The organism is Bacillus sp. JJ675, from assembly GCF_036963165.1.
GTDB lineage: Bacteria > Bacillota > Bacilli > Bacillales > Bacillaceae > Bacillus > Bacillus glycinifermentans.
Window position 1 is genome coordinate 1 of the sequence record NZ_JBALMR010000055.1, and the last position, 41,170, is coordinate 41,170.

Consider the following 41,170-nt stretch of genomic DNA (forward strand, 5'->3'; position numbering starts at 1 on the left):
ACATCCAACAGCTCCAAGCAGCTGCAATATTTGATCGATAATACGAATCTCCGCCCTGTCTATGTGGATGCCAAAAAGCTTGCGACAATGGACGAAACGTGGGACCAAGAAGTAGACCGTGTCATCAAAAGAGCGGCAGAAGAGATGAAAAAGCAGGACATTCTTTTGATCACAACCGATTCGCTTAAATCAGAAATCCTTGATTTGAAAACGCTCGCAGACAAGGAGCATGTAAGCCAGGATGCATTGGCAAAGCGCATCGCCGACGGCCTGGGCAAGATGACAAGGCTTGTGATCCAAAACAGCCGGTTTGACATTGGCGGCTGTTTTACAAGCGGCGGAGATGTAACCGCTTCCCTCTGCTCGATCTCAAGAGCGGAAGGCATCCAATTGATCGACGAAATCCTGCCGCTAGTCGCCTACGGAAAATTCATCGGAGGCTACCTGGATGGTATTCCGATCGTTACAAAAGGCGGTACGGCAGGCGGTACGAAAGCAATTTACACAAGCGTGAAATATCTTGAAGCAACATTTTAAGGAGGAATCTAACATGGCAGAACGAGCAATTATTGCAATTCCGATGGGAGACCCGGCAGGAATCGGCCCGGAAATCACGATGAAATCTTTAACGAAGAAGGAAATCTACGATGTATGCAAACCGCTTGTGATCGGTGATACAGAGGTCATCAAAAAAGCGATCGAGATCGTGAAAGCGGATCTGCAAGTAAACGAAGTTTCAGCGCCTGCAGAAGGAAAATACGAATTCGGTACCGTCGATGTGATCAATTTGGCGAATATCGATATCGATAAACTTGAATACGGACAGGTTTCTGCCCAATGCGGACGGGGCGCATTCGAATATATTAAAAAATCCGTGGAGCTTGCCATGTCTGGAGAAGTTAAAGCACTGGCGACGACCCCAATCAATAAGGAATCGTTGAAAGCCGCTAAAGTGCCGTATATCGGGCATACCGAAATGCTGGAGGATTTGGCCGGTTCAGACGATCCGCTTACGATGTTCGAGGTGAACGGCATGCGCATCTTCTTCCTCACCCGCCACCTGTCATTGAAGAATGCCATTGATCAAATGACAAAAGAAAGAGTACATGATTACTTGATTCGTTGTGATCGGGCATTGCAGCGCCTTGGAGTTAAGAAAGGCAAATTCGCGGTGGCAGGCTTGAATCCGCATAGCGGGGAAGGCGGCTTGTTCGGCCGGGAGGAAATCGAGCAAATCAAGCCGGGCATTGAGCTCGCGGTGAAAGATGGTATAGACGCGGTCGGTCCGGTGCCGGCGGACTCGGTCTTCTACCAGGCACTGAACGGCAAATACGATGCGGTTCTATCGTTATACCATGACCAGGGACATATCGCTGCAAAAATGACGGACTTTCACCGGACGATTTCCATCACGAACGGTCTGCCGTTCTTGCGTACCTCCGTCGACCACGGTACCGCATTCGATATTGCTGGCAAAAACATCGCAGAAAGCACCAGCATGGAAGAATGCATCAAGGTTGCAGCACAGTACGCGCCGAACTTCTCGCCAAACAGCCTGTAAACATTGCATACGCCGGAAGGGAAGGATTCTGAATCCTTCCTTTCTAAAGACCTTATTTGTAACCGCTTACAAAAATAGACTTTAGGGGGAAAAACAAATGCCATTACTCATCATCGCTTTAGGTGTACTCTTGTTGCTCATCTTGATCATGAGATTCAAGCTCAATACATTCGTTTCCTTGATCATTGTCTCCTTTATCGTGGCGCTGCTTTTGGGCATACCGATGTCAGACGTTGTAGGCTCCATTGAAAACGGTTTAGGCGGAACGCTGGGCCATATCGGGCTGATCTTCGGGATGGGCGCCATGCTGGGCCGTCTCATTGCCGACGCCGGCGGGGCAAACCGCATCGCTACCACGCTGATTGACCGCTTCGGCGAAAAGCGCATCCAGTGGGCCGTTTTATTCGCCTCTTTCATCGTCGGGATTGCGCTGTTTCTCGAAGTAACCATCGTCCTGCTGATTCCGATCATCTTCTCGATCGCAAAGGAGCTCAGGGTCTCCATCGTACATCTTGGGTTGCCGATGGTCTCTGCCGCACTCGCAACGCATGCCTTCCTTCCGCCCCACCCGGGTCCGACAGCAGTTGCTGCGGAGTACGGAGCGAATATAGGGCTTGTCCTTATTTATGGTATCATCGTCGCGATTCCGACGGTGATCCTGTCGGGAATCCTGTATCCCAAGCTTGCGAAACGCATCGTCCCTTCTGCCTGGACGCGGGAAGGCAGCGAATCCTTCGGGATTGCGAAAACATTCAAGGAAGAAGAAATGCCCGGATTCGCGGTCAGCGTCTTCACTGCCCTGTTCCCGGTTATTCTGATGGCACTCGGTGCCGCTGTCGATATCCTCCAGGCAGAACTGAAATTCTCAGACAATCTGTTTATTGATATCATCCGCTTTGTAGGCAATTCATCGACCGCGATGGTCATCTCGCTGCTGGTAGCGGTTTACACAATGGGAATCAGAAGAAAGGTCCCGATTCAAAAACTGATGGATTCCTGCGGTTCTGCCATCAATGCCCTCGGGATGCTGCTTTTGATCATCGGCGGCGGCGGTGCCTTAAAGCAGGTTCTCATCGACGGCGGTGTAGGAGATTATGTAGCATCCATTTTTTCCGGAACATCGATGTCACCGGTATTCTTCGCCTGGATGGTGGCGGCCATCCTGCGCATCTGCCTTGGCTCCGGAACGGTGGCAACTCTGACGACAGCCGGTCTCGTCATCCCGTCCCTTGCCTCTATGCCTGATGTGAATCTCGAGCTTGTCGCACTGGCGACAGGAGCAGGAAGCGCCATCGCTTCCCACGTCAATGACGCAGGCTTCTGGATGGTAAAGGAATCACTCGGCATGACGTTAAAGGAAGCCTTCGGAACGTATACGGTGCTTTCCACCATCACTGCGGTATCAGGTCTTGCGTTTACGATGATGTTGGATGTTTTCGTCTGAACTAAGTCTCTTCTCCGGCTTACTTTCTATATAAAATCAACGCCGAAAAACAGTAAAGCTGTTCGCCCTGGGGATCGCATGCAGCGGATACGTTATATTTTATATCGATCAGCTGGTCTTCTGACAGCTTTTTTAAAAACTCGTTGATTTCGTACTGCAAATCTTTTTCGTGTTCTTCATCAAATACGGCAACCTTCAGCATACGCTCTCTCCTTTCTATATGAAAGGTATTCGCGAAGTGCAGAAGTTATGAATGAAAAAGAAATCTCCCCGAACCGATGCCGGGGAGATTTGATCTTTTCTCGCTCAGTGAGATGTTGCATGCGTTGATATGCCGGTATGGCGCATTTGATCATGTTTCTGCATGTGCCGTTAATCTTCTGTTTCATACTGCCTGACCTAATCCGAATTTGCTTGTCTTAATAGAAACCGAGCAGCTTCCACCAGATCATGCCTGTCCCAAACCAGATGATCATATGCAAAATGGAAACGAAAAAGCCGATGGACCACCATTTGGCCTGCGTGACATAGCCGGAACCGAACAATACCGGTGCAGGACCTGCTCCATAATGCGTCGTTGAACCGAATAAATTGCCGAAAAAGCCAAGAAGAAGCGCGGCTAACATGGCCGGTGCCCCTGCATGGATCGCTACGGCCAAAAATGCCGGATACATGGCGCTGACATGCGCTGTTGAACTGGCAAAGAAATAGTGGACATAGTAATAACCGGCGCCCAACACGATCAATGCCGTGATCCAGGACATCCCGCCGACAGACTGGCTGATCTTATTTGAAACCCAAGGAATCAGCCCTAATTCATTGAGCTGAGTCGCCATCATCACGAGTGCGGCAAACCAAATCAGCGTGTCCCATGCCGCCTTTTCATTTTTAATATCATCCCAGCTTAAAACGCTTGTGACGAGCAATAAAGATAGGCCGATCAGCGCAGTTGCGGTGGCATCGATCCCGACCTTCTCGCCGAAAATCCACAATAGTAAAATCACGATAAATACGAAAATCATGTATTTTTCTGAGCGTTTGACAGGACCGAGCTCTTTTAATTTATCAATGGCCATCTGTCTGGCTCCGGGCGTTTCTTTGATTTCGGGACCATAAACCTTGTAGATAAACAGCGGAATGACGATCAGGCTGATCAAACCCGGGACTAAAGCCGCCAACAGCCAGCCGCCCCATGTGATGTCGACTCCTGCCGCTTTTGCGAAGGATACGGCAAGAGGGTTTGCAGCCATTGCCGTCATAAACATCGCTGAGGTGATCATGTTTCCCTGAAAGGATGTCAGCGTTAAAAATGCCCCCGCCTTTCGTTCCGTCCCGTCGCCCGGACGCGAACCGTAAGCTTCGGCCAAAGAGCGGACGATCGGAAACACGATTCCGCCGGCCCGGGCCGTATTGCTCGGCGTTGCAGGGGCCAAAATCAAATCGCATAAAATCAGCGAATACGAAAGGCCGAGCGTTTTCTTTCCGAACAGTCTAACAAATAAATAGGCAATCCGCGTTCCCAGACCTGTTTTAATAAATCCGCGGGAGATAAAGAATGCAGCGACGATCAGCCAAATCGTCGTATTGCTGAATCCGGCGAGCGCCTCCTGTGTCTTTAATGTCCCGGTGACGATCAAAAGCATCATGCTGATGATCGACAGCGATCCCATCGGAAGCGGTTTGCTGATAAAGCCTACGATTGTCGCGACGAATATCGCTAATAAATGCCATGCCCTCGGCTCGATCCCCGCCGGGGGTCCGATCAGCCAAATGCCGGCACCGATCATCACCGTCAATAGCAATGGGGGCCATCTGATCTCGGATGGTGCTTGTGAAGTGTGTGCTTGCTCAATCATTGCCATTTTTTTATCACTCCGTATTACGATGTTTGCTTGATATTTTACTTAATCCGTCAGAAATACCCCGATTAAATCTCGAAACACCTCCCTATCAAAATCACCGATCATTTTTACAATCCTTTCAAAAGCTACTTTACAATAATTTTTTTTATAAAAACATATCAAAATATGTAAAATGCGACCTATTTTCACCTTGTTTTTTGACTAATTTCTATCAATTGTTTGAATAAAAAAAGAAAAACTCCTTATCTCTTTGCGATAAGAAGTTTTTCCCCTTATTTTGTTTTCGGCTTCGTGTCACCCGTCCATTCGAGCATGCCGCCGACCATATTTGTCACGTCAAATCCTTTATCCATGAGATAGAGACAGACGTTTTCGCTGCGCTTTCCGGACCGGCAGACAAAGATATACGGCACGTCTTTTTGAAAGAAATCGAGCTTATCGGGAATGTCGCCCATCTTCATATGGACGGCTTCCGGTATCATGCCTTCAGCTACCTCTTCATCCTCTCTGACGTCGACGATATAAAGCGTTTCTCCTTTTGAAAGCTTTTCTTTTAATTCGTCCGGTGTGATCTCTTTTACTGTCATACTTCCAGCTCCCTTGGTTGTAGAGGTGTGATTATTATAGCAAAATTCAGGGAGCGAATGCTATTTAAGACGTCGCCTGCTGTGTCCCTTTATCAGGAAACACCGACTTTCCCGATATGTTAAACGTCTCGTTTTGCGGGGAAGCCCACGCCAAGGATCCGCCCGCAATCAGGCAGGCAAGCATGACAGCTGAAAAACAAACAGCTTTTTTCATATGAGTTCCTCCTTCATCTTGCATATTTGATGTTTGGCATCGCGCGATTGTTCGAGATAATAAGCGCTTTTTTCTTTATTACCAAGCCTCATGTAGTAATCGGCAATGTCATTCGTCAATTCGGCGACATGCGTCCACAGCTTTTTATTTGTCAAATATTCAAGCGCAAAATCGATGTCAAGCGGGTGTCCACCGTCGTATAAAGCAAAGATGAGCCTGAACTTCGCCGTGTACTCTTCCTCTCCGTATTCCGCCGCCCTTGAAAAACCCTCCTTGCAAAGCTGCCTCGCTTCTTCGCCGTAGCCTTGCTTATACAGGTTGCGGGCCAGTTCGAAAAAGGTGTTGATCCCAAAAATCGATTGTTCATGAACCTTGATGGCAAGCGCCTTTCTGAAATGTTCCTCTGCCAAAAGCGGCATGTTTCGATTGGCGTAGTTCACCCCCATGTTATGAAAAATGAGCCCGACAACCCTGTGATGATGGCAAGAAGCGGCCTTTTCCAACGCCCGTCTGTAATGTTCTTCCGCTTCCTTGATACGGAACAGGTCAAACTGGATGGACCCGAGAATCATGTAACACCCGATGGCCTTGTCTATGTATTCATCCCGCCTGCCGAAAACGGAAAGGGCTTTCTCGGCATGGTTCATGGAACGGAAATGATCGTCCACCTGATAGTACGCGATCGCGATTTTATAATGGAATTCTCCTTTTTCTATTTCATCGGTCACTTTGTATAATTTGCTTTCCGCTTTTTTATAGAAGCTGATCGCCTCAAGATAATTTTTTTCATAGAATTCGTACATGCCGGAAAAAAAGAAAAAGTAATATTGAATGAGGTCATCCGCGTATTTGACCGCTTCCTTTTGCTTTTGAATCTCCCTGAACGCCTTAGCGGATTCTGCGAATTGCTCTGTCATCAGCTTGTGGCGGTAATCCAAGAGGTGAAAATAAAGCAACAGGTCTCCGCGTGTTTCCATGTTTGCAAGCAGATTCTCAATCTCGTATTTTAACGAGACCGCTTGCAGTGCTTCGTGGCGTTTGATCATGGTATACCATTGGTTCATGAGCCCGGCCGCTTTTCGTATGCCGTTTTCGTTTCCACTCACTTTTCATCCTTTCTTATGTTCAAAAACAATATATGCCTTTATTTCCTTTTTCTTCATGATTCTATTTTACAAAAAACGATTGTTATTGGCAATTATTTTATCATTATCAAATTTACGGTATTTTACAAGCGGTCAGCTCCAGGCTTCAAGCTGATTCTCGAGGCTTTCTGCTGTTACAAGGCTTTTCTGGAATTGACTTGGGCAGGAGAGGTTGTATCGTTTGATTTTTCGGTTGATCGAGCCGACCTTTTCTTCCCGGTTCCCGGATTTGATCGCATTTTCGATTTCTTGTTTGATTTCTTTTTGAAGCCGGAGCCACTCCGGAAGGTAACGGGCGTTTTTCAGGGTGCTGGAAAGGGCGTCCCCTTGGAGAGCCTCTTTTTTCAACGGCTTTCCGAATCCCGGAAGCGACTGTATCCCATCTTTTCCAAGGCTGTCTTTCACGACATGATCGATCCAATGCAGATACCTTTCATCGTTTTCTTTGCCCACGAACAATCGACTCCTTTCATCTCTAAGGTGCAAGCATCAGATTTCAGCAGGGTCCGGCTCGGCTGCTCCCGCTTTCCTCAATACTTGGTAGGCAAGCCACATGACCGTATAGCTTAACAGACTGACACTGAAAAAAGGAACGATTCCCGGCAGATAGCTAAACGCGACGTAAAGCGCGGCGCATACAGCCATCATCGTTAATGTATACTGCAAATACGACACCCCGAGGATGAGCGAAAATTTGAGATACATCCGTTTTTTCCAGTCGAAATGGGCAAGGAGCGGAAACAGATAAAACAGCATAATGAAAAACAAAAAGCCGAACGTCATGATGACAAAACGGAGGATGTGCAGGAAGGCATTTTCAGGATAAATGAAGGCCAGATCAACATAAATAACCATTCCCGCCGCCGCCAAAATGAGGCCGATCGCATTGGAGCGGAAAAATTCCCCGCGGTACGCCCGCCAAAACGTTTTGAAAACCGGAATGTCCGTATGGCCCATAATCCACTTTCTCATGACGGAAAATAAAGCGGTGGTCGCCGGCATAAATCCAAGCAGGCCAAAGCCGAGAAGCGTAAACATAAACCACAGCACATTCGTATAGGCAAATCTCACCACCCATTCGCAAAAGCTCATTACTCTCCCCAGGGAATTATTTTGTTCCACTCACACGGCCCCCTTTCAGGTGTGTTGCCGGGAATGAAGAAGCTCTTCGATCCCGATCGGCCTGTTTTCCTTGATCGAACGCCACATTCCTTCCCCGGCTGCGATCGAATAAGCCCCTGCTTCACTTCCGGCCAGAATGTCATACTCCCTGAAAGGATCTTTGCCGCTAAAGAGCTCCCTGAGCAGCAGGGGGTCCCCTCCGCCGTGTCCGCCCGGCTGACGGACGACACGGATCGTTTCCTTTGACTCAAACAGCGGAAAATACTCGATCGTCTGTTCGGGCACCTCGAAAGGAATTCTTCCGGGTGCATGATATTCCGTCGTTTCCAGCCTTCCTTTCGTACCGTTTATCGCGAGGCGGTAGCCTTCATACGGAGCGGAAAAATGGACGGAGTAGTTTAATAGGGCGCCGCCGTCATATTTCAAAACGGCCGCATAGGTGTCTTCAATATCGATTTCCTCGTCAAAAATGCAGGCGTCGGGCCTGTAGTTGGTGTACAGCAGATGCTGATGTTCGTCTGACCGGATATGGTCGTCTTCCGCATCTCCCGTTTCCCACCTCATAAAATAGCGGCATGCCTGTTTGACGCGGCACGTACCGCAATAGCGGTTTTCGCCTTTTTCAGGGTTCATTTCACCGTCAGGCCCGTAATAATACAATCCGCCGTAAGCAAAGACTTCCTCGGGCTTTTGATCAAGCCACCAATTGACAAGATCAAAATGGTGAGTCGACTTATGGACACTGAGCCCTCCGGAATACTTTCTCATCCTGTTCCAGCGCTTAAAATAGCTGGCTCCGTGATACGTATCAATATACCAGTTCAAATCGACGGACGTGATTCTGCCGAGCTTTCCTTCGAGGATCATCTCTTTAATTTTGCGGTGATACGGATTGTACCGGTAATTAAAGGTGACCGTCACCGTTCCTTCGCTTTCAGCTTCGGCGGCTATTACGACTGCAGCGTCTTTTACCGTTGTCACCATCGGCTTTTCCGTTATAACGTCTTTGTTTGATTGCAAAGCGCCCAAAATGTAGCGGACATGCGTGTCATCGCGGCTCGCCACGATCACAGTGTCGGGATCAACCTTTTCGATCATGTCGCTGAATGCTTCCGCCCTGAAAAACGGAACCGAACGGAGCTCGGGAAAGCGCTCTTTGCAGACGGCTTCCCTGAGCGGATCGTCGTCCAGGAGTGCCGCGATCCGGTGCCCGCGGCTGTATTCCCTTACAAGCGGCTCGATAAACATGTTGATTGCGCGGCCGCTCAAGCCGCAAATCACATACTTTTTCATCGGCAATTGACACCTCTGTTCATTGACCTAGAAGCCCCTCGATCAGTTCAAGCGCTTCATCGGTTTTCTTCGCATAAATCGGGATAAAGGCAGCCATATCCGTATTCAGCTGAAACGAATAGCCGTTCAGCTGCTTTTCCCCTTTTTTGATGACGGCTGCATAGACCTTTTGTCCGTCTGATGTATACGGCCCCTCTCCTTCAGGATCAGAGCCGAGCGGACGGAGCCCTTCCGGATCAAAAAACGGTTTAAACATGTCTTCGGGAACGACAAACAGATCTCCTTCCTTTGCCGCAATTTCGACGAGCAGTTTTTCTGGAGAGGCCGGGAAAAACGTGACATTTATCCCCTTTTTCCCGGCTGCCTTTTTAATCTTCTCTTTGATGTCTGAAGACGCATCCGAAAACATAAACACGTCTGTCTTTTCAGAATCCGCTTTGCCGCACGCTGACAAAAAAAGCATCACCGCGGTGAGAATCATCGGCAAAACCGCCTTTTCACTTGTCTCCCTCTTCCTGAAAGCGGCCGCTTTTTTCAAGCTCTGCCAGCGCCATAATGAGAGCGCCCACTCCGTGCAGATCATTGACGCTTTTTTCGCGGCTGACATAATACTCGTATGTTCCCGCGGAAGTCCCGACGCATATATCTTTCAAAAACAAACCTTCTGGCCTGATCTCGATTTTTTTCTCCAAGAGCCCTTTATACGCCTTCACGGCCCGTTCCATATACGATTGATCGATGTAGCCCATGCGGACCCCTTTTGCCATCGCATATGCATAGAGACACGAACAGGAGCTTTCCAGCCAATTGTCTGCCAGCTCTCCCTTGTCAACGACCTGGTACCATAACCCCGTTGCTTCATCCTGAAAATCGGCGAGGCTTTTGACCATCTCCTGAAGCGTGTTGATCCATTCGCGCTTCATTCCGCTTTCTTCCGGAAGGAGTTCGATCATGTCGCTGAGCGCCAGCGCATACCAGCCGATCGATCTTCCCCAAAACTCAGGCGAGCATCCCGATTCAGGATCGGCCCAAGGTGTGCTGCGCCGTTCGTCCCAGGCATGATAATACAATCCCGTATGACGGTCTTTCGTATGCTTTCTCATCAAAGTTTCTTCGAGGATGACCAAGTCGTACAGCTCGGGAGCGCCGAAGACCCTTGCATACTTGAGTGCAAAAGGTCCGCCCATATACAGACCGTCAAGCCACATCTGATAAGGATATTTATCTTTATGCCAAAAGCCTCCTTCTGATGTCCGGTTCAGCGTATCGAACAGGCCCCTCAGCTTTTCCGCCGCTTTCCTGTACCGTTCATCACCGGTCTCTTCATACAAAGGAAATAAAAGAAGGCCTGCCTGAACGGCATCAAGCTCATCTCTGCTGAAATAAAAATTGCCGTGTTCATCAACGAGATAGTCAACGTAATCCTTTACATAATCAAAATACGTTTCCTTCCCTGTCGCTTCCCAAAGGCGAATCAGCCCGCATAAGAACACGCCTTGATGATAATGCCAGCGACCCGCGGGAGGCAGCTTATCCTTCGTATACGTTTTCATTATCGTGTTTGCCGCTTCCTCGGCAACGTGAAGAGGCGATTTTGTGATGAGAGATCGATTCATGGCATTCAAATCCTTTCATCAAAAATGTTAATATATACCTTCTTCTCCGAATTTCTTTGCCATCCTGTTTGCAAATATGACTAAAATGAGTCCGACAGCGGCCTTGAACAAACCGACGGCTGTGCTGTAGCTGAACTGCCCCTGCTTTAAGCCCGCCGTATACACATACGTATCGAAAATTTCAGCCACTTCGCGGTTTGTCGCGTTTAATAGCAGGTACACATGCTCAAATCCAAGCTCCAGCGTATCGCCGATTTTCAGGATCAGGAGAACCACGATCACGCTTCTGATCGCGGGAAGGGTCACATGCCACATTCTCCGCAGACGGTTCGCCCCGTCCATTTTCGCCGCTTCGTAAAGCTGCGGGTCTACCGCCGTAATCGCCGCTAAATAAATGATCGTCGACCAGCCGGCTTCCCTCCAGATCACCTGGAGAATATAGAGCGGCCTGAACCAGTTTTCGTCAAGCAAAAAATTGATTTTTTCCCCGCCGAAATAAGCGATGATTTCATTTATCAGTCCCCCGTCTACCGTTAAAAGGACAAATGAAAGCGACACGACGATGACCCATGACATAAAATGCGGAATATAAATCAGCGTCTGAACGAACTTTTTGAACAGCACGATTCTGACTTCGTTCAACAGAAGGGCCAATATAATCGGGATTGGAAAAAATACGACGAGGTTCAGAAGAAACAAGATCAGCGTGTTTTTCAAGAGCATAAAGAAAGTCGGCTCCGTAAACAGCCTTTCAAAATGCTTAAAGCCGACCCATTCGCTCCCCGTTATGCCGAGAAACGGCTGGTAATCCTGAAACGCAATGACGATCCCCCACATGGGCACATACTTAAAAAGGAGAAAATAAATCAGCCCCGGCAGAATCATCAAATACAAATATTTTTGCTGAAACGCCTTCGCAAAAATACGCACCTTTCGTTCTTTTCCGGCAACAAGGGCCGGTTCTTGTCCGGCCTGAGCTTCTGCAGCTTTCATAAACGGCCTCCCTTCACGATGTTTGCTTTCACTTTATCCCAGCATCGAAAAATTCGTCTACAATCATCTCATCACATGGCCCGCACCTTACCCGGAGGCGTATATGACCTGATAAAATGAAACCTGTATTAGAAAATGATTATTGACAAATTTACACAAAAGTCGGATTAATTATATATAACCATCTCGGGGAGTTTAGGGGGGAATTTATGAAAAGGAGACAATACAGGTTTTACTATAAGCTGGTGACATTCTTTTTTATTCTCAGCACGATCCCGGTCATCATCGTCGGCTTTTTTTCTTATCAGCGATCAGCTGAAACAATCGAGCAAAACGTCACAAATGAAAAACTCCAAACCGTTGGACAGATGCAGCTGAATATCGAACATATTTTAAAAACGGTTGATCATTCCTTCACCAACTATGTCCGTTCCTATCCCTTAATCGAGACGCTCAGCCGCAGCATCACACCCGAACGCTTCCAGCTTTATAACCAAATCAATCAGGAATTAAATAAACTGCAGACATTCGACACCGATTTATCCGACATTACAGTGATCAGCCAGGAAAAAAAGTGGTATATCAACAATTCCGGACTGTACAAATTGGATCAGGGGAAACAGGCTTTGATGGTCTCGCTCTACAACTCGCTGAAAAGCCGGTCAAGCTGGGTGCTTGAAAAAAACAACGCCCTTGTCGCCACGAAGGAAGGCGGTGCGGAAGACTGCCCGTACAACGTCAATCTCGTCAAACAGCTTCCCTTAAACAGCATGCGGCATAAAGGACTTGCCATCGCCAGCATTCCGTCGTGTTCACTCGTCAAACGAATGCCCCTGAAGTCGAAGACAAACAGCATGATGGCGCTTGATGACAACGGCCGCATCATCCTTCATCAAAAACGGTCACAGATCGGGCAATCGATCCGGCATGAAGATTACTTTCAAAAAATCAGGCAGCTTTCTTCAAAAAACGGACAGTTTGACGTATCAATCGGCGATACGGACTATAAGATTACATACCAGAAATCAGACTATAACAACTGGATATACGTTTCAATGACGACGATGCCTGAACTTTACATGCAGACCGCCTCAATCGGCTGGTTTACGTTTTCGATATGTGGTATTTTGTTAGCGCTTTCATTACTGTTCTCCTGGTTTGGCTCACGCCATTTCTACAAGCCGATCAAAGTTTTATATGAGTCCGTTTCCGGCTTCGCTTCCGGAACAGATGCGGGCAAAGAGCGTCACGAAAGCGAATTCGAGCTGATCGAGCGGAATATTAAAGAAATGAAAAACAAAAATTACGACCTCGCAAAGCGGGTCGAGCAACAGGTCACACAGCTGAAGCAATATTTTTTAACAAGGCTTCTGCTCGGCAAATTGATTGAAGAAGAAACGAAAGAACGCTTTTCAGGCCTCGGCTTTTCGGACGATTGGAGCCACCTTTCCGTCCTTGCCCTGCAAATTGACACCTTGAAGGATACGCCGTACGAAAAAAAAGACCTGGACGTCCTGCTGTTTGCGATCAACAGCCTTGTCGAACAGTCGATCCCAAAGGAAAACCGTCTCCCTTCAGTCGTGATCGATAAGACGCAAACAACCGTGATGCTGAACCGCGGCAAATCGCTTGACACATTTCATCAGCAGCTGAAAAGTACCGCCGAATCGATCCAGCATAAGATCCATGAGGAGCTCGGGCTATTTGTCAGCATCGGGATCAGCCAGCCTTTTACAAACCTCTCCATGTCCAAGCACGCTTATTTGGAAGGGCTTGAAGCGTTGACTTACAGGCTGAAATCTGGGAAACGCGCGATCATATTTTTTGAGCACCTTGACAGGAACAAAGCATTTTTGACCCAGTTTCCAAAGCAACTCCAAAACGAACTGTTTGAAGCGATTAAAGCGTGCGACCGGGAAAAAGCCGCTGAACGGCTCCATCAGTTAATCGAAACGGTTTGTTCTGAGAATACGAACCCTCATCATTGCCAAATTGCGATTGTCAGGCTGCTCAACAATTTAATTGAATTCATGCACCTTCTCGGAATCGAGCTGTTTGAACCGGACGGCAATAATATGCTGTATGACGACATTTTTGAGCTGACGACAATAGAAGAGATCGAAAGCTGGCTGAACACCCGAATCGTCAGCAACATGATCGAAACGTTGAGCGTCAGAGAGGAATCGCAGTATAAAAACATCTCGGAGAAAATCGTCCACATCATCCAGCAGGAATTCGACACCGATCTGACCCTGGAATCGATCGCGGGAAGACTGCATTACAATCCCAACTATTTAAGCAGCATTTTCAGAAAAGAGATGAAGATATCATTCAGCGAATATTTATCATCGTACCGCCATCATATCGCCAAAAGCTGGCTGACGGAAACGGGCTTATCCGTTAAAGAAATTTCTGAAAAACTGAAATATAAAAATCCGCAAAACTTTATTCGTTCGTTCAAGAAGCTCGAAGGGATCACCCCGGGAAAGTATCGCGAACTGAAAAACCATTCGGCATAAAACAAGGCGGTCCCGGAAAGACCCGGGATCGCCTGTATTTATTTCTCCGATTTTTTATATGCTTCTTCATATTCTTCAATCACTTGGTCTCCGCCGTTTGTCCGCCATTTTTCGACCGCATTGTCAAACTGGCTTTCGTCCATTTTGCCAAGGATAAATTGGTATGTCGCATCATCGATGATCTTTTGCAGTTCATCTCCCCTTTCAGATGCAGCCGGAGAGTACAGGCTTTCAGCAGGATTGGAGACGATGATGTTTTCGTTGTCCTCTGTCAGCTCTTCATATTTGGTGCGCAGCGGATCTCCCGTGTTTTTTAAGTATGCTTTATCAATGCCGACAAGGGAGACGAGCGGCTGAATTTCCGCCTGCCAATCTTTCAGCTTGTCATCGATCCGTTTGAAATGATCCTTGTCTTCTTTTTTGTAATGGACGCCTTCGATTCCGTATGTCATCAGACTGTAGACATCCTCTTCTGCGATCCTGTCAAAAAAGGCCAGAATCCGTTTCAGCTCTTTTTCGCTTTTCACGCTCGTTTTCGGAAACGCAAAAATACCGTTGTGCCCGCCTGATGCCCAGACGCGCTCTTTTCCGTCAGGGCCCTTGATGCGGTTGATGATATCGAGCTCCATCTTGTCGTCAACCGACTGATCCCTTAAATTGACGGCATCGACCATATTCCCGACGTAAATCCCGGCTTTCCCCTGAGAAAACATCTCCTGCTGCTGCGTTTTGCTTGTCACCGGAAAGTCTTTATTGATGAGTCCTTCATCATACAGCTTTTTCATGTATTTCATCGTTTCCTTATATTCCGGCGTCATGAAATCGGGTGTAAATGTGCCGTTTTCTTCTTTCCAGTCCGTCGGCATTCCCATGTAGGATCCCAATGTTTTAAACGCTCCGTAGATCAAATCGTTTCTGTCGGCAAGCCCGATCGTATCCTTTTTCCCGTTTTGGTCGGGATCTTTTTCAGTAAACGCCTTTGCCGTCTCGTACAACTCATCGAGCGTCTGCGGCGTTTTCAGGCCGAGATTGTCAAGCCAGTCTTTGCGGATGACGATTCCTTGCCTTGATAACGGGCGCTCCCTGTAAATGCCGTACAGTTTACCGTCAATGGAGGCATTTTTATTGATCAGCTTATTCATCTTGCTCAAATTCGGATAATCCTTCAAATAAGGTCCGACTTCCCAAAACATGCCTGACCTGAAGGCGTTCATAACCGATGAATTTTTGATATCCTGGATGGTGACGACTTTCGGAAGATTGCCGGCGGCAAGCGCGGAATTCAGGCGGTCTTCCTTCACCGCGTCAGGCACCCACATCAAATCGAGCTTTGTGTTTGTGAGCTTTTCGATCTTTTTAATCGCCGTGTCCTTCGGCGGCTGCTGATGATAGAGAATCACCATCCAGCTCAGATCCAAAGGAGAGTTGGGATCGACCTTTTCTTCCTTCGAAGAGGCCTGCTCCGCTCCTTTGTTCGAACAGCCAAACAATCCTCCCGCTAAAAGCGCGAACGCGGCCATCGGGATCAGCCATTTTTTCCCCATACATTGTCCCCCTCGTTTTTAACCTTTAATAGACCCTAATAACGCACCTTTTGCAAAATGTTTTTGAATGAACGGATAGACGAGCAGCACCGGAATTGTCGCGACGACAATCACCGCCATTTTAATCGTTTGCTCAGGCGGCGCCGCTGCTGCTCCCATTTCCGTCATATCCCCCTGCATGCCGCTTGAGACGATGACGATCTGCCTGAGCAGAACCTGTATCGGCCATTTCGTCGCATCGCTCAAATACAGAATCGCCTGCATGTACGTATTCCAATAGGTGACGGCATAAAACAGCGAAATCGTGGCAATCGCCGGCAAAGATAAGGGCAGAATGATACGGAAAAAGATCCCCAGATCATTGCCCCCGTCGATTTTCGCAGATTCTTCCAAACTGGACGGAATGTTTTGAAAAAAGTTTTTTAGAATAATCAGGTTAAAAGCATTAATGGCGCCCGGAAGTATCAGAGACCAATAGGAATCAAGCAATCCGAGCGATTTCACGACGAGAAACGTCGGGATCATCCCGCCGCTGAAGAGCATCGTAAAGACGACCAAAAACATCAGCACACGCCTGCCCATCAGTTCCTTTCTCGACAAGCCGTATGCCATCAGCGAGGAAAGGAACATGCTGACGGCTGTTCCCACGGCTGTTACGAGAATGGAAATGATCAAGCTTCTGTACACGATGTCAGTCGAAAAAATGTACCTGTACGCATCCAATGAAAACGTGGTCGGAAACAATATGAACTTTTTCGAAATGACCTCTTCCACCGTTGCAAAAGAGGCGGCTATCACATGGATAAACGGCAGCACGCAAACGAGGCCGAATCCGGTTAAAAAAGCGTAATTCAACACATCAAACACGCGGCTTCCCGCGGAATGTCTGATCGCCATTTCCCCCCTCCTTTTTTGTAAGCGCTGTCAAAAAATTACGATATCGTGTCTAAAATGTAGCAAAAGGAGGGGAGAAGCGTCTATAATCATTTTGTGAGCAGGAATGCGAAAACAAAGAAAAAGATCATCGCCTTAGAAGATGATACGTCAGTCTTTTTTCAAAAGGTCAGCCGAATTGACTTTCGGCTCATACCCTAATTCGCGGACGGCGGATGTGATCGACCACGGCCGGTCCGGATTGTCGCTGACGGCATAATATGTACCATACGTTTTATCGGCTTCAATCGCACATTTAAATATGCCGACGAGGTCCTTCTTGGACAGCAGCGTTTTTTTCGTCCTCGGCTTTGTCAGCAGCGCTTCTTTTTCGTTTTCGACCGCCGTGCCGATCCGCAAATTGATGACGGAAACCGGGGCGCCTGAATGATGCGAAAACAGGTATCCCAGGTTTTCTGAGGCCAATTTCAGCAAGCCGTACAGGCTTTTTGACAGCGGATAATCTTCCGTCTGAATCGGTCTTTTAAGCAAAGACACGCCATTTTGCTCATAAACGTCTGTGACATGGTTGCTGCTTGCAAAAATGACTTTCGGCACGCCGCGTTGCACTGCGGCCATAAGCATCGTATACGTCGCGTTAAAAAAGATGTCTGTCATTTTTTCAAATTCTTGCTTGTCAAGAAGATTGCCGGTCGGTTTGACGGCGAGAAGGTTGATCAGCGCATCGGTGTCTTCAGGGATGGCCTTCACCGTTTCGTGCATCAGCCTGGATAAACCTTGCAGGCAGCTCTTCTTCAGGCTTTTTTACATCCATTACCGCCAGATCGTATCCTTCATCAGACAGCCCGCGGATCAATATGCGCCCGACCGTCCCGCTTCCCCCGACAATCGTTACCTTCTTCACCAATAATCATCCTCCTGTTCACAGCCATGTTTTCAAAAAATCGATCGCTTTCTGCCTCATTGCGGCGGTTTCCAAATGCCCCGAATGGGAGCGAAACATTTCATAGCGTTCACCCGCGTTTTTTTCTTTATACACGGAGGTCAATGATTTCTCGATGATATCAATCCCCATGACGGGAGTGAGCTTATCCGCCGTTCCGACGAGGCTCAAGTGGGGCCTCGGAGCAATCAGGCTCTGAATCTGTGCGGTTGAAACATGCTTTACGAGCCCTGGTACATATGAATACAGATTGTGCCTGTCCAAATTCTGCGTCTTGATTAGCGTTTCGCTGTCAACCTGGCTGCATATATCGACGCATGCGCTGATGCGTGCGTCCAGCGCCGCCGTCCACCAGGCCATCAAACCTCCCATTGACATCCCGAGCGCAGCCATTCGGCCAGTATCGGTGTCATCCCGCGTCTCAAGATAATCAAGGGCCCGGATGCTGTCATACACCATCATCCCCCACATCACCCGCCCGGTCCAGAGCATCTCTTTAAAAATCTCGCTCTCCGTTTTCCCCCGCCTGTCTCCGAAAGCCCAATGGTCGATGGCGAGCGCCGCAAACCCGAGAGATGTCAGCTCCTCGGCGTATGGAGGCCTTTCCAAATACTCCGCGCCTTCGATCAGCTCCTTCCTTCCCCTTTCGTATCGCCCGCCGTGGGAATGGCAATAGAGCACGACCGGCAGTTTGCCTTGCGCCTGTTTCGGCTTCACAAAATAGGCCGGAACGGTCTCGATGCCGTTTAACCCTAGCAATAGCGTTTCAAGAATGAACGAATCCTTTTCTTCTTTTTTAAGAGTTTTCGCCTGAATCTCCTTTTGATCCGGCAAATCGCCGAGCAGCCTGAGCAATTGTCCGCGCATCACATGTCTCCTTTCTTCACCTCTTCATGGTTACATAAATACGATTTGAAAGGGGCTTTCACCTGTTTTTCAGGTAATATTTAAACCTCGTGTCTTTTAAAGGACCGCTGCGAAGGGCAAAAATAACGGTCGCGAACATGACAAAACACAAGATCGGAAGCGATGAAAACAACAGAAGAAGCGAAAAACAGCCGATCAAAAAAACGCAAATCGCTTTATAAACAAAACCGCTCAACAGCCGGTATGCTGCAAAAAGGCCGCAGAGTGAATGGCAGATAAAAAAGGCGTTTGCGATAGCGACGAGCGTGTCGACATTGACGGCATGAAAAAACAAACAAACGAAAACACTTGCGTGTACAGCGAAAATCAAGCCAAGCGCTGCGATCGGCTTATCGTCCTTCGTTCTGTACGCAAGGACGCCTGCTGTCTGCGAGGATATTAATCTGGCGGCTCCCCCGACGACAAGCAAATACGTGCTCATGCACAATACAGAGGTGACCGCGGCGATGACGGCTAATGCGTACGGGCCGAACAGCGGCGTTAAAATGAGCGTAAGCTTCAGCTGGCCGCTTTGAAAACGGCCCGGATCGATCCACTGGGCGGCTCCGGCTACTGCAAGATACACGAGTGTAACCGTCAGCCCGTTGATCACGACAGCACGCGGAATCACCTTCCTTCTGTCTTTTACCTCCATGCTGTAGTTTCCGATCATTTCCCAGCCGACCAAAGCCCAAAACAGCAGCAGCAAACCATGGCCAAAATCGGCAAGCCGAAAAGCCCCTTCGATCAGCGGCCCTTCCCTGAAAAAAGGAATCGACGTGAAGCTCCCTACAAGCAAGAGAACCGCCGCCGTACTTGAAAAGACGAACGAAACCTTTCCCACAAACGAAATGCGAAAGCACAGCACAACGAGGCAAATGATGAACAGCAAAAGGCCGTAAGCTTCAGTTGAAACCGCAGAACCGGCCGCGATCGAGTGAATATACTGGCCGGCCGTCATGAGTACGGCCGCGGGGCCAAAGCTTGCTGCAGTGATAAAATAGAAGACTGCCAGTTTTTTCGCCCGAATGCCGAACGCTTTTTCAGCCGCATAAGCTATACCCGCATCGTTTGGAAATTCAATGCTCAATATCGCAAAAATCCGCGCAAACAAAAACCCGGCTCCCATCATAAACAGCCAGGCAAATATCGCATAGTCCCCCGCTATCTCATGAACCATCGGCGGCAGCAGAATAACACCTGAGCCTAAAATCGGCCCCGTCATCAAACCGCTTAGCAATAAAGACCCCAGTTTTTTCTCTTTCACCTAAACACAATCCCTTCTAAACGATTTAAAATGATTGTAATCTCATTTATTAAATCAGTAAAATAGATAGTAATGATCCATAACTTCGGATTTTTCGATATTAGAAAAAAAGGAGACCTGACACAGATGGAAATCCGCCACTTGAAAACATTCAAAACCATCGTCGAAATCGGGGGATACACCCGTGCGGCAGATTATTTGGGCTATGCACAATCGACGGTGACTTCCCATATACAGGCGATTGAACAAGAATTGAGAAAGCCGTTATTCTATCGTTTAGGAAAAAAGATGCTGCTTACGGAAGCGGGGAAACATCTCCTTCCTTATGCGACGGAGATGATCGAGCTGTATGAAAAAGCGAGGTACATTTCTGCAGACGACGAGCAGCCCTCCGGAAACCTTATCATCGGCGCTTCCGAATCGTTAACCGTCTACAGGCTGCCGACGATCCTTCACGAATATAAAAGCAAGTATCCGCAGGTGACAGTGACGCTGAAGTCTTCAACATGCTGGCAGCTGAGGGATGAGTTGAGACAGGGGAAAATCGATGTCGCTTTTTTGCTGGATGAAGAGCGGAACGAAGAGGATCTCCATATTGAAAAACTCGTGGACGAGCCGATGGTGTTCATCTTTCCAAAGGGGCATCCGGCAGGGAAAACCGATTATCAGCATTTGGCATTCAGCACAAATGAGACGTTTTTATATACGGAGCACGGGTGCAGCTACAGAGACTTTTTTGAAGAATATTTGCATAATCAAGGCGTCGTCACCGATAAGACGATGGAATTTTGGAGCGTAGAGGCCATTAAACAGTGCGTCATGTGCGGGCTGGGCGTCTCTCTCCTCCCGATGATCACAACCCGTACTGAAATCAGCGAACAAAAGCTTGAGGGCATCATGGTCAAAGACGCCCTCTTTTCTACCCAAATGAGTTATCATAAAAACAAATGGTTCTCTCCGGCGATGACCGCCTTTACAGAAATCGTCCGCAGTCAGGCGGAAAAGTGGCGCGAAGCATAGCCGGCTAAATTCCTTCCGTGTTCATCAGCACGATCCGCCAGCCGTCGGGATCTTCGATCGTTACGCCTTTTTCTTCCCAATACGGGTTTTCCGGAGGCACCTCTTCATACCCCATGTCAGACAACCTCTTTGCAATCGTTTTGATTTGCTGAAAATCAGGGATGTAAAAAACGAGAAGGTTGTCTTTCGTCGGGGCGGGACACGGGCTCCCGTTTTCGTGTGACGTGAATTCAAGGTGATACAGGGAATTCGGCAGGCCGAACATCGCGCCATCGTAGCCGGCATGCCCGGAAAACTCACCGATCCTTTGTAAACCGAGACCTTTCTCGTAAAAGGCGATGACCTCTTCAAAACGGTCTGTCGGTCTTGCGATTCGTACCTGCACGGCGGAAAAATCGGCAAACTTCATATTCATCAGCTCCTTTACCTCATTGTAATACATGGACGAAACGGCTGAAATCAAACATAAGCCTGAAAAGATCCAAGGCTTAGGATCGAAAAAAACCCCTTCGCGGAGGAAGGGGTTTTGCTTTAGTTTGCGACAATATTGACAAGCTTGCCCGGAACGGCGATCACTTTTCTGACCGTTTTTCCTTCAAGCTGTTCTTTTACTTTTTCGTTGTTTTTGGCCAGTTCCTCAAGCTGTTCTTTGTTTGCGTCAGCCGGAACATTTAACTTGGCTTTTACTTTCCCGTTCACCTGAACGACGATTTCAACCTCATCATCGACAAGCTTCTCTTCGTCATAGACAGGCCATGCTTCATATGCGATCGTGCCTTCATGGCCGAGACGGCTCCAAAGCTCTTCAGCAAGGTGCGGCGCGACAGGAGAAAGCAGTTTCACAAAGCCTTCCATATATTCTTTCGGAAGCTTGTCCGCTTTATATGCTTCATTGATAAAGACCATCAGCTGGGAAATTCCCGTATTGAAGCGCAGCCCTTCGAAATGATCTGTCACTTTCATTACCGTTTCATGGTAGACACGCTCAAGCGTTTCGCCTGCTCCTTCCGTAATCTTGCTGCTCAATTCGCCATTGTCGTCGATGAACAGGCGCCATACGCGGTCAAGGAAGCGGCGCGCACCGTCAAGGCCTTTCGTAGACCAGGCAATCGAAGCGTCGAGCGGCCCCATGAACATTTCATACAAACGAAGCGTGTCTGCCCCGTGCGTCTTGACGATTTCGTCCGGATTGACGACATTGCCTTTTGATTTGCTCATTTTTTCATTGTTTTCGCCGAGAATCATTCCCTGGTTGTAGAGCTGCTTAAACGGCTCTTTTGTCGGCACGACTCCGATATCATAAAGGAATTTATGCCAGAATCGCGCATACAATAAGTGAAGAACGGCGTGTTCTGCGCCTCCGATATACATATCGACAGGAAGCCATTTCTTTAATTTTTCAGGAGACGCGAGTTCATTCGGATTTTTCGGATCAATATAGCGCAGGAAGTACCAGCAGCTGCCGGCCCACTGCGGCATTGTATTCGTTTCACGTCTTCCTTTTTTGCCTGTTGCAGGGTCTGTTACTTCGACCCATTCTTTAATGTTGGCAAGCGGCGATTCTCCCGTACCGCTCGGCTTGATTTCAGACGTTTTCGGCAAGATAAGCGGCAGCTCTTCTTCAGGAACCGGGGTGGATGTGCCGTCTTCCCAATGGATGATCGGAATCGGCTCGCCCCAATAGCGCTGGCGGCTGAACAGCCAATCGCGGAGGCGGTATGTCACTTTTTTCTCGCCTTTGCCGTTCTCTTCAAGCCACTCGATCATTTTTTCGATCGCAGCCGCTTTGTCGAGACCGTTCAGAAAATCGGAGTTGATATGCTCGCCGTCGCCTGTATACGCTTCTTTTTCAACGTTTCCGCCTTTGACGACTTCTTTGATCGGGAGACCAAATACCGTTGCGAATTCATGGTCGCGTTCATCATGGGCCGGAACCGCCATGACCGCTCCTGTTCCGTATGTAGCCAGGACATAATCGGCGATCCAGACCGGAATTTTTTCTCCGCTCGCCGGATTAACCGCATAAGCGCCTGTAAAAACGCCTGTCTTCGTTTTTGCCAAATCGGTGCGCTCAAGATCGCTCTTTGACTGAACTTCCGCAATATAAGCGTCGACCGCATCTTTTTGTTCAGGCGTCGTGATCTTTTGGACCAGATCGTGTTCAGGAGCTAGTACGGCGTACGTCGCACCAAACAGAGTGTCGGGACGGGTCGTGAAAACCGTAAACATGGCGTCCTGGCCGTCGATTTCAAAATGAACGTGTGCACCTTCAGAACGGCCGATCCAGTTGCGCTGCATTTCTTTAATGCTCTCCGGCCAGTCGAGCTCTTCAAGGTCTTCGAGCAGACGGTCGGCGTATGCCGTAATTCTCAGCATCCATTGCTTCATCGGACGCCTTTCGACAGGATGACCGCCGCGTTCGCTCTTTCCGTCGATGACTTCTTCGTTGGCGAGAACGGTTCCGAGCGCCGGACACCAGTTCACAGGCACTTCATCTACATAAGCGAGGCCTTTTTCATAAAGCTTTAAGAAAATCCACTGTGTCCATTTATAGTAGTCAGGATCTGTCGTATTGACTTCCCTGTCCCAGTCGTACGAAAAGCCGAGCGCCCTGATCTGGCGGCGGAAATTATCGATGTTCTGCTTCGTAAAGACGGCAGGATCATTCCCCGTATCGAGCGCGTACTGCTCAGCCGGAAGCCCGAATGCATCCCAGCCCATCGGATGCAGGACGTCATATCCCTGCATGCGCTTCATGCGCGAGAGAATGTCCGTCGCGGTATAGCCTTCCGGATGGCCGACATGCAGGCCTGCTCCGGACGGGTACGGGAACATATCCAGAGCATAAAACTTCGGTTTGGATGTATCTTCAAGCGTGGCAAAAGTCTTGTTTTCAAGCCAATAGTCCTGCCACTTTTTCTCGATTTTTTGATGATCAAAACTCAATTGTAAAAACCTCCTTTGAATGTACGTACGGCATCCTTGCATACAAGTATGGACGGGACCGGCATCGTGATATTCAGATTATTCCAAAATCAAAAAAACTCTCCCATCCCTAAGAAGGGACGAGAGATTCGACTTCCCGCGGTACCACCCTTGTTAGTGTACATTCGTACACTCACTTGATATCTTTAACGCAGATGCACGGCAGCAGCTCATCACTGCTGCAACTCTGAGGCGAGTTCGGAAGCCCAACCTGATTGACTTTCACCAGCCGTCAACTCTCTGTGGCAGATGGGGCTTCTTACTGCTCCTCTTCACTGTTCTTGCCGTAACCGTAATCTTATCTGTATTTTATAGAATTCTGTTCATAAGTGCAAGCAGGTTTGTATACAATGGGAATGTGCTGAAAAAAGGGTAAGAGTGAGGATCTTAATCGTGTGGAGAATCGTTTTGCCGTCCGGAGTTTTGTACATTTGCCTGCTGTTCTCTGACAAAGTCAAAGCTTCTCAATACAGCTTCACCGCCGTAGCCTGCAACAATGGATAAAACCACGAGCTGAATTCCGGAGTCAGGTTCCGCAGATAAAACAAGCAAAATAGAGGCAACCATGCCGACAAGAATATCTTCAAAAAAACCGAGGTAAATAAATCGTTTCGTCGTTCTCGGTTTCTCGAGCCGTCCTCTTTTTTTAATGTGCCCGAGAACCCCCATAATCCCTCCAATCAAACAAGCAACCAAAACTTGATGCAGCATCTTCATCACCTTCCTAAAGCCCTTAGATTCGTCAAGCGACTTCAGGCCATCGAGCAGCCCCCCTAGAACCCTTTGCGATGATATTCGATACTACTACAGAAAATGTGTTCTGTCTCTGAGGAAAAAAAAGCTTGTTTCTTCCATTATATGTGAAGAACTAGGTAATAATCTTGATTCCTTCGATTCATTTTCACATAATTACAATTACCTATTTTTTCTATATCAAACAGAGAGCTGCTTTTCCTTTCGGCCATATAAATATGCTGTTCCTATGCTGATCATCAGCAAAACGAGCAGAACAGCCAATAATGCCTGCATGCTGAAAAAATCAACGATCATTCCGCCGAACAGCGGCCCGATCATTCTTCCTCCTGTCGCCATGCTGTTGACGAAGCCTTGGTAAAACCCTTCTTTCCCCCGCGGTGCGAGGCGGTTTGCGATCGTCGGAACAGCCGGCCAGACGAGCATTTCCCCGAGCGTCAGCACGATCATCGCGCCGAGGAAAACCCGGAAAGATTCAGCGGCAAACAGCATGCCGTAAGCAAACATAAAAATGATGAATCCGCTCACGATTTGTTTTTTTAGCGAACTGGCGAATCTGTGGACAAACATTCCGGTAAGCGGCTGACCCAGGACGATGAGCGCACCGTTGACCGTCCATAGCAGACTGTACTGCCCGAGCGATATGCCGAGATCCTGCGTATGTGAAGCGATCGTTGAAGACCATTGGGAATAAGCGACCCAGCCGAGAAGATAGCCCGTACATACGAGCATGAGGGCTGAAAATCTTGATTTTCCGCTTGCGCCGGCAGCATGATCTACAACGGATGACTGTACTGCACGTTCTGTGCGGATATGTCTGAATCCAAAACATGCAATCGCGAAAAAAACGGCATAAAGCATCGCATTCGCAAAAAAGACGTAAGCGAATGAAAATGATGCAACGACTCCCCCAAGCGCGGAACCGACAGCGACCCCGGCATTTTGCGCTACATACACGGCATTAAAAGCCTTTCTGCCGCCTTCGGGCCAAACCGCTCCGGCCATTGCGTAGCATGCCGGAAACACAACACCCGACCCGAATCCGACAGCTGTCAACAAGAGGATATAAGCCGTCCAGCCATGAAAAAACACGAGGGCGGAAAGGCTGACAAACGTGATCACGATTCCGATAATGACGGATTTGAAACCGCCGATTTTATCAAACAAATAACCGCCGCATAAATTTCCGATGACATTGGCTCCGGAGTTGAGCATCAATACAAATCCGGCTGCGGTTAACGATTTCCCTAAATGGTCGTGAATATAGATAGTGTTCAAAGGCCACAAAAAAGAAGACCCCGTTACATTGATAAACATCCCGATGATCAGCATCCATAACGTACGCGGCACTGTGTTTTCCTTCTTTCTGATTTTCGTTCCTTCTAGATTCTATTCGTTTTGGCCATTTTTTTCAATGGAGGGAATTCGGTTTTCCTTCATAAAAAAACCCCTTTTTAGAAAGGGTATTTTTTATAATATTCAGAAAAATACTTTAATCTCCGCTGCTTAGATGGGGCGGGGTTTGTATTCAGGGTCCGGGCCATCGTGGATTTTTATCCTGTCCGGCTCAGCACCGCTCCCGTCCCGCGGATGTTTTACAGTTCCTGGCTGTTCGAATGCCGGCGGACGTTCAGCCCCGTTTCTTACGTCCATTGGCGAACCCGGCTCCCCCATAAAACAGCCGGTTTTTTTGTCATGTTTCTTATTTTGAAATTCCGCAAACACCCCGTTTTGAAACTGACCGGCGTAAGGCTTTTCCCCGCGATTCGGCTGAAAGAATGCCGCAAATCCAGCCGTTTTTGCGGACTGAATATCAAAATACTGTTCTTCAGCAGAACCGATTTTAATCGTCCGGCTGCCGCTTTCTGTTCCGTTTGCACATGAAATGATGAGCGTAATCACTCCTGCCACCCCAAGCGCGCCTGTTAAGGCCGAAAATTTTATCACGTCAAACGCCTCCTATCATAAAAAAGCGGAAAAAGTTCGCAGATTCGGGAGAACCGGTCCATATTGAATCGATCATAATAATCGGAATTTCAGCTTTCCTTTTTTCTATCGGCGATTTCGCACTTCGTTTTATATGCAATCTGTTTTTCGGCGGTTCTCCCGCTCCCCTGGAAAACGTCGTCCTATGGAACAGAAAGCGAAGAACGAAAAAAAGCCGGCAAGATGCCGGCTCCCTGAGGCTGTCCGATGACATGTATGTCTTGAGATTAGAAACCGGCACAGCGGCATCTACGTTGCCGTTAGAAGCTGTATGTTCGCATGCCGCTATTCGGTCATCCATTTCGGCTTTCCGAATCCGGCGAATTCTTTGTCGATCGTTTTTTCGAAAGCCTCCGATTTGACCGCTTCTTTTAAATCTTTGGCGAATGGTTTATCTTTGTTTTTTCCGTCGACAACGATTTGGTTGCGGTAGCGGTCAGGCATGTTTTCAAGCGCAAGGGCATCCTGCAACTTCATGCTGGCAGACAGGGCGAAATTGCCCGGTACGGCGGCGATGTCAAGATCTTCAACCGCCCTTGGCAGGTTGGCGGATTCGAGCTGCTTAAACGTCAGCTTTTTCGGATTGTCCGTGATATCGCGTTCAGAAGCTTTCAATGTATCGATGCCGTCCTTCAGCTTGATCAATCCTTGATCCTTAAGCGTTAAAAACGCCCTGGCAGCGTTAGCCGGATCATTCGGTATAGCTACTTGTGCCCCCGCCTTGACCTCTTTTAGCGATTTATACTTGGATGAGTACAGACCCATCGGTGCGGTCGGCACCGAAATCAGAGCGGCGAGATCTTTGTTGTTTTCCTTATTGTAAGCTTTCATAAAGACTTCATGCTGAAACAAATTGGCGTCAAGCTCGCCTTCCGTCAATGCCGTATTCGGCTGCACATAATCTGTAAATTGAACGACATCCACTTGATAGCCTTTTTTCTCAAGCTCAGGCTTAATCGCTTTTGTGACCATATCGTAATAAGGGCCTGCGGTTGCACCGATTTTAATCGCCTTGCTTCCGTTTGCCGCGCTGTTTCCGCATGCGGCAAGAAGGGCAAGTGTTCCCGCCAATGCAAGTGTTCCCCACAATTTTGTCCATTTCTTCATTCCAATCTCCTCCTCAACATAAAAAAACTCTTCCAGTCCGCCTGAAAGAGTCGATCACTTATCTTTCAGAATGCGTCTGACATTCTGCTGGATTTAGCACCTTGCTTATGCAGGTTGCTGAGATTTCACAGGGCCAGTCCCTCCATCTCTCTTCATAAGTTACATATTTGATTCCCTTCATTTTACGTATGAATATTGAGATTTGCAAGAACTTTTTCAACTTAATGAGTTAAAATATGAATACAAGAAGAAAGGAGACCCAAAAATGGAATTTTTCTATGCAATCGGATTTTTTTCCATCATTTTTTCGCTCGGCTATGCCGTTTTTCATTTGATCAGAAAAAAGTTCTTTTCGCCTGACAAACGATTCTCCAAAAAAATCTTTTACCCCTTTCTGATAGGCGGCTTTCTCCTTTGCGCCGCGACAACACCGTATACGGATCAGGAGACATATGCCGGGGAAAAGGAAACGAAAGAACAGACGGCTCAGATCAAAGAATTGACGTCTGAGAAAACGTCTCTTTCAAATGAAATCAAATCTTTAAAAGAGCAGATTCAAAAAACGAATGAAACATTGGCTTCCGTAAAAACGGAGAACGAAACGCTAAAAAAAGAAAATGAGAACCTGCTCAAAGAAAAGGACAAGCTCGCGGAAGATAAGAAATCAGCAGAGAAAAAACTGGCAAGCGTCCAAAAGAACAGCGCAAAAACGAAGCAGGCCCAGGCAGACAATCGAACAGAAGCTTCTTCAGCCGGGCAGAGCAAAAGCTCAGGCTCTTCCAAAAAGACCGCAGAGCACAGTCAGGAGTGCAACATTAAGGGGAGCGTCAACAAAATTTATCATACGCCTGGAAGTACATACTATGACCGCACGAAAAACGTCGTTCAATGGTTTTGTTCTGAACAGGAAGCACAAGACGCGGGATACAGACCGCCAAAACGCTAAAAAAGCCGGCACGCTGCCGGCTTTCTTTCTATAATTCTCTTCTTAACGCTGTCAGCACGTTCGTTCTCGTCGCTTTGACGGCCGGATTCAATCCTGACAGAATCGCAACCCCCATACTGATGACAGTCGCGATGATGACAAGGCTCACCGGAATATAGGAGAACGTGATGCTGAAATCCTGTGCAGTCCCTTCGCCTTGGGAAACCGATGACAAAATCACCGGGAGAAGCCTGTTCACCAGGAAGCTGACACCGTATGAGATGATAACGCCGAATACAGATCCGATGAAACCGATATAGGCGCTTTCCATTAAAAACATTTTGCGGATGACGTTCGGACTCGCACCGATCGCTTTCATAATTCCGATCTCCTGGGTCCGCTCCGTGACGGCCATTGTCATCGTGTTGAAAATTCCGATCGCAGAAATCAATACGGCAATCACCCCGACGAAAATCAGTCCGATTTTAAAAGCCATAAAAAGCAGATTGACGCTGTCCAGCTTTTTCGTGACAGAATCGACGAAGAATCCTTTATCTTCCAAATCTTTTGTGAGCTGATCGACGTGTTCAAAGTTGTCCGCATAGACTGTCAGTTCTTTTTCTATATCACCGCTGTCTTTATCCGCTTTCAGAAAATCGGTAATCCCTTTCTGCATGTCATTGCTGATATAGACGCTGGAATCGCTGACCCAATCGTAAGAAGGTTTTTCCATTACCCCGACAACCTTAAAGTCATACGTTCTTTCCTTGCTTTTTTCTCCTGTCTTTTCATCTATCTTCTCAATCTTTAATTCTATCGTCTTGCCGAGAATATCTTTTTCATATCCTTTAGGTTCTTTTACATCATCTGGATTGCTTTCTTGCTGCTTTTGATATTCTTTCGCTTCTTTTTTCGTCCACAGCTGCTTGCCGAAATGATAGCCGACGACGATTTCATTCGGCGATTTCGCCACGCGTCCGCGATCCAGCTTGATGTTCGCTTTTTGCTCCGCAGCCATGTCAGTAAGTATAAAATAACCGATTTGCCCATTGGTCCGGTTACCAAATTTGGCTTCTACAGGCGACATCACTCTTGTACGTTCTATAACGGCTGCTACATCGCCGCGTTTTTCAAAGTCTTTTAAATCTTTCTTCTGAACCGGTTTGTCGCCTTGCCCTTCTTTTCCTGCGACATCGATTTTCGTGACAACCTGATCTCTCATCAATTGCTCGGTCATCGACTTTTGCAGCCCGAAGCCGACGGAGGCGAGCACGATTAAAAACGTGCAGGCCACCGTTGTCGCCAGTATTGTCATAAACACCCTGAGGCGGTTTTTCTTCATGTTTCTTCTGATGAATTTCAGCTGGTCCTTAAACTTCAACAGTCTCTTCCCCCTTCTCCAAAACCCCGTCAAATAAACGAAATTTCGTATCTGCGATCGACGCCACCTCGTCATCGTGGGTAATCATAATGAACGTGATGCCTCTTTCTCTGTTCAGCTGCTTGATGAATCCGAGGATTTCCTGCTCTGTTTCGGAATCAAGGCTTCCCGTCGGCTCGTCCGCCAAAATGATCGACGGGTTTAAAATCAAAGCCCGCGCGATGCTGACGCGCTGCTGCTGTCCTCCGGAAAGCTCGTTCGGATAATGGCCTGCATGGTTTTCAAGGCCGACGCGGCGCAGCATGTCATTCACCCTTTGCTTGCGCTCCGCCGGACGAACGCCTTTTAATGTAAGGGGCAGCTCGACGTTTTCAAACGTCGTCAAACTCGGAATCAGCTGAAAGCTTTGAAAGATAAAGCCGAAATGTTCAAGGCGGAACTCCGCCCACTCTTTTTCGCTGAATCCCGTCACATCCCTCCCGCCAATCATGATCTTTCCTTCTGTCGGCGCAATATAGCCGGAAATCAGGTTTAACAGCGTCGATTTCCCTGAACCGCTTCGCCCGACGATACAGGCGATTTCCCCTTTTTGGACGGTAAGCGAGACGTCCTTCAATACTTTGATTTCGTTTTCCCTTCCTTTTTTTCCGATTTTGAATGAGTGGTGAATATGTTCTATGGTAATCATTTTCTCTATCTCCTCTCCGAGGTTTACAGTCTCGTTTTTTTGAAAATCAAGAAGTAGCTGAGCAAAAATCCGACAACCGAGCCGATGATCATCCCTATGATGTAGCTTATAATGTTTTCTGAGGCGGCCAGGCCAAAACCGAAGATGCCGAATAAAATGACGAGAATCTGAATCGGTCTCTCCATCTGCCTCCATAAGAAAAAGTGTCCGTTTCTCTCAACCGGCTGTTTCAAAAAACAGAAATAGCCAATCACATAAAACAGAACGCCCATAATAAGCGGAATGAACATAACCAGCCTGTTTTCATCCAAAATGCCGAAATGATTGAGATATATAATCGGTGTGATATAACCTAACAAGTCCAAATCCATAAAAACACCGCTGTCAACCATTCCGAAAAAACGGAGAATAACCTGAATATTGGATATCGGCAGCCCGATGAGCAAATACGGCAGAATAGACGCCGAAAAAGCAACGACCAGCTGTCCCAATATGTTGCCTGTCATCGTCCCGGCCGCCATCACCAAAGAATAAACCATAAAACTGAAAAACATGGCGCCTATAAAAAGGACGTGAAAATTATGCACCTCCGGCTTCAGCACGGTGACCATCAAGTATGAGAGTAAGTACGATAATAATTGCGCTGACAAAAGAACAGATGCGCCAAACACAAACTTTGTCTGAAAAACCGTGCCCCGCTTATAAGGAAGACTTAATGTGAAATCGAGCGTTCCTTTGCTCCGTTCAAAGCCCAACTGGCTGAGTGCAAGGATGACTCCCCCTACCCAAAACATCTGGACAAATGTTCCGGTTGGATATTCTATGATAAACTCGCACTGTAAATCTTTAAAGACTTTTTGATCCTCCAGACACCCCTGATAAGATAAATAACCGTTCAATATTGTAAGCGGCTCGCTGAGCATAATGGCGGCAAAGACGATTAAAAAGAGCCATTGATGCTGCTTCCACTCTTTATAAAGCAATCCGCGGTCTACCATCTTCGCTTCCCTCCAAACTTCGCGATGAATACTTCCTCAAGGCTGACAGGAAGCTCGTTCCACACCTTAGGAGACAAGCTTTTGAGAAACTGCCTGCTTACATCGTCTCCTTTCGGAATGAGCACTGTATAAAACACGCCTGTATGGTCTAAAACAGGTATTTCTCTCTCCCTGATCTTTACATTGACGTCTTCTTCAAACGCCATTTGAATCTTGATGAAGTCTTCTTTCAGATCGTCAAGGTCCATGACGTTTGACAGCGTATTGTCTTCGAGAAAGCCGATCCGGTTGCACATCCGCTCTATATCTTCGAGCCTGTGGGATGTGATCAGAATGGTCGTATTGTGTTCGGCCACTTCATCGACCATCAGCTGAAGGACGTCATGCCTTGTGACCGCATCGATGCCGTCTGTCGGCTCATCAAGCAAAATGACGGCCGGGCGGATGGCAAATGACAAAATGAGCGACATTTGCTTTTTCAATCCTGTCGACAATTCCCGGTATTTTTTAGTTTCAGAAATCCCGTAGCGGTTCATTAATTCGTTTGCATATGTAACATCAAAGTCCGGATATATGCCGCGCAAAATCGCAACGAGCTGTTTGTAGCTGTATTTCTCAAAAAAAGGATTTTGCACCGGCATGTACATGATGTTTCGCTTTACCAACGGGTGATCCTTGATTTTAATGCTGTCGAATAAAATGTCTCCCTCGTCTGGAAGAAGAATCTGCTGGATAAGGCGAAGGAGCGTCGTTTTTCCCGAACCGTTTCTGCCGAGCAATCCGAATATTTCTCCTTCTTCGAGTTTTAAAGAAACGTCTTTGAGCACTTCTTTACCATCGATCGTTTTTGATACATGCTTTAACTCAATCATCTGCCGCGCCTCCTTTCACCTCTTCGCTGATTTCCGCGATCCATTCATATAGCTTCTGAATGTCGATTCCGGCGTAGTGTGCATCGATGATCAGCTGTTTTAACTGCTCTTTCATCATCGTGATCTTCCCTTCATCAAGCGTGACTTTCGCGTTTTCTGAAATGTATGTCCCTCTTCCACGCAACGTTTCGATAATCCCTTCGCGCTCAAGTTCTTTATAGGCTTTGCTTACCGTATTCGGATTTGCAATGATGATCGTCGCAAGCTCTCGGACAGAAGGAAGCTTATCTCCGGGTTTCATTATTCCTTTTAAACAAAGCTCTTTCATCTGCTGAATAATCTGCTCATAAATCGGAGTCGAGCTTCTCGGATCGATTTGGATCATCTATCTCCCTTCTTTCTCATTCAATCTCTTCAATTCATGGGGCCTCTTTAAATCTTCAGAAAAAACGCGCTCCCCATATTTTCCTGAAGCATAAAACCAAGCGTTGCAAGAGCAAACAAGAAAGAGCAGGCGATGATAAACGCCAGTACAACCATTGGCTTCTGTGCTTTTTTATGTTTATCACTCATGAAAGAAAGCTCCTTTCAACTTGTGTATTAATTGTATTACTCGATGTAGTACACTTAATACAATAATTAGACACAAATGATTTGTCAACAATTTTTCCAGAAAAAAAAGACCCTTTAAAAGGGCCTTTCATACGATCTCTCGAGGATCATATTATTTTGAAGGGCTTGCAGCTGAAGCCTTTTGCGGTAAATTTCCTCCCTTTGCTGCGGATTGGCAAACAGTGAGAGTTTATTTAAATCGTTGACTGCATTTTCAAGCATCAGCTGCGCATTGCTGTACTCTGTCTCATTGTAATGTTCCTGCTTGCTCGCAGTTTCAAATTGAGTCAAAGCATAATCGTAAGCATCATCGCTTCTTTGGATGTGTTCTCCGACGGATTGTCTTGTAGCCAAAGAAAACCCCTCCTTAATGGAAAAATTCCATCGCGTTTAGTTTTGCCCTATCCGCCCATGATCAATAAAGAAAATAATGGAGAAATGGATTTGTTCTCATCCGCATTATTTGCTACAATTTTAGGATGCCATCTACTACAAGGAGGAGCCTGATTTGCATCAGAACAACCCTTTTCCGTATACGAACAGCGAAAAACGATATCATACATGGAATTATCACTTAAGAAATCATTTCGGACACAAGGTCTTCAAGGTTGCCCTTGACGGCGGGTTTGACTGCCCGAATCGCGACGGCACGGTCGCACACGGGGGATGCACGTTTTGCAGTGCGGCCGGAAGCGGCGACTTTGCGGGAAATCGTGCAGACGACCTCATCACCCAATTTCATGAAATCCGGAACAGAATGCATGAAAAATGGAAAGACGGCAAATATATGGCCTATTTCCAGGCTTTTACGAATACGCACGCACCTGTCGACGTTCTCCGTGAAAAGTATGAAACCGTCCTCGGTCTTGACGGGGTTGTCGGACTCTCGATTGCGACGCGTCCTGACTGTCTGCCCGATGATGTCGTCGAATACCTTGCCGAGCTGAATGAACGGACATACCTTTGGGTGGAGCTCGGCCTGCAGACCGTTCATGAACGGACGGCCGCTTTAATTAATCGGGCCCATGATTACGAATGTTATGTCGAAGGCGTAAACAAGCTGAGAAAACACGGCATCAGGGTCTGTTCCCATATCATTAACGGCTTGCCGCTCGAGAACTACGATATGATGATGGAGACGGCAAAAGCCGTTGCCGATTTAGACGTACAGGGAATCAAAATCCACTTGCTTCACCTCTTAAAGGGAACACCGATGGTGAAGCAGTATGAGAAAGGCAAGCTGGCGTTTCTTTCCCAGGATGAGTATGTCAAGCTCGTCTGCGACCAGCTTGAAATTTTGCCGCCGGAAATGATCATCCACAGAATTACAGGCGACGGCCCCATCGAATTAATGGTCGGGCCGATGTGGAGCGTCAACAAATGGGAAGTGTTAAACGCCATTAACGGCGAGCTTGAAAAACGCGGCAGCTATCAAGGAAAATGGCACAAAAAAACGAAAGAGGAAGCCATGTCATGAAACTGAAGAAAATCCTTCCATATGCAAAAGAATTGCTGAAAACTGCCGCCGGGGAAGGCGACATCGTCATTGATGCGACAATGGGAAACGGTCATGACACATTCTTTTTGGCCGAGCTGGTCGGGGAGAGCGGCCATGTCTATGCCTTTGACATTCAAGAAGCGGCTCTTTTGAACACGGCCGAAAGGCTTGGAGTCGAGTATAAAGACCGGGTGACACTGATTCAAAAAAGCCATGATGAACTCATCGCTTCGCTTCCTGACGACGTCTCAGGCAAGGTGGCGGCAGCCGTGTTTAACCTCGGGTATCTTCCGGGAGGAGACAAATCGGTGACGACAAAAAGCGAGTCGACCATCGCCAGCATCAAACAGCTGCTCAACATCCTGAAAGATGAGGGCCTGATCGTGATGGTCGTCTACCACGGCCATCCCGAAGGAAAGCGGGAAAAGGACGCCCTGCTCGAATATTGCGCATCACTCGACCAGGATACGTCCCGGGTCCTCTGCTACCAATATTTGAACCAGCGAAACGATCCGCCGTTTATCATTGCAATCGAAAAGAAAAAAGCGGTTCAAAAGTGATAGCCTGAAAATCCTCCGTTTGGAGGATTTTTTTCATTCAAACATAATGTAAGCGATATCAAAATAAAATATGAAACACTTTTTATTTCGGAATTTTCCAAAAAAATATTAAAAAAATGGAGGTGGTTTTGCTCTTTGTCACGAAATTGTTGAAATCACACGTAAAAATACGGAGGGATTCGCTTGAAAAAATTTATCGCTTATCAAATTTTGATCGCACTCGCCATTGGAGCAGTGATCGGACACTTTTTCCCTGATTTCGGAATGGCGCTGCGCCCCGTCGGAGACGGATTTATCCGGCTGATCAAAATGATCGTCGTTCCGATCGTCTTTTCTACAATCGTCATCGGTGCGGCCGGAAGCGGAAGCATGAAAAAAATGGGCAGCCTCGGCATCAAGACGATTATTTGGTTTGAAGTGATCACAACCATCGTGCTCGGACTCGGGCTGCTGTTGGCCAATGTCCTAAAGCCCGGCATCGGCCTTGACCTCTCCCATTTGGCCAAAAAAGATATCGACGAGCTCTCGGGCTACACGGAAAAAGTAGTCGATCTTAAACAAATGATCCTCGATATTATTCCTACCAACATCATTGACGTCATGGCCAGAAACGATCTGCTTGCCGTGATCTTCTTTGCGATACTGTTCGGCGTCGCAGCTGCCGGGATCGGCAAAGCCTCAGAACCTGTCATGACATTTTTTGAGTCTGTTGCCAATATCATGTTCAAGCTGACACAGATGGTAATGGTGACAGCCCCTATCGGCGTGCTTGCCCTTATGGCCGCATCTGTCGGCCAATACGGCATCGAGCTTCTGCTTCCTATGTTAAAATTGGTCGGCACCGTCTTTCTTGGACTGTTTATCGTTCTTTTTGTGCTGTTTCCGCTCGTCGGTCTTATTTTTAAAATTAAATATTTCGAAGTCCTGAAAATGATTTGGGATTTGTTTTTGATCGCGTTTTCCACGACAAGCACGGAAACGGTGCTGCCGCAGCTGATGGACCGCATGGAGAAATACGGCTGTCCGAAACGGGTCGTTTCCTTCGTGGTTCCTTCAGGCTTGTCGCTGAATTGTGACGGCTCCAGTCTGTATTTATCGGTCGCCTGTATCTTTTTGGCGCAGGCATTCAATATAGACATGAGCATATCGCAGCAATTGCTCATGATGCTTGTGCTTGTGATGACAAGCAAAGGGATCGCCGCCGTGCCATCGGGATCGCTCGTCGTCCTTCTGGCAACCGCTAACGCAGTCGGCCTTCCCGCTGAAGGAGTGGCGATTATCGCAGGCGTAGACCGCGTCATGGACATGGCGAGAACAGGCGTTAACGTCCCGGGTCATGCCGTTGCCTGCATTGTTGTTTCAAAATGGGAAAAAAGCTTCCGGTATAATGAGCGCTTTGTGCTTGAAAAACAATATCGGACAGAAAGCCTATAAACATTAAAGCTCAAACCGATGACCGGTTTGAGCTTTTTATTACGAGCTTTTCATCCAAGGCATTTTTTGAATTTTGCGGTATGCCCTGCCGTTAATATAGAAAAAGAAAGACGTTTTGCCGCTCGCTTTGATCAATTTTTTCGCAAGCCGGCCGATTTCCTTCTGGCCCGCTACTTTGTCATCTGACAAATAAACGCCCAACAGGCCCCTGTTGATCAGGCGGTGAAAATTTTCATGCGGGATGCCGCGCAAATGCTCATCCGCCATTTCGATAAAATGCTCAAGCCTTTCCATCATTTCAGAATGTGACGAATAATAGGTGCAAAAGTTCAAGTCTCCGCCGATCAAATCTTCCTCTTGGTCGATCAAATAATCAAGCAAAATGTGCAATCCCTGTATGTACGGAAAATAGCTGTCGCGTATTTTTCCGGCCATCGCTTCTGTAAAGTCCGGCCGGACGGAATACGACACTAAACAAAAAATGCCGAGCGTCGAGCCTGCACACGCTGAAAATTCATACCATTCCATTTCAGGCAAAGCGGATTTGTATTTGTCGAACCAGGCCTCAAGCCGCGGCACGCGTTCGTGTTCAATGACGTGTTTATGGACTTGCAGGTCGCAGTAATAGCTGCAAAGCTCAAGCAGGTGCTCTTTGATCAAGCCGTAGTTTTCGATATCGGCCAGAACGTCCTGGCATGTTTTGACCAGCTCGTGCAAATAGCCGCAGTCTTCTTGATCTTCCCTGAACCGGTAATAGTTTTTCAGCTCCGCGCCGACAGTCAGCGCGTCTTTCATCGATTGGTGAAGCATGGCGAAATCGTCCGGATCAAGCGAAGTGCTGCGGTCGCATAAGTTATCAAGGTAGTCGCTTATCGTCTGATAGGCGGTAATAAACCGGATCGACTGCCTGATCTTCTCTCCTGAAAGAAGCGCCAATATGCCGCCGCCTTCACAGTGAAAGGTTTTTTGCCTGATGCTTGCCAACGCCTGCATTTTCAGCTCAGAGTTTTCAATGTTTTCTGCCTTCGTCCGCCATTTGTCTAATTCCTGATGGACGAGCGGAAAAACCTCTCTGTATACTTTTGCCATTAACCCTAACGGATGCTCCGGTACTGACAAAGAATGCACCTCCATTACGTGATATATTGATCTGCAAACGCTTTTGCCGCTTTAAAAACGTCCTCTCGTTCAGGCTCATTAAAGATCTCGTGATACAAGCCCTCCCATTCCCTGTATGCCTTATTTCGCGATGCAAGCTGATCAAACCATTTGACTGTCATTTTTTTATCGACGATCAAATCTGTGCCGGCCTGCATGACTAGCAAAGGGGTGTTGAGAAACGCATCAGCCGGCTCCAGCGCGCTTTTCATTGCTTTTAATAGCTCTTGATACCATCTGACGGAAACTTTTGTAAAATACAACGGATCATTGTCGGCCATTTCGATGAGTTCTTTATTTCTCGTCGCTTTGTCGGGCGTAATGCCTGATTCGAACGAAAGGGACGGAGCTACGACATTCAGCCCTTTGGAGAGCACGTCCATCAATTTGTTCGGTTTTAGCTTTAATTGCAGCCCGAGACAAGGGGATGATAAAATGAGACCGTTAATGGCATTTTCGTGCTGCTTGAACCACTCAATTGCGACGAGTCCGCCCATGCTGTGCCCGAGGAGAAATACCGGCAGCCGGAACGATTTTGCCTTGTCAATCCATTTGTCTACTTCATCAATATATTCTTGAAACGAGCGTATATGCCCTCTTGTTCTTGTCGATGTGCCCTGTCCGGGCAGATCGTCCATGACGACATGGTATCCGGATGAACGCCACATTTCGGACAGCCATTTATACCGCCCGTGATGCTCACAGGCCCCATGGACAATGACGATTGAAGCAACAGGTCTTTCCGCTTCCACGCAAAACATGCTTGACCACCTCGCGCTATATTTTTAAAACACGTAAATGAAAGGATGGAACTCATGATTTACCCTTATAAAGATACCGAACCGCTCATTCATAAAACGGCGTTTATCGCCGACAACGCGTGCATCACCGGAGATGTTACGATCGGAGAGCACTCAAGCATCTGGTTTTCCTCCGTCATCCGCGGGGATGTCGCACCGGTCCGGATAGGAAAAGGCGTCAATATTCAAGACCTTTCTTGTCTGCATCAAAGCCCGAACCGCCCCCTCTTGATCGAGGATGGCGTGACGGTCGGCCATCAGGTCACATTGCATAGCGCAGTAATTCGAAAGCATGCCCTTATCGGAATGGGATCGATTATCCTCGACGAAGCCGAGATCGGCGAAGGCGCTTTTATCGGCGCTGGAAGCCTTGTCCCGCCCGGGAAAAAGATCCCGCCGTTTCACCTTGCTTTCGGCAGGCCCGCCAAAGTCATTCGTCCGTTAACCGACAGTGACAAACAGGATATGGAAAGAATACGCAAAGAATACATTGAAAAAGGACAATACTACAAGTCCCTTCAACAAAAAGACTAGCTTTGCTACAACTTTACCATTTTTTTCGCCATAAATTAAGCAAAAACCTTTTTCTGCCGTCTGCAGCCTTAGCGCCAGCGGCTTTTTTTCGTTTCCGAAATCTTTACAAATACTTATCATTTGCTAAACATTCATTTTTTACAATAAAAGCGAGCTACCATTCGCCTAAGGGGGTTATTACGCTGAATAAACTGATGATCGGCATGTACAACTTTGAATGCAGAATTTTCCTCGGTATGAACAGCTTGTTCCATCAAAAAGCATTAAATCGTTATTTTCGCTCTTCTACCCATTTAGGGGGAGCTTTTTGTACCATTTTCGCTTCGCTTCTACTGATCGTGTTCGGCGAAGGAAATATTCGCCTTGCCGGAGCCGCCTCTGCACTTGCGCTCCTCGTCAGCCATCTGCAGGTCGTGCTCATCAAAAAGCTTTATCCGAGAAAGCGCCCGTATATGACGCTGAAACAGGCAAAGGTGCTGAACAATCCGTTGAAGGATCATTCCTTTCCATCCGGACATACGACAGCCGTATTTTCTGTAATTACACCGGTAATCGTATTCTTTCCGATACTGGCGCTTTTATTAATCCCGGCCGGAATCACAGTCGGCCTCTCAAGAATCTATCTGGGCCTTCACTATCCGTCAGACGTGCTGGCCGGCATGGTGCTTGGCGTCTCAGCCGGAATCATGTCATGTATGATCATGTGAGAACCGTTTCTTCCAGATTCAGCTAAATGTTAAAAACCAACCATCAGGAGGGGAAACGATGAAAATTGCGATTTTTACCGACACCTTTACGCCCGATGTCAACGGCTGCGCCAGAACGTTAAAGAGGTATACAGATTATCTGGATAAAAAAGGAATTCCGTATAAAGTGTTTGCACCGGAAAGCACGCACGAAACACAGTTTTCGAGCAGCATCCGCCGTTTTGCAAGCTTGCCGTTCTTCCTTTACCCCGAATGCCGGCTCGCACTCCCCAATCTCATCCAAATGAAAGCAGAGCTTCGTGAATTCAGGCCTGACCTCATCCATATCGCGACCCCGTTCAACATCGGCCTGGCGGGGCTGAAATACGCGAAAAAATCGAATATCCCCCTGGTAGGTTCGTATCATACTGACTTTGACCAGTACCTCGCCTATTATGACCTTCACATGTTTTCCAAGCTTTTATGGAAGTATATGCATTGGTTTCATAAATCTTTTCAAAAAATCTTTGTTCCTTCGCACGAAACACTGCGGCAGCTAAAGATGAGGCAGTTCAGAAATCTGTCCATTTGGAAGCGCGGCGTCGACTGCTCTTTATTCAATCCGGCATTTTGCACCGAAAAGGTGCGGGAGCAGTATGGAATAAAGGAAAAATATTTGCTCAGCTATGTCGGCAGGCTCGCACCTGAAAAAGACCTTGAGACGCTGCTTATGACTGCAGACCACCCAACATTGCAAAAGGACGTTCACTGGCTGATCGCCGGAGACGGCCCATTAAAAAAAGAACTTGAAAAACGCGCTCCCGCCAACATGACCTTTGCCGGCTATGTCAAAGGCGAAGAGCTCTCAAGCATTTATGCAAGCTCAGACTTGTTTGTGTTTCCTTCTCCGACGGAAACGTTCGGAAATGCGGCTCTTGAAGCGCTCGCGTGCGGAACGCCGGTGGTCGGGGCAGACTCCGGCGGCCTGAAAGACTTCATTCAGCACGGAAAGAACGGGTTTCTTGCAGAGCCGAAAAACCCTGAAGCCTTTGCCGCATACATTTTAAAAATCCTATCAAACGACGGATTGAAAAAACGGATGGGAGAAGAAGCGCGGAGCTATGCGCTCACACAATCGTGGGACGCCATTTTTGAAAGGCTCCTGTGCGAAGGCGTACTAGCCGAATGTTCCGGAGAAAGGACGGCTTAAAAAAAGAAAAAGGTTTTCGATAAATCGAAAACCTTCAGGCTGTCGAGAAAATC

Annotated in this window: 42 protein-coding genes, 1 pseudogene, 1 riboswitch and 1 other annotated feature; of the genes and pseudogenes, 12 read left to right on the forward strand and 31 right to left on the reverse strand. The window is 47.6% G+C overall.

Annotated elements, in window-relative coordinates; genetic code table 11:
* The 3 genes from V7126_RS14780 to V7126_RS14790 all read left to right on the forward strand — a co-directional run.
* A partial coding sequence (locus V7126_RS14780) for a nucleotide-binding domain containing protein (protein WP_335497685.1) occupies nt 1-537 on the forward strand: 537 nt, incomplete at its 5' end.
* 13 nt (nt 538-550) lie between these two features.
* Nucleotides 551-1,561 (forward strand): 4-hydroxythreonine-4-phosphate dehydrogenase PdxA, encoded by a 1,011-nt coding sequence (gene pdxA, locus V7126_RS14785; RefSeq protein ID WP_046129305.1) that lies wholly within the window; start codon nt 551-553, stop codon nt 1,559-1,561.
* A gap of 97 nt (nt 1,562-1,658) precedes the next feature.
* The gene (locus V7126_RS14790) at nt 1,659-3,005 is read left to right on the forward strand and encodes a gluconate:H+ symporter (protein WP_046129306.1); all 1,347 of its coding nucleotides are present in this window, start codon (nt 1,659-1,661) and stop codon (nt 3,003-3,005) included.
* A gap of 19 nt (nt 3,006-3,024) precedes the next feature.
* Here V7126_RS14790 and V7126_RS14795 read toward each other — a convergent pair whose 3' ends face one another.
* The 11 genes from V7126_RS14795 to V7126_RS14845 form a co-directional block, all read right to left on the reverse strand.
* The gene (locus tag V7126_RS14795; protein ID WP_046129307.1) at nt 3,025-3,207 is read right to left on the reverse strand and encodes a sporulation protein Cse60; all 183 of its coding nucleotides are present in this window, start codon (nt 3,205-3,207) and stop codon (nt 3,025-3,027) included.
* 217 nt (nt 3,208-3,424) lie between these two features.
* Nucleotides 3,425-4,867: an anion permease gene (locus V7126_RS14800; protein WP_046129308.1), complete on the reverse strand. Its 1,443-nt coding sequence runs from the start codon at nt 4,865-4,867 to the stop codon at nt 3,425-3,427.
* Nucleotides 4,868-5,139: 272 nt separating this feature from the next.
* Entirely contained in the window at nt 5,140-5,454 is a 315-nt protein-coding gene (locus V7126_RS14805) for a rhodanese-like domain-containing protein (RefSeq protein WP_046129309.1), read from the reverse strand.
* Between the two features lie 64 nt (nt 5,455-5,518).
* Nucleotides 5,519-5,668, reverse strand: a complete 150-nt coding sequence (locus V7126_RS14810; RefSeq protein WP_164918172.1) for a hypothetical protein — start codon at nt 5,666-5,668, stop codon at nt 5,519-5,521.
* On the reverse strand, nt 5,665-6,774 hold the full coding sequence (locus V7126_RS14815) for a hypothetical protein (RefSeq protein WP_335497686.1): 1,110 nt from the start codon (nt 6,772-6,774) through the stop codon (nt 5,665-5,667). Before V7126_RS14815 ends, V7126_RS14810 begins: the two co-directional genes overlap by 4 nt.
* Nucleotides 6,775-6,906: 132 nt before the next feature.
* On the reverse strand, nt 6,907-7,266 hold the full coding sequence (locus V7126_RS14820; RefSeq protein ID WP_046129311.1) for a DnaJ family domain-containing protein: 360 nt from the start codon (nt 7,264-7,266) through the stop codon (nt 6,907-6,909).
* Nucleotides 7,267-7,302: 36 nt separating this feature from the next.
* Entirely contained in the window at nt 7,303-7,935 is a 633-nt protein-coding gene (locus V7126_RS14825) for a YesL family protein (protein ID WP_046129312.1), read from the reverse strand.
* 15 nt (nt 7,936-7,950) lie between these two features.
* Complete coding sequence (locus V7126_RS14830) at nt 7,951-9,228, reverse strand: Gfo/Idh/MocA family protein (RefSeq protein ID WP_046129313.1); 1,278 nt, start codon at nt 9,226-9,228, stop codon at nt 7,951-7,953.
* A 19-nt stretch (nt 9,229-9,247) separates the two neighbouring features.
* Nucleotides 9,248-9,709 carry a lipoprotein YteS gene (locus V7126_RS14835; protein ID WP_099047068.1) on the reverse strand — a complete coding sequence of 154 codons (462 nt, stop codon included), beginning with the start codon at nt 9,707-9,709 and terminating at the stop codon, nt 9,248-9,250.
* A 16-nt stretch (nt 9,710-9,725) separates the two neighbouring features.
* Nucleotides 9,726-10,844 carry a glycoside hydrolase family 88/105 protein gene (locus tag V7126_RS14840; protein ID WP_065894765.1) on the reverse strand — a complete coding sequence of 373 codons (1,119 nt, stop codon included), beginning with the start codon at nt 10,842-10,844 and terminating at the stop codon, nt 9,726-9,728.
* A 27-nt stretch (nt 10,845-10,871) separates the two neighbouring features.
* Complete coding sequence (locus tag V7126_RS14845) at nt 10,872-11,837, reverse strand: ABC transporter permease (RefSeq protein ID WP_046129315.1); 966 nt, start codon at nt 11,835-11,837, stop codon at nt 10,872-10,874.
* 209 nt (nt 11,838-12,046) lie between these two features.
* Here V7126_RS14845 and V7126_RS14850 point away from each other — a divergent pair, with 209 nt between their 5' ends.
* The gene (locus tag V7126_RS14850; RefSeq protein ID WP_046129316.1) at nt 12,047-14,356 is read left to right on the forward strand and encodes a helix-turn-helix domain-containing protein; all 2,310 of its coding nucleotides are present in this window, start codon (nt 12,047-12,049) and stop codon (nt 14,354-14,356) included.
* A 38-nt stretch (nt 14,357-14,394) separates the two neighbouring features.
* Here V7126_RS14850 and V7126_RS14855 read toward each other — a convergent pair whose 3' ends face one another.
* The 5 genes and pseudogenes from V7126_RS14855 to V7126_RS14875 all read right to left on the reverse strand — a co-directional run bounded on the left by V7126_RS14855 (nt 14,395) and on the right by V7126_RS14875 (nt 19,910).
* Nucleotides 14,395-15,900 carry an extracellular solute-binding protein gene (locus tag V7126_RS14855; RefSeq protein ID WP_046129317.1) on the reverse strand — a complete coding sequence of 502 codons (1,506 nt, stop codon included), beginning with the start codon at nt 15,898-15,900 and terminating at the stop codon, nt 14,395-14,397.
* An 18-nt stretch (nt 15,901-15,918) separates the two neighbouring features.
* Nucleotides 15,919-16,797, reverse strand: coding sequence for a carbohydrate ABC transporter permease (locus tag V7126_RS14860; protein WP_046129318.1), 879 nt, complete (start codon nt 16,795-16,797; stop codon nt 15,919-15,921).
* Nucleotides 16,798-16,944: 147 nt separating this feature from the next.
* A pseudogene (locus V7126_RS14865) lies at nt 16,945-17,698 on the reverse strand (NAD-dependent epimerase/dehydratase family protein).
* Nucleotides 17,699-17,716: 18 nt separating this feature from the next.
* Complete coding sequence (locus tag V7126_RS14870) at nt 17,717-18,604, reverse strand: dienelactone hydrolase family protein (RefSeq protein ID WP_046129319.1); 888 nt, start codon at nt 18,602-18,604, stop codon at nt 17,717-17,719.
* A 58-nt stretch (nt 18,605-18,662) separates the two neighbouring features.
* Entirely contained in the window at nt 18,663-19,910 is a 1,248-nt protein-coding gene (locus tag V7126_RS14875) for an APC family permease (RefSeq protein ID WP_231947380.1), read from the reverse strand.
* A gap of 126 nt (nt 19,911-20,036) precedes the next feature.
* Between V7126_RS14875 and V7126_RS14880 the strand changes: the two genes are divergently transcribed.
* Nucleotides 20,037-20,930, forward strand: coding sequence for a LysR family transcriptional regulator (locus tag V7126_RS14880; protein WP_046129320.1), 894 nt, complete (start codon nt 20,037-20,039; stop codon nt 20,928-20,930).
* 4 nt (nt 20,931-20,934) lie between these two features.
* Here V7126_RS14880 and V7126_RS14885 read toward each other — a convergent pair whose 3' ends face one another.
* The 6 genes from V7126_RS14885 to V7126_RS14910 form a co-directional block, all read right to left on the reverse strand.
* Nucleotides 20,935-21,339, reverse strand: coding sequence for a VOC family protein (locus V7126_RS14885; protein ID WP_046129321.1), 405 nt, complete (start codon nt 21,337-21,339; stop codon nt 20,935-20,937).
* Nucleotides 21,340-21,461: 122 nt separating this feature from the next.
* Nucleotides 21,462-23,876, reverse strand: a complete 2,415-nt coding sequence (leuS, locus tag V7126_RS14890) for a leucine--tRNA ligase (RefSeq protein ID WP_046129322.1) — start codon at nt 23,874-23,876, stop codon at nt 21,462-21,464.
* Between the two features lie 112 nt (nt 23,877-23,988).
* Nucleotides 23,989-24,200, reverse strand: a binding site (T-box leader).
* Nucleotides 24,201-24,302: 102 nt separating this feature from the next.
* Nucleotides 24,303-24,632, reverse strand: a complete 330-nt coding sequence (locus tag V7126_RS14895; protein ID WP_128748408.1) for a DUF4257 domain-containing protein — start codon at nt 24,630-24,632, stop codon at nt 24,303-24,305.
* A 216-nt stretch (nt 24,633-24,848) separates the two neighbouring features.
* Nucleotides 24,849-26,018: an MDR family MFS transporter gene (locus V7126_RS14900; protein WP_046129324.1), complete on the reverse strand. Its 1,170-nt coding sequence runs from the start codon at nt 26,016-26,018 to the stop codon at nt 24,849-24,851.
* Nucleotides 26,019-26,174: 156 nt separating this feature from the next.
* Entirely contained in the window at nt 26,175-26,615 is a 441-nt protein-coding gene (locus V7126_RS14905; protein WP_046129325.1) for a hypothetical protein, read from the reverse strand.
* 324 nt (nt 26,616-26,939) lie between these two features.
* Complete coding sequence (locus V7126_RS14910; RefSeq protein ID WP_046129327.1) at nt 26,940-27,761, reverse strand: MetQ/NlpA family ABC transporter substrate-binding protein; 822 nt, start codon at nt 27,759-27,761, stop codon at nt 26,940-26,942.
* Between the two features lie 55 nt (nt 27,762-27,816).
* Nucleotides 27,817-27,922, reverse strand: a riboswitch (SAM riboswitch).
* Nucleotides 27,923-28,026: 104 nt separating this feature from the next.
* Here V7126_RS14910 and V7126_RS14915 point away from each other — a divergent pair.
* Nucleotides 28,027-28,707: a sunset domain-containing protein gene (locus tag V7126_RS14915; RefSeq protein WP_175076625.1), complete on the forward strand. Its 681-nt coding sequence runs from the start codon at nt 28,027-28,029 to the stop codon at nt 28,705-28,707.
* Between the two features lie 28 nt (nt 28,708-28,735).
* On the opposite strand, the gene V7126_RS14920 is transcribed toward V7126_RS14915, so the two are convergent.
* From V7126_RS14920 to V7126_RS14950, 7 genes are all read right to left on the reverse strand, one after another.
* Nucleotides 28,736-30,067 (reverse strand): ABC transporter permease, encoded by a 1,332-nt coding sequence (locus V7126_RS14920; protein ID WP_335497687.1) that lies wholly within the window; start codon nt 30,065-30,067, stop codon nt 28,736-28,738.
* Nucleotides 30,057-30,755 (reverse strand): ABC transporter ATP-binding protein, encoded by a 699-nt coding sequence (locus tag V7126_RS14925; RefSeq protein ID WP_175076623.1) that lies wholly within the window; start codon nt 30,753-30,755, stop codon nt 30,057-30,059. The genes V7126_RS14920 and V7126_RS14925 overlap by 11 nt, the downstream gene beginning before the upstream one ends.
* Before the next feature lie 23 nt (nt 30,756-30,778).
* Nucleotides 30,779-31,753, reverse strand: a complete 975-nt coding sequence (locus V7126_RS14930; RefSeq protein WP_335497688.1) for an ABC transporter permease subunit — start codon at nt 31,751-31,753, stop codon at nt 30,779-30,781.
* Nucleotides 31,747-32,625: an ABC transporter ATP-binding protein gene (locus tag V7126_RS14935; RefSeq protein ID WP_335497689.1), complete on the reverse strand. Its 879-nt coding sequence runs from the start codon at nt 32,623-32,625 to the stop codon at nt 31,747-31,749. Before V7126_RS14935 ends, V7126_RS14930 begins: the two co-directional genes overlap by 7 nt.
* Nucleotides 32,618-33,010, reverse strand: a complete 393-nt coding sequence (locus tag V7126_RS14940) for a GntR family transcriptional regulator (RefSeq protein WP_046129333.1) — start codon at nt 33,008-33,010, stop codon at nt 32,618-32,620. The genes V7126_RS14935 and V7126_RS14940 overlap by 8 nt, the downstream gene beginning before the upstream one ends.
* A 47-nt stretch (nt 33,011-33,057) precedes the next feature.
* On the reverse strand, nt 33,058-33,198 hold the full coding sequence (locus tag V7126_RS14945) for a hypothetical protein (protein ID WP_335497690.1): 141 nt from the start codon (nt 33,196-33,198) through the stop codon (nt 33,058-33,060).
* A 114-nt stretch (nt 33,199-33,312) separates the two neighbouring features.
* Entirely contained in the window at nt 33,313-33,591 is a 279-nt protein-coding gene (locus V7126_RS14950) for a YtzC family protein (RefSeq protein WP_046129334.1), read from the reverse strand.
* Between the two features lie 154 nt (nt 33,592-33,745).
* Between V7126_RS14950 and V7126_RS14955 the strand changes: the two genes are divergently transcribed.
* From V7126_RS14955 to gltP, 3 genes are all read left to right on the forward strand, one after another.
* Nucleotides 33,746-34,714 (forward strand): TIGR01212 family radical SAM protein, encoded by a 969-nt coding sequence (locus tag V7126_RS14955; protein ID WP_335497691.1) that lies wholly within the window; start codon nt 33,746-33,748, stop codon nt 34,712-34,714.
* Nucleotides 34,711-35,295 carry a tRNA (mnm(5)s(2)U34)-methyltransferase gene (locus tag V7126_RS14960; protein WP_335497692.1) on the forward strand — a complete coding sequence of 195 codons (585 nt, stop codon included), beginning with the start codon at nt 34,711-34,713 and terminating at the stop codon, nt 35,293-35,295. Before V7126_RS14955 ends, V7126_RS14960 begins: the two co-directional genes overlap by 4 nt.
* Before the next feature lie 183 nt (nt 35,296-35,478).
* Entirely contained in the window at nt 35,479-36,729 is a 1,251-nt protein-coding gene (gene gltP / locus V7126_RS14965; protein WP_335497693.1) for a glutamate-aspartate/proton symporter GltP, read from the forward strand.
* A gap of 39 nt (nt 36,730-36,768) precedes the next feature.
* Here the strand turns inward: gltP and V7126_RS14970 are convergent, their stop codons facing one another.
* Both V7126_RS14970 and V7126_RS14975 read right to left on the reverse strand, forming a co-directional pair.
* The gene (locus V7126_RS14970) at nt 36,769-37,848 is read right to left on the reverse strand and encodes a tetraprenyl-beta-curcumene synthase family protein (protein ID WP_046129338.1); all 1,080 of its coding nucleotides are present in this window, start codon (nt 37,846-37,848) and stop codon (nt 36,769-36,771) included.
* Nucleotides 37,849-37,862: 14 nt separating this feature from the next.
* Entirely contained in the window at nt 37,863-38,648 is a 786-nt protein-coding gene (locus V7126_RS14975; RefSeq protein ID WP_335497694.1) for an alpha/beta hydrolase, read from the reverse strand.
* Between the two features lie 54 nt (nt 38,649-38,702).
* On the opposite strand from V7126_RS14975, the gene V7126_RS14980 reads away from it, so the two are divergent.
* From V7126_RS14980 to V7126_RS14990, 3 genes are all read left to right on the forward strand, one after another.
* Nucleotides 38,703-39,221: a gamma carbonic anhydrase gene (locus V7126_RS14980; RefSeq protein WP_046129340.1), complete on the forward strand. Its 519-nt coding sequence runs from the start codon at nt 38,703-38,705 to the stop codon at nt 39,219-39,221.
* A gap of 194 nt (nt 39,222-39,415) precedes the next feature.
* Complete coding sequence (locus V7126_RS14985; protein WP_046129342.1) at nt 39,416-39,928, forward strand: phosphatase PAP2 family protein; 513 nt, start codon at nt 39,416-39,418, stop codon at nt 39,926-39,928.
* Between the two features lie 58 nt (nt 39,929-39,986).
* Nucleotides 39,987-41,117 carry a glycosyltransferase family 4 protein gene (locus V7126_RS14990; protein WP_335497695.1) on the forward strand — a complete coding sequence of 377 codons (1,131 nt, stop codon included), beginning with the start codon at nt 39,987-39,989 and terminating at the stop codon, nt 41,115-41,117.
* Nucleotides 41,118-41,170 lie beyond the last annotated feature (53 nt).

Bases quoted from the DNA above. Each gene is read 5' to 3' on its own strand.
- pdxA (WP_046129305.1), top strand. From the start codon at position 551: ATGGCAGAACGAGCAATTATTGCAATTCCGATGGGAGACCCGGCAGGA.
- V7126_RS14790 (WP_046129306.1), top strand. From the start codon at position 1,659: ATGCCATTACTCATCATCGCTTTAGGTGTACTCTTGTTGCTCATCTTG.
- V7126_RS14795 (WP_046129307.1), bottom strand. From the start codon at position 3,207: ATGCTGAAGGTTGCCGTATTTGATGAAGAACACGAAAAAGATTTGCAG.
- V7126_RS14800 (WP_046129308.1), bottom strand. From the start codon at position 4,867: ATGGCAATGATTGAGCAAGCACACACTTCACAAGCACCATCCGAGATC.
- V7126_RS14805 (WP_046129309.1), bottom strand. From the start codon at position 5,454: ATGACAGTAAAAGAGATCACACCGGACGAATTAAAAGAAAAGCTTTCA.
- V7126_RS14810 (WP_164918172.1), bottom strand. From the start codon at position 5,668: ATGAAAAAAGCTGTTTGTTTTTCAGCTGTCATGCTTGCCTGCCTGATT.
- V7126_RS14830 (WP_046129313.1), bottom strand. From the start codon at position 9,228: ATGAAAAAGTATGTGATTTGCGGCTTGAGCGGCCGCGCAATCAACATG.
- V7126_RS14835 (WP_099047068.1), bottom strand. From the start codon at position 9,709: ATGATTCTCACCGCGGTGATGCTTTTTTTGTCAGCGTGCGGCAAAGCG.
- V7126_RS14840 (WP_065894765.1), bottom strand. From the start codon at position 10,844: ATGAATCGATCTCTCATCACAAAATCGCCTCTTCACGTTGCCGAGGAA.
- V7126_RS14845 (WP_046129315.1), bottom strand. From the start codon at position 11,837: ATGAAAGCTGCAGAAGCTCAGGCCGGACAAGAACCGGCCCTTGTTGCC.
- V7126_RS14850 (WP_046129316.1), top strand. From the start codon at position 12,047: ATGAAAAGGAGACAATACAGGTTTTACTATAAGCTGGTGACATTCTTT.
- V7126_RS14855 (WP_046129317.1), bottom strand. From the start codon at position 15,900: ATGGGGAAAAAATGGCTGATCCCGATGGCCGCGTTCGCGCTTTTAGCG.
- V7126_RS14860 (WP_046129318.1), bottom strand. From the start codon at position 16,797: ATGGCGATCAGACATTCCGCGGGAAGCCGCGTGTTTGATGTGTTGAAT.
- V7126_RS14870 (WP_046129319.1), bottom strand. From the start codon at position 18,604: ATGCGCGGACAATTGCTCAGGCTGCTCGGCGATTTGCCGGATCAAAAG.
- V7126_RS14880 (WP_046129320.1), top strand. From the start codon at position 20,037: ATGGAAATCCGCCACTTGAAAACATTCAAAACCATCGTCGAAATCGGG.
- V7126_RS14885 (WP_046129321.1), bottom strand. From the start codon at position 21,339: ATGAAGTTTGCCGATTTTTCCGCCGTGCAGGTACGAATCGCAAGACCG.
- V7126_RS14895 (WP_128748408.1), bottom strand. From the start codon at position 24,632: ATGAAGATGCTGCATCAAGTTTTGGTTGCTTGTTTGATTGGAGGGATT.
- V7126_RS14910 (WP_046129327.1), bottom strand. From the start codon at position 27,761: ATGAAGAAATGGACAAAATTGTGGGGAACACTTGCATTGGCGGGAACA.
- V7126_RS14915 (WP_175076625.1), top strand. From the start codon at position 28,027: ATGGAATTTTTCTATGCAATCGGATTTTTTTCCATCATTTTTTCGCTC.
- V7126_RS14925 (WP_175076623.1), bottom strand. From the start codon at position 30,755: ATGATTACCATAGAACATATTCACCACTCATTCAAAATCGGAAAAAAA.
- V7126_RS14930 (WP_335497688.1), bottom strand. From the start codon at position 31,753: ATGGTAGACCGCGGATTGCTTTATAAAGAGTGGAAGCAGCATCAATGG.
- V7126_RS14935 (WP_335497689.1), bottom strand. From the start codon at position 32,625: ATGATTGAGTTAAAGCATGTATCAAAAACGATCGATGGTAAAGAAGTG.
- V7126_RS14940 (WP_046129333.1), bottom strand. From the start codon at position 33,010: ATGATCCAAATCGATCCGAGAAGCTCGACTCCGATTTATGAGCAGATT.
- V7126_RS14945 (WP_335497690.1), bottom strand. From the start codon at position 33,198: ATGAGTGATAAACATAAAAAAGCACAGAAGCCAATGGTTGTACTGGCG.
- V7126_RS14960 (WP_335497692.1), top strand. From the start codon at position 34,711: ATGAAACTGAAGAAAATCCTTCCATATGCAAAAGAATTGCTGAAAACT.
- V7126_RS14975 (WP_335497694.1), bottom strand. From the start codon at position 38,648: ATGTTTTGCGTGGAAGCGGAAAGACCTGTTGCTTCAATCGTCATTGTC.
- V7126_RS14980 (WP_046129340.1), top strand. From the start codon at position 38,703: ATGATTTACCCTTATAAAGATACCGAACCGCTCATTCATAAAACGGCG.
- V7126_RS14985 (WP_046129342.1), top strand. From the start codon at position 39,416: ATGATCGGCATGTACAACTTTGAATGCAGAATTTTCCTCGGTATGAAC.
- V7126_RS14990 (WP_335497695.1), top strand. From the start codon at position 39,987: ATGAAAATTGCGATTTTTACCGACACCTTTACGCCCGATGTCAACGGC.